The organism is Haloferula sp. A504 (genome assembly GCF_044385805.1).
In the GTDB taxonomy this organism is placed as follows: Bacteria; Verrucomicrobiota; Verrucomicrobiia; order Verrucomicrobiales; family Akkermansiaceae; genus Haloferula.
Map to the genome: position 1 here is coordinate 1 of NZ_JBISBU010000038.1, position 53,485 is coordinate 53,485.

Genomic DNA, 53,485 nt, shown 5'->3' on the forward strand with positions numbered 1-53,485 from the left:
GATGGTAGATGGTAGATGGTAGATGGTAGATCACTCATTAGTGTTAGACCCCGATCTCCAAACTCCAAACTCTAAACTCTAAACTCTAAACTCTGAACTCTGAACTCTGAACTCTGAACTCCGACCCCCCCCCCATGAAGCTCTTCAACCCCATCACCGTGGTCCTGTTCCTCGTGGCCGGCGGGATGCTGGTGTTTGTGATGCTGCGGGGTCCGGTGCATTCCCTGCCCGCGGTCGAGTCACTGGCGAATTATCAGACCGCTGACGCCCCCTTGTTCCTGCCGGAGGACGGCAAGCCTCGCCACCGCCTCCACCAGCTCAGCGCCTGGGAGCGGGTGTCGCTGCCGCGGGCCGTGCGCTTCGATTCGCCCATGGGATCCGAGCACGGCGGACTGACCTACAACGCCCAGCCCTTCTGGGAGATGAATGACAAGCGCGGCGGTCACCATGTCGGCGACGACCTCAACGGCATCGGCGGGATGAACACCGACCTCGGCGATCCGGTCTTCGCCAGTGCCGACGGGATCGTGCTTTACGCGGCCGAGCCGTCCGAGGGCTGGGGAAAGATCGTGGTGCTCGGTCATCACGCGCCGGACGGTCGCGAGCTGCACACGATGTATGCGCACCTCCACCGCATCGACGTCGCGGTGGGCGCGACGGTGGCCCGCGGCGACCGCATCGGCACGGTCGGCACCGCCAACGGCTACTACCCCGCGCACCTGCACTTCGAGATCCGCGAAAGCGACGGCGTCGACATCGGTGCCGGCTACAGCATGCTGCCGCTCAACCGCCTCGACCCGACCGCCACCATCGAGGCCCTCCGCGGCGCGGCCGATGATCAGCTCGCGCCGCCGATGCTTTCCGTCGCCCTCGCCCGCGAGGAACCGTGGAACCGTCTCGAGCTTTCCCCGGAGGACGCGGCGAAACTGGGGGAGATCCTGGGCGGGGAGTGAGTGGCGACCCAAGCCGTGTTTCCCGGTCCCGCCCTACAAGGGCATCACCTCGATGTTGCGAAGGTAGATGGGAGCGCCGCCGTGCTTCCCTTGGAAGCCGATCCTGCCCTTTCGTGGCAGACTTGCCGGAGGCTTGCTCAGCCACTTCGGCACATTGCTGCCGTCGGGGTTGGTTTGCGCGCTGGTGAAGTCGCGCAGGTCGAAGGTGTTCACGCGCTTGCCGTTCAGGTGGACGGTGACCATGGGACCCGAGCAGACGATCACCATCTGGTTCCATTCGCCGGGCTTCTTGACCGCCCGCACATGCGCGCCCTGGCGCCCGAAGAAGGCGCCGCACTGCCAGCTGCGATCCTTGTTGGCCCACTGGTCGGCGAAGTCGTCCGCGATCTGGATCTCGACCGAGTCGGTGACCCAGGCCTCGGTGTTGCTGGCATGGACGAAGACCCCGCTGTTGGTCCCCTCGCCGTTCTTGAACTCAAGCCGCAGGATGAAGTTCTGGTAGTCCGCCTTCGACCAGATGATGCGGTCCTCGCTGGCGGTGATCACCCCTTCCTCGTCACGACTCCAGATTCCCTCGGGAAAATCGGCGTTCGAAAGATCGTCATTGAACAGCGGCTGGAAGTCCCCGGCCCGAGCCACGGGGAACAGCAGAACGGCAAGGAGGGCGATGCAGGGAAACCGTTTCGGAATCATGGGTCAGAGAGCTACGGCCTGAACCGGCCTGCGTCGAGTTCCGATCGGATGGAGTTCCCGCTTGGAATGCTCTCTCAGCGCCGGGAAACGCGCCGACAGTTTGACGCCGCGCACCAAGGGCGGCAGCCTTGTTGAAGAATGGATCTTATCTTCCAGATTGTTTACGCGCTCTTGAAGTTGATCTCGGAGTTGACCGGCTTCAGTTACAACGAGGTCAACATCATCGTTTACTACATCGTTCTGCCGTTTGTTTACGTTTTCCTCGCGGACAAGATCATCAAGTCCGTGGTTCTGAGAATCGTTTACCTGACGGTGGTTGCGGTGGTCCTTCTTCTCATCCCCGACTTTTCCGCATTCTCCGATAGGCTCTTTCAGGCATCGGTCGATTTCCTTCTATCCCTCAGGATTCTTGGATGGAATTACGTCGTTTCATCGGTGCTGGTCTGCGTGGCGTTTCCCGGCATCATATTTCTCGTCATGCTTCATTTCGCCTACCCCGGATTGTTTTCAAGGCTTTTTGGAAGTTCGGGCAAGGGGAACCCCATCGAGGAAGACCAGAACACCACTACCTAACAGGAAAATGAAGGGGAATGACAACCATGGGAAGGAAGCTGCAGTGACGATCAGAGGCCACAAACCGGATGAGGGACCCGCGCTCGAGTCGCTCTTCACCCGCGTCTTCACCGAATTCGACAGTGAGGAGGAAGGGCGGATGGTCGGAAGGCTGGCGAGGAAGCTGATGGATGAGACGAGCGCTGGCGATCTTTCCGGGTTTGTCATCGAGAACGGCGGATCGCTTGTGGCGGCCATCTTCTTCAGCAGGCTGACGTTTGCGTCCGGCGTTCAGGCCTTTCTACTGGGGCCTGTGGCGGTGCATTCCGGCCATCAAGGCCAGGGCATCGGACAGCGGTTGATCCATCATGGGCTCAAGGCGCTCAAGGCGGAAGGAGTGGAGTTTGCCGTGACCTACGGCGATCCGCGCTTCTACGGAAAGGTCGGCTTCGACCCCATCGATCCTGAGGTCGTCGTGCCGCCCTTCGCGCTCTCTCAACCCGAGGGCTGGCTGGGGCAGTCGCTTTCCGCGACGCCGCTCGCGGCCTTGTCGGGAAGGTGCACCTGCGTGCCCCCGTTGAACGATCCTGCCTATTGGTGACTGCCATGATCTCCAGGTTTCCGCTGATCTTCCTCGTTGCTGTGGCCATGGCCGAGGAATGGCAGGCGCACTCGATCGATCGCGAGGGCCGGGGCGCGGACGGCGTTCGATTTGCCGATGTGAACGGCGACGGCTTGTGGGATGTGGCCTCGGGATGGGAGGAAGCCGGAGAGTCGCGGGTTTACCTTCATCCCGGAGCGGAGCAGGCCGCGAAACCGTGGCCGAAGGTGGTCGTTGGCAGGACGGGCCCCGTCGAGGATGCGGTCTTCGGAGATCTCGACGGCGACGGGGCGGTGGACGTCGTCAGCGCCTCCGAAAACAAGAGGCTCTACATCCATTGGGCGCCGCGATCCGGGGACGCCTACCTGGACGCGGCCGCATGGACGACCGAGGCCCTGCCGGCGGCCACGGGCCGGCAGCGGTGGATGTTCAGCATCCCCGTGCAACTGGACGGCAGACATGGGCTCGACCTGGTTGCGGCGGGAAAGGGGAGTGCGGTCGTCTGGTTCGAGGCTCCGGCGGACGCCCGCCGGCTCGCCGGCTGGACCCGGCACGAGATCAGCGATCAGGGCGGCTGGACGATGGGGCTGGAGGCGGTGGACATGGATGGCGATGGAGACAAGGACCTCCTGCTCGGCATTCGCGACCAGCACCCCGGCGTGAAATGGCTGGAAAATCCGGGGGATTCCCAAGCCCGGCGGCAGGCCTGGTCGGTGCATCCCATCGGCGAGCCGGAGTCGACGGGCTTCGTGACCGCGGTGGACCTGGACAAGGACGGATTTCTCGACGTGATCGCGCCCCGGATGGGAAAAGCCAGGAAGCTCTGCATTTTCCGGGGCCGGGATCGTCGTGGCCGCGAGTGGGAGGCGATCGAGATCGAGCTTCCAAACCCGCGCAACAAGGGCATCGCCGCCGGCGACCTGGACCTTGACGGAAGGATGGAAGTGGTCGTGAGCCACGAATTCGCGGCGATTTCCATCCTCCGGCACGACGGGGAAATCGCGGAGGGCCATTGGACGATTGAAACCATCGCCCGGGGTGGGAAGTTCGATGATGTCTCCCTCTACGATGTCGATCAGGACGGCGACCTCGACATCTTCACCACCGACGAACGCGGCCTGCAGGTCGTGTGGTTTGAGAATCCGTCGGGGTGACCGATTTTCATGAAGGCCCGGGTCAAGCGGGTGATCGCGTCGCTGGCCTCGTCGGTCTCGGCCATGATCTGCTCGGGCTCCGGCGGGATTCCGCAGGAGGCGGCGCTTTACTCCGTGGCGCGTTTTTTCCAAGTTCCCGCCCCTTCGCCGTCAACGACTTCCCATGACCGCCTCCGAAATCCGGCAATCCTTCTTCGACTTCTTCCGCGAGAAGCAGCACACCATCGTGCCCTCGGCGCCGCTGCTGCCGCAGTCGCCGGGTCTGCTTTTCACCAATGCGGGGATGAATCCCTTCGTGCCCTACTTCCTCGGCACCGAGAAATGCCCGCACCAACCGGCCCGGATCGCCGACACGCAGAAATGCATCCGCGCCGGCGGGAAGCACAACGACCTCGAGGACGTCGGCTACGACACCTACCACCACACCTTCTTCGAGATGCTGGGGAACTGGTCCTTCGGCGACTACTTCAAGAAGGAGGCGATCGAGTGGGCGTGGGAGCTGATCGTCCAGCGCTGGGGCGTGCCGGCCGGCCGGCTCTACGCGACGGTCTATCGACCCGACAAGGCCAAGGGCGATCCCGGCGAGTTCGACCAGGAGGCCTGGAATTTCTGGGCGGCACTCTTCGAAGCCGAGGGCCTCGACCCGCGCGTCCACATCGTCGACGGCAACGTGAAGGACAACTTCTGGATGATGGGCGAGACCGGTCCCTGCGGTCCCTGCTCGGAGCTCCACGTCGACCTCACGCCCGGGGGCGACAGCAAGGGGCAGTTGGTCAACCAGGACTCGGACCTGTGCATCGAGATCTGGAACCTCGTCTTCATCCAGTACAACGCCGAGGCCGACGGCAGCTTCCGCGACCTGCCGGCCAGGCACATCGACACCGGCATGGGCTTCGAGCGCGCCTGCTCGATCATTCAGAACACGAAGGGCTTCACCGATTTCTCGATCAAGCCGAGCAACTACGCGACCGACGTCTTCACGCCGCTCTTCCGCAAGCTCGAGGAGCTGAGCGGCAAGACCTACGTCAACATCTACCCCGAGCCCGGCGCCGATCGCTCGACCTTCTCCGAGGAGATGAAGGAAGCGATCGCCTTCCGCGTGATCGCCGACCACCTGCGCACGCTGTGCTGCTCGATCGCCGACGGCATCATGCCCGGCAACAACGGCCGCAACTACGTCCTGCGCCGTATCTTGCGCCGGGCGGTCCGCTACGGCCGCCAGCTCGGTTTTTCCGGGGAGAAACCCTTCTTCGGTGCGCTGGTGTCGACGCTGGCCGAGCAGCTCGGCGACGTCTTCCCCGAGTTGAAGGAGCGCGAGGCCGCGGTGCGCGTGACGCTCGAGCGCGAGGAGGCGAGTTTCAACGAGACGCTCGACCGGGGGCTCAAGCGCTTCGAGGACGCCTTGCCCGACGTCAAGGACGGCACGCTTTCCGGCGAGGTCGCCTTTGAACTCTACGACACCTTCGGCTTTCCGATCGACCTGACCGAGCTGCTGTGCGCCGACCGCGGCATGAAGGTCAACATGCAGCGCTTCGAGGAACTCATGGAGGAACAGCGCGAGCGCGCGCGTGCCGCCCAGAAAAGCTCCGTGGTCCGCGCCCTCGACATCTCGACCGAGGCGATCACCGAGTTCACCGGCTTCGAGTCGGACGAGGCCGATGTCCTGGTGCTGGAGGTTCACCCGCAGGAAGACGCGCTTTTCGTCATCACCGACAAGACCCCGTTCTACGCCGAGATGGGTGGCCAGGTCAGCGATTCGGGGATTCTGGTGAAGGACGCGCTCGCTCATGATGTCAGCGCCGTCCAGCAGATCGGTCGCGCCCGCGCGCACGCCATCCCGGCCGAGGCCGACGTGAAGGCCGGCGACACCGTGAAACTGCGGGTCGATGCCAAACGCCGCCGACCGATCGAGGCCCATCACACCGCGACCCACCTGCTTCACTGGGGCCTGCACGAGGTGGTGTCGCCCGATGCCGCCCAGCAGGGATCGGCGGTCGACGAGGAACGCCTGCGCTTCGACTTCAACAGCGCGGCGGTCACCGCCGAACAGATCGAGGCGATCGAGGCGCAGGTCAACGGGCACATCGCGGCCGACGAGCCGGTGTCGTGGATCGAAGTCCCGCACGCCGACATCCGCGATCGTGCCGACATCACCCAGTTCTTCGGCGACAAGTATGGAGATACGGTGCGCGTCGTACAAATCGGCGGCACGCCCGGGAAGCTCGACGGCTACTCGATGGAGCTTTGCGGCGGCACCCACGTGAAGCGCACCGGCGAGATCGGCCTGTTCAAGATCAAGAGCGAGGGTGCGATCGCCTCCGGCGTGCGCCGGATCGAGGCGGTCTGCGGCGAGCGGGCGTGGGAGCACCTGCGGGAACTGGCCGACGAGTTCAACCGCGAGGGCGAGATGCTCGAAGAGAAGCTCGCCGCGGCGAATGCCAGGCTCGACGAGCTCGGCGAGGAACCCGTGCAGGTCGGCGACATGCCGCGCATCATGGCCGCCATGCTCACCGGGGGTGGCGACATCCAACAGATCAACGACACCTTCGGCATGGTCCGGCGCAAGCTCGAGGAAGTGCGCGAGGCGGGCATCGAGGCCGGGAAACGCGTGAAGAAGCTCCAGGCCTCGGCGGCGGCCAAGCAGGCCGACGCCGCGCTGGCGCTGCTGATCGAGGAAGGCGGCCCGATCGTGAATTCGATCGAGTCCGACGCCTCGCTGTTGCAGGAGCTTCTCAACGGGCTCAAGAAGAAGCAGTTCGCCGAGGGGGCCTTCCTGATTGTCGACGACGGATCGAAGCTGCACCTCGGTGCCTACTGTGGCGAGGCGGCACTGGGTCGTGGCCTCAAGGCCGGCGACCTGCTGCGCGAACTGGCGGCGATGGCCGGCGGCAAGGGCGGCGGCAAGCCCGACATGGCCCGTGGCGCCGCACCGCAGCGCGACCAGCTCGCCGAGCTGGAGCAGGCCGCCCACGCCCGCCTCGCCTGACAAGTACGCCGAGTGTCGTACGTCGTTCCCCCTGAAGGGGAAATTACATGCCGTCCGATTCGGTGCTCTCCGATTCCCGGGGAGCGATGAGCTGGCGGAAGCGGGCCTCCCAGTCCCGGGCCTGGCTGTGCTGGATGTGGTTCTCGAGATGTTTGAGCAGGGCGACGGCCGCCCGCTTCTCGTCTCCGGCCTTGAACAGCTCTTCTTCCATGTCCCACTCCAGTCCGGGCCGGGTTTCGGCGAGGAACTTGTCACGCTCGAGGCTCTCGCCCTCTTCGGTGGAATCCTTCGACCAGAATCCCCTGGCGACTTCCTCGAAGTGGATGCGGCGCTTCCATGCCGCGCGCAGGGCGTCCGCATCGCCGGCCGCACGGCAGGCGGGGAAGATGAGTTGCTGGAACGCGCCATCGACGCGGATGTTTCCGTTCCCTCCCTGCAGCGGCGACATCGGCCAGCCCTCGACCTTGTAGCCGGTGAGGCCGTAGGCACGGGCGAAGACCGTCGAGTCGACCGACTGGGAGAGGATGCCCACGTGGCCGCGAAGTTCCTCTGGTGTGCGGAAGATCGCCTCCAGGGCATCGAGGACCTTCGGGGCGAGCTTCGGGGCCCCGGCCGGGTCGCTGGCGGCCTTCATCGTCAGCACGGTCCACTGCAACTGATGGCGCAGGGCGAGCCCGTGGCCGTCGTCGTCGAGCCGGCTCTTGTTGCGTTTTTTCCACTCGCGGAACTCCGAGGATTTCCGGTCGCGCTCCTCGAAGTCGACCTTCTCGACGCAGCGGAGGTAGAGCTCGGTGGCGGCATCGGCGCTGGCGACCCCGGCCTGGAAGGCGCTCGCCGCGCTGCCGAGGCGGGTGGTGGCGTGGTCGGAAGCCGCGTTCTTGAGCGCGTCGAGGGCCTCGATCAAGGCCTGCCGATCGGCCTGCGAAAGGGGCTCGGCCAGGACCGGGGAGGCGGAGATCAGGGCGAGAAGGCAGGCGGCGATGGGTTTCATCGCGGGCGTTCTGCCACAAAGCCGGTGCGCCGACCAGCCTGCTCAGGCGAAGCGGCGGGCGAAGGCATCCACTTCGTCCATCGGCGTGTGCAGGCCGGCGGTCAGCCCGATCCGCCGGGCGTCGCCGAACCCGGGCGTCGCGGCGGGATCGTGGATGCGCAGCGCCGGCACCCCGAGGCAGCGGGCGGCTTCGTAGAGTGCCTGACCGGATCGGTCCGCGGCTGCCGCGAGGACGACGATCAGCTCGCAGTGGCGTGCCAGCGGAACCAGCGCCTTCTCGCGGCGGAGCAGGGCGGGACAGCGGGTGTCCATGGCCACCACCTGACTGTCCGGATGCCGACGCCGCAGCGCCGCCTCGATCGCGGTGAAGCGGCGGTGGCCGAGGGTGGTCTGGCTGAGCAGGGCGGTTCGTGGCGCGAAGGGCAGCCGCGCGACGCCGTCCACGTCCTCGACGATGGTCACCCCCTCGCCTGCGAGCGCCTGGCACTCCGGGTCGTCGCGAAAGCCGGCGACGACAATCCTCCGGCCTTCGGAGCGCAGCAGCGCCTTCATCGCGTGCAGGCGCTTCACCGCCGGCAGGGTCAGGTCGATCAGCTCGTAACCGCCGGCCTTCCACGCCCGGCGTTGCCCGGGCGAGATCCCGTCCATCGGGATCACCACCCGCGTGGTGGGAGAGGTGGCGTCCGCCGGGTTTCCCTCCAAGGCACCGTGGCGGCGGGCCCGGTCCAGAAGTGCGCGGTGCGGTCCGGGCGCGCCCAACAGCATCAGCGGCCCGGCACCCAGACGCCTCTCGAGCACGCTCGTGGCATCCCGCGCCTCCTGACTCATCCCGAGCACCGCCGCCCGGCAAATCTTCCTCGTCGTCGTCGAAATCATCGCTTTGTTTTGCAAAGTAAATAGTCCGAAAAGAACCGGCGTTGCTGCCGGCGTGACTAAACTTTGCAGAACAAAGTAAAGAGGGACAAGCCCGAAATGAAGCTATTTGCCGAGGTCGAGGATCTGCTCGAGCAGGGCGAGGTAGTCTTCGAAGGCCTTTCGCCCGCTGGCGCTCAATTCGTAAAGGGTTTGCGGCCGGCCTTCGCCGGTGATTTTCGTCGAGCCGACGTAGCCGGCCTTCTCGAGCGTGCGCAGGTGGGTGATCAGGTTGCCGTCGCTCATCTCGAGCTCGCCCTTGAGCTCCTGGAACGGCCACGCATCCACGCGCGAGGCGAGCAGGGTCATGATGCCGAGCCTGCCTTTCTCGTGGATGGTTTTGTCCAGCTTGGAGAAGTCGATCATCCGTCCCCGTGGCGGGTGGTGGTGACGATGGCGGCGCCGTAGAGCAAATGGAAGCCCCCGAAGGTGGCCGCCATCAGGCCGGACGGCCCGAGCCGGGCGAGCAGGGGGGTGGCGGTCTGGATGAAGGTCAGCGCCGAGAAGCTGGCGATGCCGGTGAGGAGGAAGGCGATGCCCAGCCAGGTCATCGACTTGGGCGCGAACTCGCGGATCGCCAGCAGCGCGAGGCCGTAGTGGAGAATCCAGATCGAGGCGGCGAGGATCTCGCTACCACCCTTGCCGTACTTCAGGTAGAGGAGCCCGAGAAAGCCGCCGGCGATCAGCGAGGGCAGCGCCCCGCGCAGGGCCACCTGCAGGCCGTGCGACCAAACCTGCTTGCCCTTGGATGAAGCGGTGCGGAAGAGCTGCCAGATGCCGAAACCGACCACGACCGCCAGCCCGACCAGCCACACGCTGCCCCAGGCCCAGCCCGAGCGCGACTCCGACACCCACCCGGCGGCCAGCGAAGCGGCCCCGCCGAACAGCGCCGCCTCCCCGGAAAGCGCCCGGAAAATCGTTGCCCGCTCCATCATCGTACGGATCGCCCGCAGCTGTTCGGCCGCGTCTTCATGCGTCGTCATGCCGGGACTTTGCGAAGCAAAGCGGGGGTGTGGCAAGTGCGGAGGACCGCCGATCTCCGAATCGGCTTCGCTCCTCAATCAGGCCGGCATCCCCGACGCGCCATCATTGGTTGGGCGACATCTCTCGGTCCATTCCGGAGCGTTTCCATGCCGATTCGGAGATCGGCGGTCCGCCTACGCCAGCCCGTCCTTGCGGGCCTGTTTCCAGTAGGCGTACTCGGAGCGGTTGAAATCGATGTACTCCGGCGAGAGGTCGCTGCTGTACATGTGGTAGTCGGCCTTGCCCTGGTTGAGGTGGATCTCGATCTGGAACTCCGGCTTGGCGACGATCTCGCGCAGCCCGTCCATCGGCGTGTCCGCCTGCAAGCCGCCGCAGCAGGCCGGTTTGCCGTCGTAGAGGATGTCGATCAGCTCCTCGCGGATCCGCGCGCGCGAGTAGCCGATGGCATGGATCACCCGGCCCCAGTTCGGGTCGCCGCCATTCCATGAGGATTTGACCAGCGCCGACTTGCAAACGGCTTCGGCGACCTTCTTGGCATCGAGGTAGGTGCGGGCGCCCTTCACCGTGACCGTGACGAACTTCGTCACCCGTTCTCCGTCGCGGACGAGTTCCATCGCGAGTTCGTTCATCAGCCACTTGAGCGCCTTGCGGAACTGACGGCAGCGCGGCCCGTTGCGCCGCAGCGGGCGGATTCCCGACGCGGCATTCGAGAGCACCAGCACGGTGTCGTTGGTGCTCATGTCGCCGTCGATGGTGATGCGGTTGAAGCTTTCCTCGACCGCCTCGAGCACCGCCCGCTGGAGGGTGTCCTTGGACATCGGGACGTCGGTGGTGAAAAAGGCGAGCATGGTCGCCATGCTCGGGCAGATCATGCCGGCACCCTTCACGCAGCCGCCGATGCGCACGCGCTTGCCACCGAGGTCGAAGGAAATCGCCAGCTCCTTGGGCCGGGTGTCGCTGGTCATGATGGCGCGGGCGACGTCTTCCCCCTGTTTTCTCGCCAGGCCCTCCACCAGGCTGTCGAACTTCGGTTCGATCCGGGCCATCGGCATCGGCAGGCCGATCACGCCGGTGGAGCAGACACCGACCTCGCTCTGCTTGAGATCGAGGCGCCCGGCGATGGCCTTGGACATGGCGCGCGCGTCGTGGATTCCCTGCATGCCGGTGCAGGCGTTGGCATTGCCGGAGTTGGCGACGATCGCGCGGAGGTCCCCGCGCCGCAGGTGGGCCTGGGTCACCTTCACCGGGGCCGCCTTGACGCGGTTGGTGGTGAAGGTGCCGGCCGAGGTGCCGGGCTCGTCGGAATGGATGAGCGCCAGGTCGAGTCGCGTCGCCTCGGGGTTCTTGATCCCGCACGACACCGCCGACGTCCGGAACCCGCGGGGTGCGCCGACGCCGCCTTTGATCCGGATGATGGGAAAGTCCATGGGTGGCGCGTCGGCGGGTGAGGAACCTATACCAAGCGGAGACCGGCGGTCGGCTCAAGCCCGAACGCAAGATTGAAGGACTGGACCGCCTGCGAGCCCGCCCCCTTGCCCAGGTTGTCCTCGGCACTCATCAGCAGGATGCGGCCGGTCCGCGGGTCGTGCTCCCAGCCGATGTCGATGAAGTTGGTGCGGGTCACGTGCTTGGTGTCGGCGCAGCCACCCCTTCCTAACAGACGCACGAAGTCCGCCCCGGCATAGGCCTCCTCGAGTGCTTCGCCAACGGCCTCCGGCGCGACTCCGTCGGCGAGGGTGGCGGTGGTCGTGGTGGCGATGCCGGCATTCACCGGGATCAGGTGGGGGATGAAGGTGATCCGCACCGCGTCGCCCGCCGCCCGCGAGAGTTCCTGCTCGATCTCCGACAGGTGCCGGTGCTTGGGGATGCCGTAGGCGCGGGCGCTTTCGTTGCACTCACAGAAGAGCAGGGGAATGGCCTCCTTGCGTCCCGCGCCACTGACGCCGCTCATCGAGTTGGCAACGATGGTCGCGGGATCGACGAGGCCCTTCTTCAGCAGGGGAATCAGCGGCAGCAGGATGCTGGTCGGATAGCATCCGGGCGAGGCGATCAGCCGGGTCGCCGCGATCTCGTCAGCCCGGATTTCCGGCAAGCCATAGACGGCCTCGGCCAGGAGGTCGGGCGCCGGATGATCGTGACCGTAGAACTCGGCATAGACCTGCGGGTCGCTGAGGCGGAAGTCGGCGCTCAGGTCGATCACCTTGAGTCCCCGTTCGAGCAGCGCCCGGGCGATCTCGGCGGCGACGCCGTGGGGCAGGGCGAGGAAGGCGGCCTTCGCCCCGGTCGCGGCAATCGCCTCGGGATCCGGGGCGATGAAGGCAAGCTCGCTGCCGGGAAGGCCCCGATAGCGCGGGAAGACGTCGGCCAGCGAGCGGCCGGATTCCTGCCGCGAGGTGGCGGCGACGAGTTCGACCTGCGGGTGGAGCAACAGCAGCCGCAGCAGCTCCTGCCCGGTGTAGCCGCTGGCGCCGACGATGGCGGTCTTGACGCGTTCCATGCCCGTGGAAATTGCAGGATTTGTCCGCCTTGCCAATCCGCGAAGGAGGGGAGCGGTGGTTTTCCGCTTCCTCGCGCTGCGAACTTGCCATTTTTCACTTCGAGTGGGATCATGACAGTTGGAATCAACCCTCAACTCGTCATGAACGAATTGCTACAAGCCTGGCGGTCGGTCGATCGCGACAAGTTCGCGCTCTTCCTGAGCGTCATCCCCGGTGCAGGCCACCTCTACAAGCACCACTACGCGTCCGGATTCGGACTGCTCTTCGGCGGCAACGTCCTCATTGTCTTCATCGCACTGCTGCTCGGCCCGGCGACCTTCGGCGTTTCCCTGCTGCTCGCGCCCCTGCTCTATGTGGGCTCGGTGGCTGCGGGCGCCTACTACCTGCCGGACTGGCACGGGCATCACCATTTCCTGCACCCCTGGCAACCCGAGGTGCCGGACCCGCCGGACCGGATCGGTTGAGGTCATCGACCCGCGCGCCCTTGACGGAAATCGACTGGGGAAAAGGCGTGGTCGGGCTCGCGGTGATCGACGCCGCGGGCGAGAAGCTTCTCGAGCATTCGCTGAAGCTGTCCGAGCTGGAGTTTCCGGAGGACGAGTGACGGGGAGGAGCCCGGGGTTGACGGGGCCGGGCCCAGGGCGTGAGCTTGGGACATGCGAATGCTTGCTCTCGCCCTCCTGATTCTGGCTTCCGGCATCGCCGCGGCGGCTCCGCCGAATTTCATCTTCATCCTCAGTGATGACGTCGCCCAGGGCGACCTCGGCTGTTATGGCCAGGAACTCATCCAGACGCCCCGCCTCGACGAACTCGCCGCGCAGGGCACCCGCTACCTGCAGGGCTACTGCGGCACCACCGTGTGCGCGCCGAGCAGGGCGTCGTTCATGACCGGCCTTCACGCCGGACATTGCCCGATCCGGGGCAACTTCGAGGTCCCGCCCGAGGGGCAGCTGCCCCTGCCTGCGGAAACCGTCACCCTCGGCGAGGTGGCGAAGTCGGCCGGCTACGCCACCGGGGTTTTCGGCAAGTGGGGGATGGGCTTCTTCGACACGACCGGCAGCCCGCTCAAGCAGGGCTTCGACCGCTTCTTCGGCTACAACTGTCAGCGCCACGCGCATTCCTACTTTCCCACCTACCTCTATGCCGACGACCAGCCGGTCGCGCTGCCGGGGAACAACGGCCGCAACGTCGGCGAGACCTACGCCCAGGACCTCATCCAGGAGGACATGATCCACTGGCTCAAGGCCAACGGGAAGAAGCCCTTCTTCCTTTTCTATGCCATCACCCTGCCGCATGGACGCCACGAGATCGACGACTTCGGGATCTACAAGGACAAGCCGTGGACCGACACGCAGAAGGCCTACGCCGCCCAGGTCACGCGGGTCGATTCCGACGTCGGCGAGCTGGTCGACACGCTGCGCGAACTCGGCGTCGACCGGAACACGCTGATCGTCTTCTCCGGCGACAATGGCTCGTCCTTCGCGCCGGATTCGGAGATCGGGAAGCTCTTCAAGCAGACCCGCAACGGACTGCGCGGCTTCAAGCGCGGCATGTACGAGGGCGCGCTGCGCCAGGCGGCGCTCGCCTGGTGGCCCGGCACGGTGCCGGCCGGCCGCGTGGCGGAAGGTCCGTGGGCCTTCTGGGACCTGATGCCCACCTTCGTCGAGTTCAGTGGCGTGACGCCGCCCGAAGGGTACCGCACCGATGGTCATTCGCTGGTTTCCTTCCTCGAGGGCGGCGAGGCACCGGACCGGGAATATTTCTACTGGGAGCTGCACGAGTCGCGCAACTTCGGAAGGGCCGCCCGCTGGGGCGATTGGAAGGCGGTCATGCCCGGACTCGGCAAGCCGATCGAGATCTACGACCTCGCCAAGGATTCCGGCGAATCGAAGAACCTCGCCAGTGAGCGGACGGATCTGGTCGAGCGCGCCGGGGCGATCTTCAAGGAGTCCCACGAGCGCGATCCGAACTGGCTGCTCGACGGGCGTTCCGAGGAGCAGGTTCGTGTCAACAACGAGGCTTGGAAGATCAAGCGCCAGCGCGACAAGGAAGGCTGGGTCCCACCGGGCGCGATCAGCATCGAGGAGATGAGGAAGCGGCGTTGAGCCGGTCTGAAGGTCGAAAGTCTGATCGAGCTACGCGGTTTGCTGGCTTCGGGGCTTCCCAACCGGAGGACATGCGACCTTGGACCTTGAGACCTTCGACGATGCTCCCTTCGCTTCGTCCACGGGGAGAACCCGCATCGACATCCACCGGGTTCATGACTGATTCAGCAGCCACGAAATCACCAGCACCTGGGGAGTGGTGATGAGCGGCAGGGCGAAGGTGGCCTTCCACGACTTCGTCGTCTCCTTCAGCGCCATGATCTCGGTGTAGTCGGTGGCCGCGCCGGCCATCAGGAAAGTGAAGGCGTTGCCCGGGGCCCCGGCGCGGTTGAGCAGATCGGCGGCGATCGGGCTCGATCCCTCCGAGCAGACCTCGATCACGCTGGTCGCGACCAGCGTGAGCAGCAGGCCGAGCAGGCTGGGGCCGAAGTACTGGTTGAAGACCTCGGTCGGAACGAAGGCGCGGACCGCCGCCGCCATGGCGAAGCCGAAGAAGATCCAGCGCAGGATCATGCGCGACTCGCTGAGGCCACCGCGCACCATCCGGCCCAGGTTGCCGCCGCCGGGGCGGATGTTTTTCCCCACCTCGCGCAGACCGTCGCGCAGGCGGTAGTCCGCATCGACCTCGACGGTGTGGCGGTTGGCCGGAAGCGCGCCCCGTTTCACCAGGAAGTCGGCGATCCGCCCGCTGATGATGCCGATGACCATCGACAGCGCGATGAAGGCGAGCGTCCATTTCAGGCCGATCAGGCCGATCAGGATGAGTGTGAGCGACAGCGAGTTCCACGGGCTCGAGACGAGGAAGGCGATGACCTGCCCGAGCGACGCGCCCTTGCGATAGAGCTGCATGCCGACCATCAGGATGCCGTGGTTGCACAGGTCGAGCAGCGTGCCGGCGAAGGTGGCGCGGACGATGCCGCCGATGGTCCCGCCGCGCCCGAGCAGCCTCGAGACCACCTCCTTCGGCACCTGGCCGAGCACGCCGACCGCCACGATCCCGATGAGGATGCCCCACCACGCCTTGGTCATCAGCTCCCACGAGCCGTGGGCGAAGGTCTGCCACCACCCGGGGCCCGCTCCGATGAAATGCCCGGCGATGCCGGCGGCGACCAGCGACAGGGATCCCCACAGCAGCCAGTCGACCTTGCCGCGACCCCCGCAGCAGGAGTCGCCCTCCTTCGGCGGGTCACCCCCGCCGCCACAGCAAGAGGGCGACGACGCCTCTTCCTTCCCCCCGCCACAGCAGGGCTTCTTGGGCTCGGGGTTTTTTCCGCTGCAGCAGTCGCTCATGAGACGCGGGTAAGGTCGGGGCATCCGGGGGCCCCTTCAAGTCATCGCTAATGACTGTTAGAAAGGCACGACCTTCAGATCCGGGACGCGCCCGAACTCCCGTTCGTTGTGGGTCACCACGCCATACCCGTGGACGCGGGCGGTCGCGGCAATCCACAGATCGTTTGTGCCGATTAGATTGCCGTCGGCGGCCAAGTCCCGGTAGAGGCATCCGTACTCCCAGCTGATCTCGGGACTCCAGGGAAGCACGGGAAAGGGCGAACAGAGGCGTCGCCATCCGCTCAGCCCGTCCGCGAAATTCCCGCAGGCGAGTTCGCCGACGACGGCAAAATTCACGAACAGGGATTCGTCCGGGAACCGGGCCGCGAAGTCGTCGAGGAACTGCGGATCGTTGCGCTTGATCCGCCTCTCCAGTTCAATGACGAAGCAGGTGTCGAGGATCAGCCCCATGGATTGTCGGGGATCGTGTCGTTTGCGGCGGCGGCCTCGATCTCATCGAGCACCTTCGCATCCACGCCGCTGCCGCCCTGCTGCATGTGCTTGCGCAAATCAGCAAAGGTTGGCGGCGGCTCCGACAGCCGGGCACGACGGACCACCGAGGAGAAGGATTCCCCCTTCCGCTTGGCCGCCTTCAGTTTCTCGTAGGCGTCCAGCTCCAGACTGATCGTCTTCGTAGCCATGCATGAACCATGCATGAAATGGAAGGGGGTGTCAATCCAAGTGGCAGGACAAAGGGCGTGGGGGGCGCTTCGTTCTTGTGTCCGGGGCGGTGCTGCCGTTCCCTCCGCCCCGCGATGGCTGAAATCCGTACCACCGACCTCACGACGCTCGACACCGAGGCGCTTCGCAAGCGCATCGCCGAGCTCGGGAGGTATCTTTGACGTCGAAAAGCTGAACCGCGAGGTTGCGACCCTCGAAGAGTCCATGGGGGCGCCCGATTTCTGGGACGATCCCGGAAAGGCCCGCCAGACCAGTGAGCGGGCGGCTTCCCTCAAGAAGAAGGCCGAGACCTTCGCCCGGCTGGAGTCGGGGCTCGCCGACGTGCTGGCGGCGATCGAGTTGGCCAAGGAGTTCGACGACGACGACGCGGCCGCCGAGGCGGTCGAGCAGGCACGACAGTTGACCAAGGACATCGCCGCCTTCGAGCTGGTCACCCTGCTCGACAAGCCGAACGACGCGGCCAACTGCTTCGTCCAGATCCAGGCCGGCGCCGGCGGCACCGAGGCCTGCGACTGGGCCCAGATGCTGCAGCGGATGTATGTCCGCTGGGCCGAGCAGAAGGGCTACAATGTCGAGACGATTGATTACGAGGACGGCGAGGAGGCCGGCCTCCGATCCGTGACGATCAAGGTCACCGGTGAGAACGCCTACGGTTTCATGAAGAACGAGCGCGGCGTCCACCGGCTGGTTCGCATCTCGCCCTTCGACTCGGCCGGCAAGCGCCACACCTCCTTCGCCTCGGTCGATGCCACCCCGGAACTCGACGACGAGATCAAGATCGAGATCGCCGACAAGGACATCGAGATCACCACCGCCCGCTCCGGCGGCAAGGGCGGCCAGAACGTCAACAAGGTGGAGACCGCGGTGCTGCTGCGCCACCTGCCGACCGGCATCCTGATCAAGTCGACCGCCGCCCGGACCCAGGGCGCCAACAAGGAACTCGCGTTCCAGATCCTCAAGGCGAAGCTGCTCCAGCTCGAGGAGGACAAGCGCGCCGCCGCCGCCGAGCAGGCCTACGGCGAAAAGGGCGAGATCGCCTGGGGCAACCAGATCCGCTCCTACGTCTTCCAGCCCTACCAGAAGGTCCTCGACCTCCGCACCGGCGAGGAAAGCGGCAACATCCAGAACATCATGGATGGCGACATCGACGCCTTCATCGAGGCCAAGCTCCGCGGCAAGGTCCGCGTGAAAGGCGCGAAGGACGAGGACTGACGGAGCGCCGGCTTCAGCCGACCGTGGCCGGGCCTTCCAGGCCCGTGGCCCGATCGACATTGCCGAAGCCGGGCCCTCGAACGCCAGGGCATCGACCGCTGCCCACCCCTTTCATTCGGACCCGTCGCCACCGCCGCTCCTCGACACTTCCCGTTTCGCCGGTTAGGTTGCGGCTGTGGAGAAAGTCGCGATCAAACGCCCGCTTGAGTCCGAGGACATCCCTCCGCGGATCGAGGACCGCGATGAGGCCATGGCGATCTTCGAGGAACTCCTGTCTCGTGGCCGAGCCTTTTACCCGGATGCCGATGAAGCTGCACCCCGACGTTCGCGAGTTTGTCGCGTTGTGCCTCTCGCGGAAAGTTGAGTTCCTGATCGTGGGCGGCTACGCCCTTGCCTTTCACGGAGCTCCGCGGTTTACCGAGGACATCGATCTGATGGTCCTCGTCTCCCCGGAGAATGCCGAGCGCCTCGAGGCAGTGATCGAGGAGTTCGGTTTCGGTGGCATTGGGATCAGTCGCAGCGACTTCCTCGACGAGGGGCAGGTGATCCAACTGGGCCGTGCTCCCAACCGGATCAATCTGCTGACGGGTATCACCGGCGTGACGTGGGAAGATGCGCGCGCTTCGCGGATCCCGGTCGATCTCGACGGCTTGTCTGTGTTCGTCATCGGCAAGTCGGAACTCGAACGGAACAAGGAGGCGACGGGCCGGCCTCAGGATTTGGCGGATCTGGCGAGGTTGCGAAGAGAGGCATGATACCCGGATCAGAGGTTCGCTTTCGTCACGACGACCTTGAGGCAGCGCTCCAAAAGCGCGCCAAACGTCAGCGCAGGTGGCTGATCCTCGGGGCCCTGTGGGTTCTGGCGTGGGCCAGTTTGTTCGGGAACTCTCTATTGCTTTACAACGTCTGGCCTTACTACCCGGTTTGGCATCGGGCGGTGTTTGACTTGGTGGTTTCGCCCTTCGCGATGGGGATGTTCTTTCTGCCGGCGGCGTTGGTGGGGCGCGCCCTTGGCCGCATCCCGAGACTACGGGGTGTTCGTGATCTGCTCATCCTGGGCCTGCCGGTCCTCGTCGCGTTTGGGATGCAGATTCCCGCGTTGCTCGACCGTATCCAGCCCGAGCGACGGTTCGAACGTCTTGCCGGCGTGGCGTTTCCCGCGGAAGCGGTGATGCTCGACTACCGCTCGATCAGCGCGGGCATCGACTACAGCGTCGAATTCGAGTTCCGAGCTTCGGAAGAGGCTTTGCGGCAGTTGGTGGATGATCTCGGTTGGGGGGAGGGGAACCTCAGGGGCTCCACCGAGGAATTCCACTTGGACCATGATCACGGCGGCTTCAGCAAGCTGACCATCAACTGGATGTCCGGAGTGGCAGTCTTCGAGTACGTGGACGTCTGATTACGTCAATTCTAGTAGCTCATGACGGACAGCCCCGGCACCCTTTCGAAGTGCGAGAGGTTGTTCGTGACCAGCGGCAGGTCGTGGGCGAGCGCGGCAGCGGCGATCCACAGGTCGTTGGCCCCGATCAGCTGCCGGCGGTCGCGCAGGTGCCGGGTGATGAAGGCATAGCGGTCGGCGACCGAACGATCCACCGGCACGATTTCGAAGCGCGCCAGCATCGCCCCGCAGGCCGGATGATCGACGCCCCCGAAGCCTTCCGCAAACTCGCCAACCGTCGTCCAGCTCAAGCGGGCATGGGAAGCCGGATGGAGCCGCAGGAATTCGTGGGCCCGTCCCTCGCCCCGCCGCAACTCGCGCTCGAGGTCGATCAGGAAGCAGGTGTCGAAGAGCAGAGCCTTCACGACCACGCGTCGTCAGGGGCCGCGTCTTCTGCCTGGGCCCGCTCCAGCCGCTCCAGCACCTCATCATCCACTACCGGGATTTTCGACAGCGAGGCGAGCAAGGCCCCACAAGTCTTGCCCTGCTCACCCCACTCGGCGCGCTTGATCACTTGGGAAAACGACTCCTTCGGCTCCCGCCGCGCGCCCGAAAGTCGCTCGTACGCCTCCAGATCGATCGAGATCGTCTTCGTTGCCATGCATGCACCATGCATGCAGGCATGCCGCTTGTCAATTTCCTCGAGTGGGTCGCTTCGTTTCCGCGACCTGTGGTATTGAGGTCCGGCCATGGAGGACGCCGCACTCGATCACCCCGCCCGGACCGGTGCCCGTTTGCGGAAGGCGTTTCTGGTGGCGGCGGGGGCCTACACCATGCCCTTTCTCACGCTCCTTGTCCGGGCGCTGGTCGTGAACACCGATTGGAGGGATGCCGTGGCGGACCTGCACGGGCACTACCTCCTCCTCCTCCTCTCCGGCTTCCTGTTTCCCTTCGCCCTCGTGCTGCACGGGTCCGGCTACGGGATCATCCGAATCGCGGCCCCGGTCTGCAGGAACCGGGCCTGGTGGATGGGAGGCTTCCTGCCCCTGCTGGTGGGTCTGTCGGTGCTGGTCGTTCCGGCGATCATGGATCGGATTTCCCCACAGCGGTACTTCCACCGCGTGACCGGGCACGAGCTGCCCCCCTCCGCCGAAGTCCTCGCTCACGAGCGCTACTCCATCATCGTCGAGGACGAGTTCCGCCTGGAATTCGTGGCGCCTGTCGAGGAGGTGCGGGCGTTCATGCGTGCCTTCGGATTCAAGTCGGCACAGGATTCGGGAATCGAGTGTTTCGACTCCGTTCCGGTGCAGGGAAACCACGGCTCGCTGGAGGTCGATTGGGATCGCGGCGAAGTGGTCTTCGAGTATTTCGACGCCTGACTGTCGACTATTCCTCCATCGCCTCCACGTCGCGCGTCAGCAGCACGAGCCCGGCGAGCGGGAGGATGAGGCACACCGAGAGGCCGGCGAGATGGGAACCGGTGAGGTCGCGCAGGAATCCCATCGGCAGCGGGGCCACGGCGGCGGCGGTGAGGACGACGGTGCCGGCCGAGCCCTGCACCGCGCCGAGCCCGTCCCGTCCGTAGAAGCGCGCCCAGGTGACCCCGCCCATCACCCCCGAGCTGCCGGCGACCGCCCCGACCAGCAGGGTGTAGATCCACATCATCGCACCGGGTTGAAGCAGGTGCGCGAGGAGCAGGCAGAGCATCTGCAGCAACAGCGAAGCCCGCAGAATCCGGCGCACACCGAAGCGGTCGACGAGGGGCCCGGTGATGAGGGTGGTGACGGCCGAGGCGACGGCCAGCACCGACAGCATGCCGGCGGCCGCACCGCCGGAGATCCCCCGGTCGGCGAACAGCGAGGCCTGGTGGAAGACCAGCGCGGTGACGACAAAGGGCGCCGCGGCCAGCGCGATGGCCAGGATCCAGAAGCGCGCCGAGCGGAACACGCGGCGGTCGGCCCGCCGTTTCGGGATCGGCTGCGGCACGCCATCCCCATCGGGATGCTGGCCGAGCTCCTCCGGCGTGTTGCGCACCATCAGGGCGGCCACGCCGAGCAGCACCACCAGCAGGATGCCGCCGGTCCACGCGTAGCTTTCCCGCCACCCGAGGGCGGCGATGGCGGCAAAGCAGGCGGGGGGAAGCACGGCACCGGAGAGAGAGACGCCGAGGCCGGCCAGCGACATCGCCCGGCCGCGGCGACGGGCATACCACTGCATCACCAGCAGGCTGCCGAGCAGGACCAGCGTGCCCTGGCCGAGGGCGCGCAGCACGGCGAGCGAAACGGCGAGTGGAACCAGTCCCCCGCTGACCGCCATGCCACCGCAGGCGGCGGCCATCACCACCGCGGAAAGCGCCAGAGTACGACGGATGCCGTAGCGGTCCGCGGCCCGGCCTGCCAGCGAGGCGACCAACGCGCTGAGCAGGCTGCCGGCCGCGTAGATGCCGGCGAAGGTGCCACGGGAAATGCCGAAGCTTTCCAGCAGGAAGGGCTGGAAGACCGAGAAGGTGAAGGACTGGCCCGGGCCGGAGCAGAAGCCGATCACGAAAGCCGCCGCAATCATGCGGCTGCCGGAAAATCGTTGCAGGCTCGGGTTCACGGGTCCGGGCCTACGCCAATCGCGCCCGATGCACCAGAGCGGCTTGTCTTACCCGCCAGTGGCATGATGGACGGCAGCAGGGGAATTCATCTTGTCTTCGGCAGGTTGGCTGGCTTGCATGGCAGGTGGCTCCGCGCCGATTCGGAGACATTCCCATGTTGCTCTTCGTCCCCAAGGAAACCCGCCCGTTGGAGTCACGCGTCGGGTTGGATCCCGCCGCCGTCGCGAGGCTGGTGAAGCTGGGTGCCGCGGTTGCGATCGAGGCCGGTGGCGGCGAGGCGGCCGGCCATCTTGACGCCGACTATGAAGAGGCGGGAGCAACGATCCGCACCGATCTTGCCGCGGCCCTTGGCGAGGCGGACTTCGTCATCCGCGTCCGCCCGGCGGAAGTGGAAGAGGTTGCCCTCCAGAAACCGGGATCCCTTGCGACCGGGCTGATGGATCCCTTCGGCTCACCTGAGCGGATCAAGGCCTACGCCGATGCCGGGGTCAGCGCCCTGTGCAGCGAACTCATCCCCCGCACGACGCTGGCGCAGAAGATGGACGTGCTCAGCAGCCAGGCCAACCTCGCCGGCTACATGGGGGTGGTCACCGCCGCGGAACGGCTCGATGCCATCCTGCCGATGATGATGACGCCGGCGGGCACGATTTCGCCGGCCAAGGTCTTCGTGATCGGGGTCGGCGTGGCGGGCCTGCAGGCGATCGCCACCGCGCGGCGGCTGGGAGCGCGGGTCGAGGCCTTCGACACGCGTCCCGTCGTCGAGGAACAGGTGAAATCGCTGGGTGCCAAGTTCGTGAAGATCGACATCGGCGAGACCGGCGAGACCGAGCAGGGCTACGCCCGGGAACTCACTCCCGAGCAGGTCGAACTCCAGCGCCAGGGGATGGCGAAGATCTGCAGCGGGGCGGACATCGTGGTCACCACGGCCAAGGTTTTCGGGCGCAAGGCGCCGGTCCTTCTCACTGCCGGCATGATTGCCGGCATGCGGCCCGGCAGCGTGGTGGTCGACCTCGCCGCCGAGGGTGGCGGCAATGTCGAGGGCACCGTGTGCGACGAGGAAGTGGTCACCGATGCCGGCGTCCGCATCATCGGCTGGGGTGCCCTCGAGGCCCGCGTGCCCCGCCATGCCAGCCAGATGTTTGCCGCCAACATCGTCAACCTGATCGAGCACTTCTGGGACGGGGAGACCTTCCCGCTCAGGACCGACGACGAGATCATCAAGGGCTGCCTGCTGACCCATGGCGGGCAGATCGTCCACGAACGCTTCAAGCCTGCAGGGTAGGGCGATGCGCGACAACTTCGCGCGCTCCTTCATCCACCATCTTCCATCCGCCATCCTCCATCATGGAACTCGCCCCGCTCCTCCTTCTTCTGTTCGCCTTCACCCTGGCGATTTTCCTCGGCTTCGAACTGATCTCGAAAGTCCCGTCGCAACTCCACACGCCGCTGATGAGCGGGTCGAACGCCATTTCCGGCATCACCATCGTCGGCGCCCTGCTGGCGCTCAACACCATGGAGGGACCCGCGGCCAAGTGGCTCGGCTTCGCCGCGGTCGTCTTCGCCTCGATCAACGTCGTCGGCGGCTACATGGTCACCGACCGCATGCTGGCGATGTTCAAGAAGAAGGACAAGGGAGGGCCGCGGCCATGAACGCGGTCCTGATCAACCTCCTCTACATCGCCGCCTCGATCTTGTTCATCTTCGGGATCAAGTGGCTCGGCTCGGCCGACACCGCGCGCCGGGGCAACCGGCTGTCGTCGGTGGGCATGCTGCTGGCGGTGGTGGCCACGCTGCTCTACCTCGGGCTCGACTGGCCGATGGTGGCCGCCGGGATCCTCCTCGGCGGCGCGATCGGTGCGGTCGCGGCCACGCGGGTGCAGATGACCGGCATGCCGGAAATGGTGGCCCTTTTCAACGGCTTCGGTGGCCTCGCCTCGCTGCTGGTCGGTGCCGCCGAGTATGCCAAGCTGCGCGTTGGCGGGGTCGACCACTACCTCGAACTGCTGCAGGCCCAGAGTGGCGTGACGGTGCCCGGCTGGTTCGTGCTGGTGGCGATCGGACTCACCGCGCTCATCGGCGGCATCACCTTCACCGGCAGCCTGGTCGCCTGGGGCAAGCTGTCCGGCAAGTTTCCCGGGAAACCGAGCCTCTTCTCCGGCCAGCAGTTCGTGAACCTGGTGGCGATGGTGGCGGCGGTGACCGGAATCGTGCTGATGGTCGCCGGGGGCGAAACCGCCTGGGCCGTTTACGCCGGGGTGGCGTTGGTGGTCCTGGCCCTGTTGCTCGGCGTGCTCATCACGGTCCCCATCGGCGGCGGCGACATGCCGGTGGTGATCGCGCTGCTGAACTCGCTGTCCGGCATCGCCGCGGCGATGGCCGGTTTCATCATCCTCAACAACGTGCTGGTCGTCGCCGGCTGCCTGGTCGGCGCCTCCGGGCTCATCCTCACCGGCATCATGTGCAAGGCGATGAACCGCTCGATCGGCAACGTGCTCTTCAGCGGCTTCGGCGCGACCGCGCAGGCCGGCACGGGGGTGACCGGCGAGATGAAACCCTCGACGGTCGAGGACGCCTACTACGTCCTCGAGGCGGCGCAGAGCGTGGTGATCGTCCCCGGCTACGGCATGGCGGTGGCGCAGGCCCAGCACGCGGTCAAGGAACTCGCCGGCATCCTCGAGGAGAACGGCGCCGAGGTGCGCTTCGCCATCCACCCGGTCGCCGGCCGCATGCCCGGCCACATGAACGTGCTGCTCGCCGAGGCCGACGTGCCCTACGAAATGCTCCAGGAAATGGACCAGGTGAACCCGATCATGCCGACCGTCGACGTCGCGATCGTGATCGGCGCCAACGACGTGGTGAATCCCGCCGCTCTCGACGACCCCTCGAGCCCGATCTACGGCATGCCCATCATCCACGCCCACGAGGCGCGGACGGTCTACTGCCTCAAGCGCGGCCAGGGCGCCGGTTTCTCCGGCCTGGAGAACGCCCTCTTCTTCGGCGAGAACACGCGCATGCTCTACGGCGACGCCAAGGCGACCGTCAGCGCGCTGGTCGCGGAGTTCGGGAAGTGATTCCGCGAAACGAACGGCTCGTCATCTTCCCATCATCTTCGGTCGGTGAGAGTGGCGGGAGCGGCTGCGGAAACCGCTTGTCGCCGGTAGTGGGGGCTGGAGAATCGGAGAAAAGGATGCGCGTGTTGTTAGTCGAAGATTCGAACCGCCTGCGGGCGGCGGTGGCGCGGGCGCTGAAGCGCAGCGGCTACGTGGTCGACGAGGCCGACAACGGCGAGGACGGCCTGTGGCGCGCACGGGAGTTCGCCTACGACGTGGTGGTGCTCGACCTGATGCTGCCGAAGCTCGACGGGCTGGACGTGCTGGCGGCGCTGCGGCGCGAGGAGAACCGGGTGCCGATCCTGCTGCTCACCGCGCGCAACACGGTCGAGGATCGCGTGGCGGGCCTCCGCGGCGGGGCCGACGACTACCTCGGCAAACCCTTCGCGCTGGAGGAGCTGCTGGCCCGGGTCGACGCCCTGTGCCGGCGGCGTTTCGACCACCCGTCGACCCTGATCCGGGTCGGCGACCTCGAGGTCGACACCGACCGGCGGACGGCCTCCCGCAGTGGCGAGCGGCTGGATCTCACCGCCCGCGAGTACCGCCTCCTGCACGTGCTGGCGCTGCAGCCCGGCAAGGTGATGGGCCGCCCGGAACTCGAGCAGCACCTTTACGACGAACTCGCCCCACCGATGAGCAACGTGGTCGATGCCACCGTCTATCAGCTCCGACGCAAGCTGGGCGCGGCCGGCGCCGGGACGCCGCTCATCCACACCCGCCGCGGCCAGGGATACGTGCTGGAAGAGACATGAAATCGATCCGCCGCCGACTCACGCTCACGTTCCTCGCCGCCATCGGGCTGCTGGGGATCGGCGCGGGGGCGGCGATCTACCTGTCCTACCGCGCGGGCCTCATGGCGGGGTTTGAGAACGAGTTGCAGACCTTGTGCCGGCAGGTCCGCACCGTCGGCTCGATGGGTGGCGGTGGCGGCGGCGGGCCGCGCCGTGGCGGACCGTGGCGGCGGTTCGACCCGGTGGCGATGGAGGAGCTGGGCGACGGTGTCTACTGGCAGGTCCGCCTGGACGACGAGGATGCCGCCGTCCGCTCGGACAACCTGCCGGACGAGCTTCCCTGGCCCGCCGACGGCGAGGCGCAAGTGGTGGTGCTCGCCGACGGCACCCGGGTGATGGCGGCGGGTCACCGCTTCGGCATGGGCAGGGGAAGCTTCATGCAGGTCACCGTCGCCCGCCCGCTCGACGAGGTGGAGCGGAAGCTGCAGCGACTGCTCGGAATCCTGCTGGTCTCGGGTGCCGGACTGATGGTGCTCACGGGTTTCGGCGTGCGGCTGGTCGTCGGTGCCGGTCTCGCCCCGTTGCGGCGGATCGCCGGCGAGGTGGAGCGCATCGACGTTTCCTCGCTGGACGAACGCTTCGACCAGCAGGGCCTTCCCGAGGAGCTGCGGCCGATCACCGCCCGGCTCAACGACCTGATGGAGCGCATGGACCACAGCTTCGCCCGCGAACGCCGCTTCAGCGCCGATCTCGCCCACGAAATGCGCACGCCGCTGGCGGAAACGAAGACCATCGCCGAGACCGCGCTCAAGTGGCCGGAGGAGGGCGGGCCCGAAGCATGGGGCGAGGTGGTGGCCTCGTCGGAGCGGATGGAGCGCGTCGTCCACGCGATGCTGCAGCTCGCCCGGATCGAGCGCGAGCGGCCCGACGGCGAAGCCGGATCCTTTCCGCTGCGACCACTCGTCGACGAGTTGTGGTCCGACCATGCGGCGACCGCCGCCGCCCGGCGGGTGACGTTCGAGTGCCAAATTACGAAAGATGCCGTACTTCAGGGGGATCGTTCGTGGTGGTCCCACCTGCTCGGCAACCTCCTGGGCAACGCGGCCGAGTATGCGGACGAGGGCGGGTGCGTGACCGTGTCCGCCGGGGGAGGTGAGACGCTGGTCGCCGTGCGGAATCCGGCATCGGACCTGGACGAGGTGCAGGTCGGGAAGCTCTTCGACCGCTTCTGGCGTGCGGACGGGGCCCGTGGAGAAAGCGACCACTGCGGGCTGGGCCTTTCCCTGGCCCGCGCCTGCGCCGAGGCCATGGGCTGCCGGCTCGAGGCGGAACTCATTGGCGATGCCGAACTCGAGATCCGGGTCGTGCGGGAATGAGGTGAATTTTTTCTCCACCGTCATCTTCGGATCATCTGCGGCGGGTATTCTGGGAGGTGCCATCAAGGCAGTATCACCAGAAACCAAAACACCGAAACCAGACATGAAAACACTACTCATCACCCTCGGCCTCGTCGCCTTCACTCTCCAGGGAGCCCAGGCCGCCAACGGCAACCCACTCCGTCATGGCCAGCAGGGATTTGCCCAGAGCGGGGACTATTTTGCCAAGGGCAAGGGAGGCGGCGGCAATGGGAACGGCCAGCGCGAACGCGCGCGCAAGCGGGATGGCGACGGCGAGTGTGATGGCAACGGCAACGGCCGGCGCGAGCGCCAACGCAAGGGCAACGGCGGTGGCAACGGCAATGGCCAGCGCCGGGGCGGTTCGTGAAGCTCCAAGCCTCACCACGGGCCCCACTCCGGGGCCCGTTCGGGATCGGGTCGCTTCGGCGGCCCGATCGTGGTTCCAGGGCAAGGGTTTGCCGGCCTTCCGGAAACAACCCGGGTTTCGTCGTCGATTCTGCTGGATCGGCCGGGTCAAAGGCGCTGGGATGGGTCGAAGGATCTAACCATCCGCACCCATGCTCAATATAGCGCTTTTCGGACCGCCCGGTGCCGGCAAAGGCACCCAGTCGGAACGGCTGATCGAGGAACACAAGTTGTTCTACATCTCCACCGGTGACCTGCTCCGCAAGGAGCTCAAGGAGAAGACCCGCCTCGGATTGGAGGCCCAGGAAATCATCGCCTCGGGTGGACTGGTCTCCGACGAGATCATCGTCCAGATCATCGAGCAGACGATCACCGACAACCCCGACTCGGGAGGCTTCCTCTTCGACGGTTTTCCGCGGACCTACATCCAGGCCTACATCCTCGACGGCCTGATGATGAAGCTGAACACCTCGCTGCATTGCCTGATCAGCCTCGAGGTCCCCGAGGAGGAGTCGGTGCGCCGCCTGCTCGACCGTGGCAAGACCTCCGGCCGCTCGGACGACAACGAGACCGTGATCCGCAACCGCCTCCGCGAGTACCGCGAGAAAACCCTGCCGGTCCTGAATTTCTACCGCGACAAGGGAATCTGCCACGATGTCGACGGCACCGGCACGGTCGAGGAGGTCGCCGCCCGGGTCCAGGAGGTCGTGGCCGCCGAGCTGCGCAAACGCCTGCTGAACGTCGTCGTCTTCGGCTACCCGGGGTCGGGCCGCGGATCCCAGAGCATGATGCTGGCCGAGAAGTACGGCCTCGAGTTCGTCGCCACCGGGCGCATGCTCGAGGAGGAGATCCGCAGCGGAAGCGAACTTGGAAAGCGGGTGCGCGAACTCTACGAGAGCGGTGAGCTGGTGCCCGACGAGATCGTTGTTCGCCTGATCGAGAAGAAGCTCGAGCAGACCCGCGACACCGCCAAGGGCTACATCTTCAAGGGCTACCCGCGGACGCTGGTGCAGTCGTACATCCTCGATGGCCTGCTCAAGAAGCACGGCTCGTCGCTGAACATGATCCTCGAGATCGACGTGCCGACGCTGGACCTGATCCAGCGCCTCGACGCCCGCTCGAAGACCGACCGGGCGATGCCCTACGACAGCGAGCTGCCGAAGATCGTGAAGCGCCTGCAGGAGCACGAAACGAAGACGATTCCCGTCATCGAAAAGTATAAGAAGCTCCACGGCGTCGAGCAGATCGACGGACGGGGTGATTTCGACGAAGTCGCCGAGCGGGTCTCGGCGGTCGTTGAGCGCGCCTTCAAGCACATGCGCTGAGCGAACGGCCCGCCTGGTCCCGGGAGAGCGGCTTCACGATCCGGGTCGGCAGCCTGAACGTGGCGGCGGATTGCATCCGCCATGCCAACCCACGGCTTCCGCGTCTTCCGTTGGACGTGGCGGGTTGATGGGGCCGGCCGCCCTATCGGGCCTTGCCGATGGTCCCGCCGGGAACGAACTCCGCCAGGGTCTCGACCTGCCCGACGTCGCGCTTGCCGCGGCTCAGGTGGTCCGCCCAGCGGACGATGCGCCGGACCACGGGTGCGGGATCCCAGCGGATGTGCGCCACGCTCGGTTGCAGCCAGTCGAACCAGTCGGCGTGGTCGGTGCAGACCAGCGACACGTCCTCGGGCACCCGCAGACCCTTGCGCCCGAGGAACTGCATGACCGCGCCGAAGAGCGGGGCCTCGTCGATGATCATCGCCGTCGGCGGGCTGTAGCGGAACAGCAGCTCCAGCCTCTGGTGGAGGCTCTCGATCCGGCCGTCCCAATCGGGCAGTTGGTAGCGTCCCAGAGGAATGCCATGGGCGGCGATCTCGGCGAGGAAGGCCCGCTCGGAGGCGCCCGGCTCGGGAATCCGCCGCTCGGGCGGGCACAGCAGGACGATGCGGCGGTGGCCGAGGCGGATCAGCTCGCGGGTGGCCGCCGCATAAGCCGGCGGCTTGTCCGGTCCGACGCCGGGGATGAGCAGCTCGCGCCGTCGGCCGAAGAGGGCGAAGGCCGGCACCTTTTGGGCGACGAACCACTCAAGCACCTCGAACGAGCCGCCGAGCACGATCCAGGCATCCGCCTCCGTTCGCCCGACCAGGCGGGCGACCCGCGCCACGTCCATGCCGAGGTCGACCAGGCACTTCTTCACCGGGGTGAGGTCGTGGCCTTTCTCCACGAGCTGGTGCTGCAGTTCGACCAGGTAAGCCAGCTCGCGGTCGGTCGGGCTGTGGAAAAGGATGCCGATCCTGAGCACCCGGCCGGTCTTCCAGCCGGGGGGCAGGGTGATGCGCCGCTGCCGCCGCCGTCCCTGGGAGGCGAGAAGTCCTTCCGCCTCGAGCAGCCGCAGCGCCGCTTCGACCGTGTTGCGGTTCACGCCCAGCATCTTCTCCAGCCGCAGCACCCCGGGCATCAGCCCCTCGAATCGCCCGGCCTGCACCTCGCCCCGCAGGAACGCCGCCAGCTGCTCGCTCGCACTCAACAACCGGGGGCGTCGCATGGGCGATTCTTACTGGAATTTAGGATAGAGCCCAAGATCAAAAACTCTGGAGGAGGCTCTCGCTGTGGAGAGGGTGGTGGGGCATGTCTCTGACAAAATCCAGAGAAACCCACACCGCAAACCTCCCTATCGCCATGAAACGAAAAACCAACATCATAATAACGAGCCCGCTCATCGCCGCTGTTGCAGGGCTTGCCCTCACCGCTGGCACTGCCAGCGGCCAAATCACCCAGGATTTCGAGAGCACGACCGCACCTGATGTGCCGACTGGGTGGGCGACCATTGGCGTGGGTGCCGAGGGCACCTATGCAACCACCGCTGGCGAGGGCAATCCCGGCCAAAGCGGCAACCTCGATTGGACCGCAAGCAATCAAACCGCGCCCGGCGTCTATCTCGTGAACTCCGGCGCTGCCTTCGACGCGACGAAGCCCATCAGTGGCAGCTTCGATTTTTATGTAGTTGAAGAGGGAAACTACTCGAATGCGAATTTCATCATCGGTGATGTGCAGGATGGACTTACAGGCGACGCTGGAGAATTCATCAACGTCTGGATGTGCGAACAGCAGTTCGGAACACGCGCCCGTGTCTATGATGGCTCGAATACGCTGCTCTTCAGCGGAGACGGCAACAATAACTACGCGTTCAAGACCAATGAATGGGTGAGCGCGACCTTCACTTGGACTCCGACCGCCGGCAAGACGGGCACCTTCTCGGTCCTGCTGGACAGTCCGAGCTTCACGAACAGCCCCATGGTCGTCACTAACTACACCTTCGACAGTGCCGCTGCCTATTTCGGCTTCGGCACGGGCAAAAGCGCCTCCCGCTTCGACAACATCAGCATCACCGGAACCCCGTTCACCGGAAACTACTGGGACAGTGACGGTGCCACTGCGGGAGCTGGCGGAACAACACCGACTGGCACATGGGGCACTGACGACTACTGGAGCGTGTCCGCGACTGGCGAAGCAGCCACGGGTGCATGGGCAGCCGGAGCGTCCGCCGTGTTCGCTGCAGGGACGGATGCCACCGGGACCTACACGGTCACGGTGGATGGCAGTCAGGACATCGGCGGCCTGTTTGTCGAGGAAGGCTCGCTCACACTGGCCGACGGCACCTCCGGGGCACTCAATGTGACAGCTTCTGACACCACTTTGCTGATTCAACCGGGAGCCGATGCGACGATCGAAGTTCCTTTCACCGACTCCGGCACGGAAGTGCTCTCCAAGGGCGGTGACGGCACGCTCATACTCAACGCCGACAACAGCGGTGCCACGGGCGGCCTGGTGCTCGGCGGCGGCGTGACGCAATTTGAGTCTCCGGCATCGATCAACGGCTCCGGCGAGACCGTAACACTTGGATCGCTGGGCACGATGGTCTTCGGCGCATCCTTTGTGGACACCAACATCCCCGCAGCGCTCGACCGGATCATTACCACTTCAAGCGGAACAGTTGCCGCCGACAACTATGCGGCAACCGCTTTTGATCTCGACACTCCGGGTCTCACCGACGTCTCGCTAGGGGCGGTTGGTAGTGTCGCCTATACCGGAACGCTCACTCCTGCTGGAACCACTTACCGCCTCGGCGGCGGTGGCGGCACCTTGACCATGTCCAATGGCTTTGGAGGGGCCGGGGATGATCTCGCGGTCCGTGGCCCGGGCACAGTCATACTCGGGGCTGCGAATGCCTACGACGGTAGCACCTCAGTCACTGATGCGACTCTTCAACTCAACGCCGCAAGTTCACTACCGTCGGGCACGACGCTCTCACTCAGTAACGGCACATTGCGCTTGAACGGCAATGATACCACTGTTGCTGTAGGAACCTTGGATGGCGGTGCATTCGAGAATGGCAGCGCCAGCACAGCAGCAACTCTGACAGTCGATAATTCGTCCGCCATCACCTTCCAGGGGACGATTCAAGATGGAGGTGCCGCTGCACTGGCACTCACCAAGGACGGTTCCGGCAACTTGAGGTTGGTCGGCGACCAAGGCTACACAGGCAACACGACTATTTCCAACGGCATACTTGAGGTTGGTAGTCGAAATGACGGAGGTGGCACGCTTGGTGGCGGCAGCTACAGCGGTAACATCTCAATCGCAGCCGGATCTGAACTCTGGCACTGGAATGACACGCAGGAATTCTCGGGTATCATTAGCGGGGATGGCGCGGTGTGGACTTGGTCCGGCTCCAATCTGACCCTTTCCGGTGAGAACACCTACACCGGCGAAACCCGGATTTGGTCGGATACGACATCCGGCAGCAGCCTGACCGTCTCTTCCCTCAACAGCGTCACGGCAGGCAGCATCGAAACCGGCTCAGGCACGGTGGCAACCCCAGTAGCAAGCAGCTCCCTCGGGGCTCCCAGCAGTGAGGCCAATGGTACGATCTATCTCTCAAGGACTGGCAAGCGTGCAAGCTGCACCCTCCGGTATGTGGGCCTCGGCGAAACGACAGACCGCATTATTAACGTGGGCTTTGACAGTTCGTCCAAGCAGACGATTGATGCCGACGGCACGGGCCTTCTGAAATTCACCTCACCCTTCGCCATATCAGCGGGGAGCGGGACCTCATCGGGCGGCATTATTCTACGTGGTACCGGCGATGGTGAAGTCGCCGAGATTGGGACCATTCCCGGATCTTTGGAGAAGAACGACGGAGGCACTTGGACGGTAAACGGAACGAACAGCGTCGACGCCACCACCGTTTCCGCTGGCAAACTCCTCGTCAACGGGACCTTCACATCGAGAACAGGGACCTTCAATGTTAACGGCACCAGTACTCTTGGCGGCACCGCAACGATTAGTGACAGCACCCCCGGCACTGTGAGCGTGGTCCTGGCGGCAGGTGCCAGCCTCGAACCCGGCACCTCAGTGGGCACCCTGACAGTCGACGGTGCCCTCGACATTTCGGCTCCAGCCGGCGGCGCGGGTCTGCTTAATTTTGAGCTCGATACCACTGCTGCCAGCGACCAGATCGCTGTCACCGGTGCGCTGAACATCGGAAGCGGCGCACTCGGCCTGAGCGACTTCAGCTTCAGCGATCTCGGCGGCTTGGAAAATGGCACCTACACGCTCATCAGCAGCGGTGGGCTGACCGGTAGCATTGATGGCGGTGATTCGACCGCGACCGACGCGATTGGCGATGCGGACTTCGAACTGCAAATCAGCGGTAATGATGTCGTGCTGGCCGTCACCGGCCTTCCCGGCGGCGGCCCTTCCTACGCCACTTGGTCGAGTGGTGCGGGTGCCAACGACGACACCAACGGCGACGGAGTGGAGAATGCGGTGGCCTACGTGCTGGGTGCCGCCGATGTGAACGAAGTGATGACCGGCAAGGTGCCGACCCTGGACAACAGCGATCCGGACTTCTTCATCTTCAACTTCCGCCGGAGTGACGACGCGGAGGCGGACGCCACGACGGCGATCGCCGCCCAGTATGGCACCGACCTGAGCGGTTGGACCACCGCAGTGGACGATGCCACCGACGTGATCATCACGCCCACCGACGACTTCTACGACACGGGAGTCGACAAGGTTGAGGTGAAGCTGCGCCGCAGCGTCCTGGCACCCGACGGCCGTCTCTTCGCCCGCCTGCTGGTGACGGTGACGCCCTGACGCGGAACGCAAATTACTCCAATTCCCAACGCCGGTCCCGCCAGTCGGGGCCGGCGTTTTTCTTGGCCCTCGACCGCGTCGGGATGCCTGCCCCCGCCGACAGCCCGGGCTTTTCCCGCAAGCCGCCCTTTACAAGAAGGGGCGGCCCTGCGAAACACCCAGCAATTTACCCCCCGCAGCATCGATTTTCATGCTGCCGGGCCATGTCCCGACATCGCCATGCCCAAAGACACCTCCCTCAAGAAGATCCTCGTCATCGGTTCCGGTCCCATCGTCATCGGCCAGGGCTGTGAGTTCGACTACTCCGGCGTGCAGGCCTGCAAGGCACTGCGGGAAGAGGGCTACGAGGTGGTGCTGGTGAATTCCAACCCGGCGACGATCATGACCGATCCGGAGTTCGCCCACCGGACCTACATCGAGCCGATCACGCCGGAGGTGGTCGAGAAGATCATCATCAAGGAACAGCCCGACGCCCTGCTGCCGACGCTCGGCGGCCAGACGGCGCTGAACTGCTCGATGGACCTCTACAAGTCCGGCACGCTCGACAAGCACGGCGTGAAGATGATCGGGGCGAATTCCGAGGCCATCGACAAGGGCGAGGACCGCCAGCTCTTCAAGGATGCGATGGTCAAGATCGGCATTGACATCCCTCACTCCGGCACCGCCCACACGATGGAGGAGGCCCGCAAGGTGGCCGGCGAGCTCGCCGAGACCACCGGCAAGAAGTTCCCGCTGATCATCCGCCCGGCCTTCACGCTCGGTGGCCAGGGCGGTGGCATCGCCTACAACAAGGACGAGTTCGAGGAGATCATCGCCCGCGGGCTCGACCTCTCGCCGGTGTCCGAGGTGCTGATCGAGGAAAGCCTGCTCGGCTGGAAGGAGTACGAGATGGAGGTGATGCGCGACTGCGCCGACAACTGCGTGGTCATCTGCGCCATCGAGAACATCGACCCGATGGGCGTGCACACCGGCGACTCGATCACCGTGGCCCCGGCACAGACGCTGACCGACCGCGAGTACCAGATCATGCGCGATGCCTCCTTCGCCTGCATTCGCGAGATCGGCGTCGAAACCGGTGGCTCGAACATCCAGTTCTCCATCGACCCGGTGAGCGGCCGGATGATCGTCATCGAGATGAACCCGCGGGTCTCGCGCAGCTCGGCGCTGGCCTCGAAGGCGACCGGCTTCCCGATCGCCAAGATCGCCGCCAAGCTGGCCGTCGGCTACACGCTCGACGAGCTGCCCAACGACATCACCCGCGAGACGCCGGCCAGCTTCGAGCCGACGATCGACTATGTGGTCACCAAGCTGCCGCGCTTCACCTTCGAGAAATTCCCGACCGCCAACGCCGTGCTGACCACCCAGATGAAGGCGGTGGGCGAGGCGATGTCGATTGGCCGCACCTTCAAGGAGTCGATGCAGAAGGCCCTGCGCTCGCTCGAGACCGGCCGCTGGGGCTTCGGCTTCGATCCCAAGGCACCGGTCGCGCCGGAGCGGGAGGAGATCGAGAAGCAGCTCGCCGTCCCGGGCGCCGAGCGGATCTTCTGGCTCCAGACCGCCTTCATCAACGGCTGGACCATCGACGAGGTCTTCGAGGCGACCAAGATCGACCCGTGGTTCCTGCACCACCTCAAGGAGATCGCCGACGAGGGGCGGCGTCTGCACGAGCTGGAGCTCAAGGACGCCAAGCGGCTCGGCTTCGCCGACCGCCAGATCGCCCGCGCCCGCAACCTCGCCGAGGCCCACGACAGCGGTCACGCGCAGTCGAACGTCGAGGCCGTCACCGAGGACTCGGTGCGCGCCGAGCGCAAGGCCGCCGGGATCGTGCCCGGCTACCGGCTGGTCGATACCTGCGCCGCCGAGTTCGAGGCCTACACGCCGTATTTCTACTCCAGCTACGGCGACGAGAACGAGGCCCGCGAGACCGACAAGAAGAAGATCATCATCCTCGGCGGCGGCCCCAACCGCATCGGCCAGGGGATCGAGTTCGACTATTGCTGCGTCCACGCCGCCTTCGCCGCGAAGGAGGCCGGCTACGAGGCGATCATGGTGAACTCGAACCCTGAGACCGTTTCCACCGACTACGACACCTCCGACAAGCTGTTCTTCGAGCCGCTCACGCTCGAGGACGTGCTCAACATCTGCGACCAGGAGCAGCCGCATGGCGTGATCGTCCAGTTCGGCGGCCAGACGCCGCTGAACCTCGCCGCCGACCTCAAGCGCCACGGCGTGCCGATCATCGGCACCTCGCCGGAAAGCATCGACCTCGCCGAGGACCGCAAGCATTTCTCCGAGCTGCTCGACCGGCTGGGCCTCAAGCAGGCCGAGGCCGGCACCGCGGTCGACGAGGACGGCGCGCTCGCGGTGGCCAACCGCATCGGCTACCCGGTGCTGGTCCGGCCGTCCTTCGTGCTCGGTGGCCGGGCGATGATGATTGTTTACAACGATGAGGAGCTGCGCCGCTACATGCGCGACGCGGTCGATGCCTCGCCGGAGAAGCCGGTGCTGGTCGACCGCTTCCTCGACGGCGCGACCGAGGTCGACGTCGACTGCATCGCCGACGGCACCACGGCGGTGGTCGGCGCGATCATGGAGCACATCGAGCAGGCCGGGGTGCACTCCGGCGACTCGGCCTGCTGCATCCCCTCGTATTCGCTTTCTGACAAGATCCGGGAGGAGATCGAGGTCGCGGCGAAGAACCTCGCCCGCGAACTCGAGGTCGTCGGGCTGATGAACATCCAGTTCGCGGTGAAGGACGAGGAGCTCTACGTGATCGAGGTCAACCCGCGCGCCTCCCGGACCGTGCCCTTCGTCTCAAAGGCGACCGGCGTGCCGCTGGCCAAGTATGCGACCCAGATCATGCTCGGCAAGACGCTCGAGGAGATTGGATTCACGGAGACCGTCGTACCTCCGCACTTCTCGGTGAAGGAGGCGGTGTTCCCGTGGAACCGGTTCCCCGGCATCGACATCGTGCTCGGACCCGAGATGAAGTCGACCGGAGAGGTGATGGGCATCGATGCCGACTGGGGAATGGCCTATGCCAAGAGCCAGATCAGCGCCTTCAACACGCTGCCCACCGAGGGCAAGGTCTTCATCTCCGTCGTCGATCGCGACAAGCCGCGGGCCCTGGAGGTGGCGAAGGATCTCGTCGATCTCGGTTTCACCATCTGGTCGACCGGCGGCACCTATCAGCATCTCAAGGAAGCCGGAGTGCCAACCGAGCGCGTCTTCAAGCTTCACGAGGGACGCCGGCCCAACGTGGTGGACATGATGAAGAACGGTGAGATCTCGTTCATCATCAACACGCCGAGCGACGAGGCGGCCCGTGAGGACGAGGTAAAGATCCGCTCGACGGCCATCGCGATGAAGGTTTCGCACGCCACCAACCTCGCGGCCGCCGAGGCCTGCGTGAAGGGGATCCGGTCCCTGCGCGAGCGTGAGCTGACGGTGCAGCCGCTGCAGGATTTCCACAAGTAAGGGGGACCTCCCGTCGCCTTTTCAGGGCCCGTGGGTTCTCATGGGTATCCAGTCCCACTGCTTGCGCTATCGACCGCCTTGCCCTGAGCTGCATCGAATCGCAAGAACGCTGAAGGAAGCGCGATTCCCGCGAATCCTACAACACCAGCATGCAATCGCCGTAGCTGTAGAATCGGTAGCGCTCCCGCACCGCATCGCGGTAGGCCGCCAGCACCGCCTCGCGGCCGGCCAGGGCGCTGACCAGCATGATCAGGGTGCTTTCCGGCAGGTGGAAGTTCGTCAGCAGCACGTCGACCGCGCGGAACTCATGCGGCGGGTAGATGAAGATGTCGGTCTCGCCCTGGTGGTGGGTCTCATCGACGCGCTTTCCGTCTTCCGCCTTCCGCGTGCCGCCCAGGTGCTCCAGCACCCGCGTGACCGTGGTGCCCACCGCCACCACCCGTCCGGCGGCATTCACCCGGCGGGCGGTATTTTCTGTTAGAACATAGCGCTCGTAATGCATCTTGTGTTCCTCGGGCCGTTCGGCGCTCACGGGACGGAAGGTGCCGACCCCGACGTGCAGCGTGAGGAAGTCGTGATCCAAGCCGTCGAGCATTTCCGGCGTGAAGTGGAGTCCCGCGGTCGGGGCGGCGATGGCGCCTTCTTCGCGGGCATAGACCGTCTGGTAGCGGTCGCGATCCGCGGACTCGTCGTCGCGGCCCATGTAATGCGGCAGCGCCAGATGGCCGTGCTCGTTGAGATCCACCGGCGACTCCCATCGCACCAACCGGTCGCCGTTGTCGAAGACCTCGACGACCGTGCCCGTGGTGCCGCCGACCACGACCTCGCGGCCCGCCTTCATCCGCTTGCCCGGCTTGACCAGGCAGCGCCACTCGGTGGGTGAAAGCTGGTCGAGGCACAGCAGCTCGATCCGGCCGTCGTCGGAGAACAAGCGCGCGGGAATCACCTTGGTGTCGTTCAGCACCAGCAGGTCATCCGGTTTCAGAAACTCCGGCAGTTCCCGGAACATGCGGTGCTCGACCGCGCCGGTCTCCCGGTGCAGGACCAGCATTCGCGAGGCCGAACGTTCGGCCAGCGGGCGCGAAGCGATCAGCTCTTCGGGCAGCTCGTAGTGGAAATCCGAGGTTCTGAGGGTCACGTCGCTACTCGGGTTTCACGAAGCGAAGGCAGTAGTTTTCCTTCAGTCCGGGGACCGTGAGCTTCGCATCGAATTTCAGCCCGGCGTCCTCGATCTCCCTGCGAAAGACCTCCTCGCCGGCTCGCACGTGCCCCATCACCCAGTCGCTGGACTTGCCCTCGATGCGGATGAAGTCGATCAAGATCAGGACGCCGCCCGGCCGGAGCGCCTGCTCGAGTGAAGCGAGCGATGACATCGGATACTCGAAGTGGTGGTAAACGTCGCACAGGAAGGCCAGGTCGATGGACTCGGGCGGCAGACCGGTCGAGTCCTCCGGGCACAGCACGGTGGTGATGTTCCGGTGCCCCTCCTGCTTGGCCCGCGCCTGGATGTGCTTGAGGAAGTTGCCATTGATCTCGACCGCATAGACCCAACCTTTCGGGCCGACGGCTTCGGCGAACATCCGGGTGTAGAGCCCGGTGCCGGCACCGATGTCGGCGACACGCATGCCCGGTTTCACCTCGCAGGCGGCGAGTACCGCCCGGCGGGCATCGAAGACCTCGCGGCTTTCCACCTCGAAGCGCTTCAGCCAGTCGTCAACCTTCAGGTCCGGGTCGAGGAACTTCTCGTTGATTCCCGGGCGCACGCTTTCCTCGGCGGCGAGCGGGAGCAGGATCAGTAGGAGCAGCAGGGCCGTCTTCATGCGCCTGAAAATGGGACCTTCACGACCCGCTGCCAAGCGGCATCCGCTCACGAATCCAACTCGGGAACTTCCCGGCCCCAGATGCGGACGAGCAAGCGGCCTTCGCCCTTCTCAAAGACCTCGCGGGCGAGCAGCAGCCGGCTTCCGTTCTTTTCGAGATCCCACCCGTCCGTCGGTCCGGCGGGCTGCCATCCGGCCTCGAGCAGCCGCCGCAGCACCGCCTCCCGCGGCTGGCGGCTGTCGCGCGAGAACTCGTGGTCGGGAGCCTCGAGCGAGGTCGAAGGGCGCGGCACCGGGCCGCGGAAGCGGCCGGTGCGGGCCCGCGAGCGGAGCCGGGGTGCAAGCCAGGTGACGATCCGTAGCAGCCACCGGCCGCGGAAGGAATCGAAGCGCGAATCGAGCGGGCGCAGGGGCTGCATGCGGGTGACGAGGCCCTGGTAACCCGCAAGCCCCATCGGCCCGTGGTAGATGATCGGCTCGCCTTCCGCGCGCACCGGCGCGCCGCTGTAGATGACCCCGCGCCACATGGCATCCCCCGAGGGCGAAAAGCGGTCGGGGTGCTTGTTCCGCAGCAGGCGCTCGGCCCGCCCGTAGCCGATCTGCTGCCGCAGGTAGCCGGTCGGCGAGGTCCTCCGGTGGTGCCAGACGAAGGCATTCGGGGCGAAGCCGATGCGCATGCCCGCGTCGCGAAGGCGCCAGCAGAAGTCGACGTCGTCGCCCGCCGTTCGGAAGGCGGGATCGAAGCCGCCGACCTGGAAGTACGCCGAACGCCGTACCGCGATGTTGCAGCCGGGCACGTGCTCGGCCTCGCGGTCGTCGAGCATCACGTGGCTCGCCGCGCCCGGTGCCGCGGTCACCACCGCACCGGCGAGGTCCCGGGGCGCGGGCGGCAGATTCGGGCCGCCCACCGCATCCCAGCCCTCGCCGAAGACGCGGGCGAGTTCCACCAGCCAGTCGGGATCCGCCTCGCAGTCGTCGTCGGTGAAGGCGACCACCTCGCCCGTGGCCGCCCCGGCCCCGGCGTTGCGGGCCGCACTGAGGCCGGCGGCCTCGAGGCGGATCAGCCGGACATCGGGGAACTCCCGCTCGACGAAGTCCGCCGTGCCGTCGCCGGAGCCGTCATCGACCACGATGATCTCGGCCGCGGGCCCGCGCAGCGATTCGAGCGACCGCAGGCAGGCGCCGATGCGATCGCGGCCGTCGCGGCAGCAGACAATGACGGAGAACGACGGCGATGCCGGAATTCCGGGGCTTTCGGCGAAGGCGGTCCGAACCGCACCGAGGGCCGGCTTGTCGCGCGCCTGGCGATCGGTGAGGCCGAAGTCCCAGTCGGTCACCTCCGCACCCGCGTTCCACCAGCGGTCGCTCCAAGCATAGATGGCCAAACCGGCGGCACCCCCTTCCCGCGCCCGTCGCACCCCCCACGCCAGGGTTTCGGCCTGCTCCGCGAGCCCTCCCCGGCGCGAATCGAAGCCAAATTCCGAGATCATCACCGGGCGGTCGCCGGCGACGTGCTGGAGGCGTGTCAGGTAGCGGGAAAAGTCCTCCCCGTTTTCGAGATAAACATTCATCGCCGTGAAGTCGGCGTTGGCCGGTTCGAGATATTCGGTCGACGGATAGTTCGCGTAGGCCCACAGCAGCCCGGGGGCGATGCCCCGCCCGTCGGCGATCAGCGTTTCGAGCGCTTCGAGCACCCGGGTGGCCCCCATCCAGCGCACGAGATCGGAGGGGACCTCGTTGGCGACGAAGACGCCCGCCATCGCCGGATGTCCGGCGTGCCCGGGGGCCCGCTCCATCAGCGCGAGGCGTGCGCCTTCGATCGTGTGGTCCTTTCCTCCCAGGAAGTCCCGGGCGGAGGGCCAGAGATGCCCGGCGAAAACCTGGAGGCCGTGCGCCGCCGCGGCGTCGAGCAACTCACGGCTCGGCCAGTCGTAGAGTCGGAGCGCCTGGAAGCCGGCATCGGCCATGCGCCGAAAGTCCGCGTCGAAGTCATCCGGCCAGCCGCCCGGGAACGGCCCGTAGGTGACCAGCCGCAGGAACACCCGCTCGTCGCCGAGCCGGAAGAACCTGCCGTCCACCGTGAGCCGTTGCATCGGCGGCAGGCTAGCGCCCCGGGCGGGCCCGCTGCCAGACCCGATCTTGGGGGCGCTTTGGCTGGCGGCGCGGGCGGTCGGCGGCTATCCCTTGTCCATGCGAGCCGAACTCCTCAAGAACCCGGTATTCGCCATGGCGGCGGAGCAGTTTGATCAGGTCGCCGACTTTCTCGAGCTCGACGACGACATCCGGGAGCGCTGCAAGTGGCCGAAGCGCCTGATCACGGTCACGGTGCCCGTCCGCCACGACGACGGATCGACCCGGGTTTACTTCGGCCACCGGGTCCAGCACCACCTCAGCCGCGGGCCGGTGAAGGGCGGGCTGCGCTACCACCCCGATGTCGACCTGGGCGAGGTCGCGGCGCTGGCGATGTGGATGAACTGGAAGTGCGCGCTGATGGACCTGCCCTTCGGTGGCGGCAAGGGCGGCATCAACTGCGACCCTCGTACTTTGTCGGTCGGCGAGAAGGAGCGCATCACCCGCCGCTTCACCATGGAGATGATCCCCTTCATCGGTGAGGAAATCGACGTCATGGCACCGGACATGGGCACCGACGAGCAGACCATGGCGTGGTTCCTCGACACCTACTCGACCCATGCCGGCAAGATGGTGCCCGGCATCATCACCGGCAAGCCGATCAACCTCCAGGGCTCCGAGGGCCGCATCCGCGCGACCGGGCATGGGGTCGCCTTCCTCGCCTCGCGGGCGCTCAACAAGCTGGCCGTTCCGGTCCGGGACGCTTCCGCCGTCGTCCAGGGTTTCGGCAATGTCGGCCTTCACACCGCCCTCACGCTTTCCTCCTACGGCGTGGAAGTCCGGGGCATCTCGGACGTCACCGGCGCGGTCTGGAACGACAAGGGAATCGACGTGCAGGCGCTCTCGCGACACGCCGACACGACGGGTGGTGTCGTCGGCTTCGACGGAGCCGACGCGATCGATCCGGAGGAAATGCTCTGCCAGCCCTGCGACATTCTCGCGCCTGCCGCCTGCGGCATGGTGATCACCTGCGACAACGCCTCGAAACTGCGGTGCAAGGTGCTCGCCGAGGGCGCCAACGGCCCGACCACGCCCGAGGCCGACGCCATTCTCGCCGAGCGGGGCGACATTTTCATCATCCCCGACATCCTGGCCAATGCCGGGGGCGTGACGGTGTCCTATTTCGAGTGGGTTCAGAACCTCCAGCGCTATCGCTGGACCGAGCGGGAGGTCCTCACCCGTCTCGAAACCATGCTCGAGGCCGCCTTCACCCGTGTCCTCCAGTTCGCCGAGCGCCACGGCCTCGGCCAACGGGTCGCCGCCCAGGCCCTCGCCATCCAGACCGTCGCCGAGGTCAAGAGCCAGCGCGGGATGTTCCCGTGAACCCGGGTGGGTTGGATTGACAATATTACAGGAATACAGGAACCGGTAATGCTCGACACTTTGAGGAGGTTCTGTCGACCCGAGGATTGGCGGGTGCCAAGCCTGGCTTTGTGGATCGGCTCATCCATGCCGGGGCCCATGCGAAGGGAGCCCATCTGGCCACCTTCGAATCCGCGGGTCGACGACTGAAGGATACCGTGGTCATCTAGGTCATGAAGACACTGCAATTCTCCCGCTTCGGTTCACCTCGGCAGGAACTCTCCCTCGCGGAGGGTCCGGCTCCCGATTGCCCCGGGGGCTCGGTGCGTCTGCGGATGCTCGCCTCGCCGATCAATCCCGCCGACCTCAACCTCATCGAAGGCACTTACGGGGTGAAGCCCGAGCTGCCCGCCACCGGTGGGATCGAGGGCTGTGGCGAGGTGGTCGAAAGCAGGGCCGATGGCTTCGCTCCGGGCGACCGCTGCATCTTCCTCGCCGGCACCGGCTTGTGGGCGGAAGAGGTCGTGGTCGGGGCCGGCCAGCTCTTCAAGTTGCCGGAGGGCATCGATCCGGTGCAGGCCGCCATGCTCAAGGTGAATCCCGCGACCGCGTGGCAGATGCTCACCGGATTCGTCGCTCCGGAGGAAGGCGCGTGGGTCGTCCAGAATTCGGCGAACTCCGGGGTCGGTCGCGCGGTCATCCAGCTCGCCTCACCGCTGGGCCTGCGTACGATCAACCTGGTCCGTCGCGAGTCGCTCTTCGGGGAACTCACGGACCTCGGAGCCGACCATGTCCTGCTCGACGATGCCGATGCGGTCGATGCCGCCAAGGAACTCTGCGGTGACGCCCGCCCGGCCCTCGCCCTGAATGCCGTCGGAGGCGACAGCGCCCTGCGCCTCATGAACATCCTCGGCCCCGGGGGGGTGCACGTCACCTACGGTGCCATGGCGAGGAAGCCGCTGAAGGTTCCGAACGGCCTGCTCATCTTCCAGAACCTGCAGCTCCGTGGGTTCTGGCTGACGCGCTGGATGAAGGACGCGCCCGCGGACGAGGTCGTCGAGACCTATCAGCGTCTCGCCGCCGAGGTGGCGGCGGGCCGGTTGTCATTGCCGGTCGATTCGACCCACCCCTTGTCCGACTTTGCCCGGGCGCTGGCGCGCAACGAGGAGGCCGACCGCGAGGGCAAGGTGATCTTCACCCCTTGAGGCGATGGAATGCCGCACCACCCCGTGGCGGATCGGGCTGCTGCTGGCAGTGGTCCTGGCTTACGCCGGGGTCGGTGGTTTCGTCCCGCCGCCACGACCGGAACTCTTCGGCTGGTCGCTCCGGGTCGTCCTGCTCGGGGCGGGGGCCTTTGCCCTGACCATGATCCGGTTGCCGCAGGCGAGCTGGTTCGTCAAGCTGTGCGGCCTGGCCGCGGTGGTGATGGCCTTTGTCCTGCACGGACGCTGAGAGAGGCTTGCCTCGCGGCGGTCACGGCGGCATACCGGGTATCATGAACGACCCGAACCTGGTCCTGGGCCCCCTTTCCCGCGCCCGCTTCCTGCTCGTCTCGCTGTTGATCCTGATCGTTCTGAATGTCGGCAACGCCCTTTCGCTGGTGGCGCTCTACCGTCACCAGGCCGAGTTCGGGCTGGGGGTGGTGCCGCTGTTCGGCTTCGACCGGGAGGCGAACTTTCCGACCTTCTTCAATGGTGCCCTGCTGTTCGGCGCGGCGATTCTTGCCGTGGGCATTGGGCGGGCGCGGGGCGCGGCGAAGCTTTCCCACCCGCGCTCGTGGCTCGGCGTCGGGGCCATCCTCGGCTTCCTGGCGCTCGACGAACTCTGCAGCATTCACGATACCCTCGATATCCTGATCGACGGGCAGGTGGACCTGTCCGGGCCGGTCAACTGGCCCTGGGTCATCCCCTACGCGCTGCTGGCCGTCGGCGTGGGGGTCGTCTACCTCCGCTTTTTCTTCAGCCTGCCCCGCCCGACCCAGATCGGTTTCGGGCTGGCGGCCGTGCTCTACGTGTTCGGAGCGATCGGGATGGAAATGATCGCCGCCGCCCACGTCGAAAAGGTCGGCGGGGAAGACATGACCTACGGCCTGTTCTTCACCATCGAGGAGAACCTCGAGATCCTCGCCTGCATTCTCGCGGTCGACACCCTGATGGCCTTCGCCCGCGGGCATCATCGTGGGCTGACGATCGGCGTGCGGCTCCGCTGAGCCCCTTCCTCAACCCAGCAGGTCGTCGCCCTCGAGGTCGCCGCCTTCCTCGAAGTCGACCTCGCGCACCCGTTTGCGGTCGCGCCAGTACTCGACCTGCTTGCGCAGTTTCTCCCGCACCTCCATCGCATTGGCGATCGCCTCGATGGCGACCTTCGGGTGCGATCGATCGGAGGTGTCGAGCGTGAGGATCGCCAGCCCGAAGATCCGGAGCCAGAACGGGCGTTCCATGGTGGTGTCCTTGACCCGGTAGAGTTCGATCTCGTCGATCTTCTGGTTGAGCACGCCCTCGTAGAGGCGGAGCCGCTCGTTGGTCAGTTCGTAGACCCGGCAGCGGACGACGAGGAAGTTCCAGAGCATCCACAGCAGGGGCAGGGGCAGGGCGAACCAGAGCGGGGTGATGAACATGCCGCCAATGGCGACACCGATGGCCACGACCAGCGCGATGGCATGCTTCCCGACATTCAGCAGCTGCGACGGGCTGCCCTTCCAAAGCACTTCCTCACTCATACAGGTGCCATTCATCCACGAATCCCGACCAACTACCAGTGGAGAAACCAAGGGATCTTGGAACGGTGGCTTTCCGCCCGTCCCACGCCGGGGTAGTCTCTTCCCATGAGCAAGGACCTTCCCAAGAACATCGTCCTGGTCGGCTTCATGGGCTGCGGGAAGTCGACCATCGCCCGGAAGCTCGGCACCCTGCTGGGCTATCCGGTCGTGGACGTGGACGCCGAGATCGAAACCAAGGCCGGGATGCCCATCGCCCGGATCTTCGAAACCCGCGGCGAGGATTTCTTCCGCCATCTCGAGGCCGCCGTCCTCCAGGAAATCGGCGCCCGGCCGGGGCGCTTCATCATCGCCACCGGCGGCGGCGTGATCGGGCGCAGGCGCAACCGCCAGCTGGTCCGGCAGCTCGGCTACGTCGTCTGGCTGCAGGTCTCGCGCGACACCATCATCGAGCGCACCCGCCGCAGCCGCGACCGGCCCCTGCTCGAAACCGACGACCCCGTCGCCAGGATCGACGCCCTGCTCGCCGAGCGCGAGCCGCTCTACCGCGAGGTCGCCGACCTCGAGCTCGATACCACCGGGCTCGACGCCGGGGAAATCGCCTGCGGCATCCTCGAAAGCGCCCGCTACCACTTCACCAGTGGGATGTGAATGGGGAGAGCGGCTTTGCAAGCCGCTGGATCTGGCCAAGACAACCGCTGCATTCCCTCCAACAAGTCTCCCGTGCCCACGCCCGCCGAACGCATCAAGACCGCTGCCCGGGAAGCCGGCTTCGACGACTGCCGCATCGCCGCCGCAGGCCGGGCGACCCACGCCGATGCCTTCATGGAGTGGCTCGACGACGGCCGCCACGGCGAGATGAAGTGGATGGAAAAGACCCCGGAGCGCCGCTGCGATCCCCGCGAGGTGCTGCCCGGCTGCCGTTCGGTCGTCACCCTCGCGCTCAACTACTATCCCGGCCGTAGCCCGGACACCAGCTGGCGCATCGCCCGCTATGCCTGGAACGACGACTACCACGACCTGATTGAGAGGAAGCTCAGGCAGCTCGACCGCGTGATGACCGATCTCGGAGGCACCCAGCGCTACTACGTCGATCACGGCCCGGTGCTCGAGCGCGACTTCGCCACCGATGCCGGGCTCGGCTGGAGCGGCAAGTCGACCGTCCAGATCCACCGCCACCTCGGCACCTGGTTCTTCCTCGCCGAGCTGCTCACCACCCTCGACCTGCCGGCGGATCCACCCTTCGGCGACCACTGCGGCAAGTGCACCCGCTGCATCGATGCCTGCCCGACCGATGCCATCACCGCGCCGCACCGGCTCGACGCCCGCCGCTGCATTTCCTACCTCACCATCGAGAACCCCGGCCCCATCCCCGAGGAGTTCCGCGAGGCCATCGGCGACCGCCTCTACGGCTGCGACGAGTGCCTCGACGTCTGCCCGTGGAACCGCTTTGCGAAGGAATCGCGTGAGGCCCGCTTCCACGCCCGCGAGGAGGTCTTTTCAATGAAGGCCCGCGACTTCCTCGCCCTCACCGACGAGGAGTTCCGCGCTCTCTTCCGCAAGAGCCCGATCAAGCGCATCAAGCGCGCGCGCTTCCTGCGCAACGTCTGCGTGGTCCTCGGCAACACCGGCACCGCGGAGGATCTTCCCGCATTGGAGCGAGCGGCGCGGGATGTCGACCCGCTCGTGTCCGAGCACGCCGGGTGGGCGATTCGACAGATCGAGGCGCGGACTTCAGTCCGCCCGAGTGGTCCGGAAGAAGCGGATTGAAGTCCGCGCTCCAGCGCCGCACCACGCCGGCTATCGCTCCGCCTCGCGTTTCAGCTCGCGCAGCACCTGCCCTGCCAGCGGGCCGATCTTTCCGCGCCACAGCGCGGCGATCGCCAGACTCGGGAAACCTTTCGGCTGGTATGTTCGCACGCCCTCCGGGAATGCCACACCCGGCGCCTGCACCCCGACCCCCACACCGAAGCCGCTCGCGACGTAAGCCAGGATCAGGTCCAGCGCCCCGATCTCGATCCGCGCCGGCCAGTGCCAGCCGTGCCGCTCCATTTCTTTTGCGAAGAGCCGCGCGATGGCCTGGTCCGAAGGCGGACGAATCAAGGGGTGCTTTTCTAACAGAGTAGAAATGCCTCCGCGCGGCACCGGGCATCGGGGAGGCAGGAACAGGACCAAAGGCAGCTTCAACAGCACCTCGCAATGCGTGCCGGAGGGCGGTTTGCCGTCGAGCTCGGTGACCGCCAGATCGATTTCCTCCCTCTCGAGCAGTCGCATCGCGTTGGCTTGGTCGGTATGCTGGAGGGTCAGCTCCAGTTCGGGGCACGACGCACGTACCGACTCCAGCACACTCGGCAGGTGCTCGCGGATCACCGTGGCCGGTGCGGCGAGGCGCAGGTGCTTCGCGGCCGTGCCGGAGACCCGCTCCGCCACCGCCGCCAAACCGCCGAAGAAGGGGGCACAGAACTCGTAGAGCTCGCGCCCGGCGGGGGTCAGCTGAAACGGCCGCCGTTGGAACAGCCGCACTCCCAGGTCCTTTTCCAGTTGCGAAATTTGGCCGCTCACGGCCGGTTGCTGGATGCCGTAAGGCATCGCCCGCACCGCCGCGGAAATGCCACCAGACCGGGCGACGTGGTAGAACAACTCGAGATGATGCAGATTCGGCAGCGGCTGCGGCATGGATGTTGAGTATCGATTTTATTGATGTTGTTGCAAATTCATTCGACTCACGGGTCCGCCGGGATCGGTGGCAGCGTGCCCGCATGCTCTGGATCCTGATCGCCGTGGCGGCCCTGATGTTCGTGATCGAACGTCTGTGGCCCGGGCAGCAGCTGCCGACGGTGCGTTGGTGGTGGCTGCGGATCCTTTTGGTCAACGTGGCGCAGCTCGGCATCGTGATCGCCGCCGGCCTGACCTGGGACCGCTGGTTGTCGTCGGTCTCGCTGTTCCGCCTTAGCAACCATCTCGACCCGTGGCTGGCCGGAGCCGTCGCCTACTTCATTTCAACTTTAATCTACTACTTCTGGCACCGGCTGCGGCATGAATCGACCTTCTTCTGGCGGCTCTGTCACCAGATCCACCACTCGCCGCGCCGCATCGAGGTGCTGGCCAGTTTCTACAAGCACCCGGTCGAGATCCTGATCAACTCGGTGCTGTCGGCGGCGATCGTCTACACCCTGCTCGGGCTCACCGTGGAAGCGGCGGCGATCTACACCGCGTTCACCGCCGTGGCGGAGTATTTCTACCACTGGAACCTGCGCACCCCGCGCTGGGTGGGCTGGCTGATCCAGCGCCCGGAAAGCCACCGCGTGCACCACCAGTTCAAGCACCACAGCCAGAACTACGCCGACCTGCCGCTGTGGGACTGGCTCTTCGGCACGCTCAGGAACCCGAAGAAGTCGCCGCGCCGCTGCGGCTTCACGCCGAAGCGCGAGCAGCGCTTCGGCGAAATGCTCGCCTTCCGCGACGTCCACCGGCAGCCGCCGCTGCCGCTGACCTGCTTCGGCTGCCGCAAGCGCTGGGCGTGCTTCGCGAGTGGATCGGAGCGCGGACTTCAGTCCGCTGAACGGATACAGAAGAAGCGGACGGAAGTCCGCGCTCCATCATCCTGACCATGAAACTCCGCAACCTCCTCGCCCTCGTCGTCCTCTGCCTCGGAATGCTGCAGATGGCCGGCTACCTGTGCGGCTCGAAGGTCCTGCGCGGGATCGGCGTCGCCACCGGCATCGCGCCCTACCCCAAGGTCTTCTGCGAGGTCGACGGCTACGAGGCCTTTGCCGCAAGCTTCCGGCTCGAAGGCCGGCGGGCCGATGGCTCACCGTGGCACTGCGACATCGATCCGGAGCGCTACGCCCGCCTCGCCGGTCCCTACAACCGTCGCAACGTCCATGGCGCCGCTCTCGCTTTCGCGCCGCGGCTGCCCGCCGGGCTGCGCGATCACCTGCTGGCCGACGCCCTCCATCCTGACTCCGTTCTCCGACGCGAACTGGACATCCCCGCCGATGTGGCCGATGTCCGGGTGAGGATCACCGATCGCGACGGCGAAACCCAGTGGATCTACCCATGAAAGCGATGTCCCCCTGGCAGTTCACGCTCTTCCGGATCATCTTCGGAAGCTACCTTGCCGTGCACTTCCTGCACCTCGCCCCGTGGGCCGGCGAGTTGTTCGGCAAGGACGGCGTGCTGCCGGATCCATCGCTCAATCCGGCGCACGGCCTTTTCCCCAACCCGCTCGACCTGCCGCTGTCGGGCGGCGCGCTTACGGGAGTTCTCGTACTTCTGGCCGCCCTGTCGCTGTGCTTCGCCGCCGGGCGGTGGCGCAGGACCGCGGCCGTCGTCCTCTGGTTCGGGTGGACCGCCCTCTTCCACCGCAACAACCTGATCGCCAACCCGTCCGTGCCCTACGTCGGCCTGCTCCTCATCCTCACCCTGCTCGTCCCCGCGGGCGAACCGTGGAGCCGGGGGCCGCGGAATGCGGACTGGGCGATGCCGAAGTGGGTCTTCCGCGCCGCGTGGATCCTGATGGCCGCCGGCTACACCTTCTCGGGCATCACCAAGCTGCCGTCCGAGAGCTGGACCGACGGCTCGGCCATGCGATTTCTGTTAGACAACCCGCTGGCCCGTCCGGGCTGGATCCGCGAGGCGCTGCTGGCGCTCCCGGACGTCGTGCTGAAGCTCCTCACCTGGGCCACGCTGGCGGTCGAGCTGCTGTTCCTGCCGCTGGCCCTGTGGTCGCGCAGCCGGCCATGGATCTGGCTGACGCTGGTGCTGATGCATCTCGGGATCATCGCGGTCGTCGACTTCGCCGACCTCAGCCTCGGGATGCTGATGCTCCACCTCTTCACCTTCGATCCCGCCTGGCTCAAGCCGCTGCCTTCGGAGCCCATCCTCGTGCGCTTCGATGGCGACTGCCTGATGTGCTCGAGCACCATCCGTTTCGTCGCCGACGAGGACCGGGCGAAGCTGGTCCGCTTCAAGCCGCTCGAGGTCGAGGATGGCGAGGAACCCGACACCATGCTGGTGGATGCAGCGGGGCGCACGCTCGACCGTTCCGATGGCGTGCTGGCGATCCTTTCCGTCCTCGGCGGCCACTGGCGGGCGATGGCCATGGCGGGCCGGCTGATCCCCCGCCCTCTCCGCGACGCGCTCTACCGTTTCATCGCCCGCAACCGCTACCGCTGGTTCGGCAAGGGCAACGCCTGCGCCCTGCCGAGCGAGGCGCTCAGGGAGCGACTCCTCGACTGAAATGAAGCGCCGCGTTCTCAAGCTGATGGACGGGGTGATCCTGGCGGGCTGGGTGCTCTTTCTCACCGCCAACGCCTGCCCGGCCGTGGCGCTCGATCTCGGTGCGTGGAGCACCGGTGAGGTGAAGTTCCTTCCCGGGTACGTCTGCACGGGAGCTTTCTGGCCCTTCTGGCTGTCGAATGCCGTCCTTCTGCTTTCTCCCGGCCTCTTGTGGATACACTCCGGGCGAAGGTGGCACCGTGGGGTGCGGTGGACCGTCACGACGATCTGCTTCATCTCGTTCGTCGGCAGTTTCTTCTTGCTGCCCATGTTCCGCGCCGTCCATGTCGGCCACTGGCTGTGGACCGCGTCTTTTCTGATCGCTGGCGTCGGGGCGATGCCGTTGCGAGCAAGGCCCGCCTCCGGCGATGATTGATCGACAGGAATGTCGATGTTCCCCAAGACGCCTGCGCTTGCATCCCCCGCCCTGCCGTCCATTGTTCCGGCCGTGTCCGATTTCGCCCGACAGGATTTCGCCTTCGCGTTCCTGAGCATCCTTTTCGAGGGGGCGCCCTTCATCCTGCTCGGGACGCTGATCAGCGGGTTCATCGACATCTACCTGCCGGCCAACACCATGGACCGGATGCTGCCGAAGCGGACGCTGCCGGCCATTTTCATCGCCGGCCTGCTCGGCGGCATCCTGCCGGTCTGCGAATGTGCGGTGGTGCCGGTGATCCGGCGACTTGTGAAGAAGGGCCTGCCGGTGTCCTGCGCGCTCACCTACATGCTCGCCGCCCCGATCGTGAACCCGATCACCGCGCTCTCGACCTGGAAGGCCTTCAAGGGGCCGGATGTCGCGCTCGGGGAGGATCTTTTCGTCAGCGCCAGCACGGTCATGACCGCCTCGCGCCTGGGCCTCGGTTTCCTGGTTGCGGTCGGCGTCGGCATCATCGTGGCGCGACTGCCGCTGCGGAAGATCCTGCGCCAGAAGCTGCTGGATTCGCTGGATAAGGACGAGAGCCACGAGCACGAGCACGGTGAATGTTGCGGTCACGACCACCACGATCATGCGCACGAAGGCTGCTGCGGGCATGATCACGATCACTCCCATCACGAGGTCCCCGATTCGGGCGGACGCCTTGTCGCCGCGTTCCGTTCGGCGCTGCGCGACTTCGTCGATGTCGGCGTCTACTTCACCATCGGCGTGGCCATCACCGCGTTGTTCAACACCGGCATCGCGCCCGGGGCCGAGTGGCTCGACACCCTGGCGGAGAATCCGTGGCAGGCACCCGGGGCATTGATGGTGCTGGCCTTCGTGCTGAGCCTCTGCAGCACCTCGGATGCCTTCATCGCCGCCACGCTTCACAAGTTCTCGTGGGGGGCGAAGCTCGCCTTCCTCACCTACGGTCCGATGATGGACGTGAAGCTGATTTTCCTGTACCAGACCGTGCTCAAGCGCCGCTTCATTGTCATGCTCGCCATCGGCCTGTTCGTCGCCATCGGCCTCGCCGCCATCGGCTGGCAGGCCGGGATCAACGCCCTCAATCCATGAAGTTGAGAGTCCTCAGCCGCATCCTCCAGTCGCTCGCCGTGATCTGCTGGGGCGTGGTCCTGACGTATTTCTACGTCAGCGACCGCCTGGTGAAATACCTGGCACCCGATTTCCGGCTGATTGCCTTTGCCGGCGGGCTGGCGCTGGTCGTGATCGGTTTGTTCACCCTGCTCACCGCCGGGCAGCATGCCAGCTGCGGCCATGACCACGGGCCGGGCGACGAGCATGATCACGAGGCGCTCGACATTCACCCGATTGCGGCCTTTCTCATCCTCATCGCCCCACTCTTCTGCGGGGTGGCCTGGACCAAGGACCAATATTCGATCGAGGCGCTCACCCGCAAGGGTCTCGACGATACCGCCGCGGATGCCGGGTCGCTGTTCCTTTCCTCGGTCCTGCCGCCGCTGACCAAGGAGCTGATCGAGAAGCAACACCCGCCCGACGAGAACGGTTACCGGCCGTTTCCCGTGATGGAGTTGTTCTTCACCAGCGCCGATCCCGAAATGCGCGCGCTGGTCGAGGGGATGCCGGTGGTGACCGAGGGCCGCATGGTTGCCTCGCCCGACGGTGAACCGGGAAGCTACAAGGTTTACCGGCTTTTCATCACCTGCTGCGCCGCCGACAGCCGTCCGATCCCGATCACCGCCCAGTTCGAGCCCGACGCCCTGCCGCAGGTCGAAAAGAACGCGTGGATGAAGCTTTCCGGCACCATCACCTTTCCCGACAAGGGCCGGGGCCCGCAGCCGGTCCTCGAGGTGGACTTCGCCGTCGAGGGCCAGGCGCCGCTTGAAGAGAGCTACATGCGGGGCGGATTCTGAGACCGGGAGGGGTCACGGATTCCGGCGTGATACGCTCGGAAACCCAAGGTTTCTCAAGAGATCCAAAGGAAATGTGACGAAAAAGTGTCACAATTGAGGAGTTGAGGTGACGGTTCCGTCACATTAGTTTCTTCCCGAAATGAAACTCACCAACTCCTACGACGCCCTGCTGGTCTTCTTCGTGGCGGTGATCTGTGTCGCGGCGCTGGCCGGGATGCTCATGGTGGTTCTCAGCTGATCGTCCGCTTGATTCTGGTCCGCCCTGCCGCCACGTTCCGCGGGGTGAGGTTGACCGATTTCCACGGCATGGACCCGCACCTGCTGGTCGGGCTGGTGAACACCGAGCTTCGCAACCATGCCGAAAGCCTCGAGGATCTGGTCAAGACCCATGGGCTCGATGAGGGGGAACTGACCGGGTGCCTGGCGGCGGCGGGCTACGAATACCAGCCGGAGCAGAAGCAGTTCCGGTAGGGACCTTCCGCCGACCCTGACAAATCTCGAACCCCGAGCTTGCAAAGGGCCGGTTTGCTTGGTTCTCTGCCGCCCCGTTCAACGGAATGGAGCGGGCTGTGGCGCAGTCTGGTAGCGCACCTGCATGGGGTGCAGGGGGTCGTGGGTTCGAATCCCGCCAGCCCGACCATCAAATCCCGCCTCCGGCTTGCCGGGGGCGGGATTTGATGTTTCGCGCTGGCAAGTGAGCCCTTCCGAGGAGGGTTTGAATTCGGGAAGCCGTCGCTGACGGCGGCGATTTTTTTCCCGGCGCGGAGCGCCGCAAGCTGGAATGGCGTGAGGAGCGTCAGCGACGAGGGCAATCCCGCCAGCCCGACCATCTCCTCGAGAGGGGGAGCGCCGACATCTTGCCGGCATCGTTCGGCATCCTGCCAAACGAGTCTGAAGAGAGGTTCGGCAGGATGCCGAACCAAGCCGGCGGGACGCCGGCGCTCGTGCGCGTGCACATACATGAAACCAACCAGTGAGAGTCTGAGTCCTCCCGAGACGAGCAACGGGAGAGCAGCCGAAGGCAACTGCGTCG

General features: G+C 65.9%; 52 protein-coding genes and 1 tRNA gene. 34 read left to right on the forward strand and 19 right to left on the reverse strand.

Annotated features, from left to right (window positions below; all coding sequences use genetic code 11):
• Positions 1–134 precede the first annotated feature (134 nt).
• A complete protein-coding gene (locus ACG2LG_RS16030) occupies positions 135–953 on the forward strand; it encodes a M23 family metallopeptidase (protein ID WP_396260651.1) in 819 nt (272 codons plus the stop codon).
• A 33-nt stretch (positions 954–986) separates the two neighbouring features.
• Here the strand turns inward: ACG2LG_RS16030 and ACG2LG_RS16035 are convergent, their stop codons facing one another.
• Positions 987–1,646, reverse strand: a complete 660-nt coding sequence (locus ACG2LG_RS16035; RefSeq protein WP_396260653.1) for a DUF1080 domain-containing protein — start codon at positions 1,644–1,646, stop codon at positions 987–989.
• A 138-nt stretch (positions 1,647–1,784) separates the two neighbouring features.
• Between ACG2LG_RS16035 and ACG2LG_RS16040 the strand changes: the two genes are divergently transcribed.
• The 4 genes from ACG2LG_RS16040 (at position 1,785) to alaS (ending at position 6,939) form a co-directional block, all read left to right on the forward strand.
• A complete protein-coding gene (locus ACG2LG_RS16040; protein WP_396260655.1) occupies positions 1,785–2,219 on the forward strand; it encodes a hypothetical protein in 435 nt (144 codons plus the stop codon).
• A gap of 43 nt (positions 2,220–2,262) precedes the next feature.
• Positions 2,263–2,799, forward strand: a complete 537-nt coding sequence (locus ACG2LG_RS16045) for a GNAT family N-acetyltransferase (protein WP_396260657.1) — start codon at positions 2,263–2,265, stop codon at positions 2,797–2,799.
• A 5-nt stretch (positions 2,800–2,804) separates the two neighbouring features.
• Positions 2,805–3,953, forward strand: coding sequence for an FG-GAP repeat domain-containing protein (locus ACG2LG_RS16050; RefSeq protein WP_396260659.1), 1,149 nt, complete (start codon positions 2,805–2,807; stop codon positions 3,951–3,953).
• 163 nt (positions 3,954–4,116) lie between these two features.
• Positions 4,117–6,939: an alanine--tRNA ligase gene (gene alaS, locus ACG2LG_RS16055; RefSeq protein ID WP_396260661.1), complete on the forward strand. Its 2,823-nt coding sequence runs from the start codon at positions 4,117–4,119 to the stop codon at positions 6,937–6,939.
• Positions 6,940–6,982: 43 nt separating this feature from the next.
• Here the strand turns inward: alaS and ACG2LG_RS16060 are convergent, their stop codons facing one another.
• From ACG2LG_RS16060 to argC, 6 genes are all read right to left on the reverse strand, one after another.
• A complete protein-coding gene (locus ACG2LG_RS16060; RefSeq protein WP_396260663.1) occupies positions 6,983–7,930 on the reverse strand; it encodes a hypothetical protein in 948 nt (315 codons plus the stop codon).
• Between the two features lie 42 nt (positions 7,931–7,972).
• The gene (locus ACG2LG_RS16065) at positions 7,973–8,806 is read right to left on the reverse strand and encodes a hypothetical protein (RefSeq protein WP_396260664.1); all 834 of its coding nucleotides are present in this window, start codon (positions 8,804–8,806) and stop codon (positions 7,973–7,975) included.
• A 102-nt stretch (positions 8,807–8,908) separates the two neighbouring features.
• Positions 8,909–9,208: a transcriptional regulator gene (locus tag ACG2LG_RS16070; protein ID WP_396260666.1), complete on the reverse strand. Its 300-nt coding sequence runs from the start codon at positions 9,206–9,208 to the stop codon at positions 8,909–8,911.
• Positions 9,205–9,825 (reverse strand): hypothetical protein, encoded by a 621-nt coding sequence (locus ACG2LG_RS16075; protein ID WP_396260668.1) that lies wholly within the window; start codon positions 9,823–9,825, stop codon positions 9,205–9,207. The genes ACG2LG_RS16070 and ACG2LG_RS16075 overlap by 4 nt, the downstream gene beginning before the upstream one ends.
• A 174-nt stretch (positions 9,826–9,999) precedes the next feature.
• Positions 10,000–11,253, reverse strand: a complete 1,254-nt coding sequence (gene argJ / locus ACG2LG_RS16080) for a bifunctional glutamate N-acetyltransferase/amino-acid acetyltransferase ArgJ (RefSeq protein ID WP_396260669.1) — start codon at positions 11,251–11,253, stop codon at positions 10,000–10,002.
• A 26-nt stretch (positions 11,254–11,279) separates the two neighbouring features.
• On the reverse strand, positions 11,280–12,323 hold the full coding sequence (gene argC, locus ACG2LG_RS16085) for an N-acetyl-gamma-glutamyl-phosphate reductase (protein ID WP_396260671.1): 1,044 nt from the start codon (positions 12,321–12,323) through the stop codon (positions 11,280–11,282).
• 141 nt (positions 12,324–12,464) lie between these two features.
• Between argC and ACG2LG_RS16090 the strand changes: the two genes are divergently transcribed.
• Complete coding sequence (locus ACG2LG_RS16090) at positions 12,465–12,788, forward strand: hypothetical protein (protein WP_396260673.1); 324 nt, start codon at positions 12,465–12,467, stop codon at positions 12,786–12,788.
• 192 nt (positions 12,789–12,980) lie between these two features.
• On the forward strand, positions 12,981–14,429 hold the full coding sequence (locus ACG2LG_RS16095) for an arylsulfatase (protein WP_396260674.1): 1,449 nt from the start codon (positions 12,981–12,983) through the stop codon (positions 14,427–14,429).
• 153 nt (positions 14,430–14,582) lie between these two features.
• On the opposite strand, the gene ACG2LG_RS16100 is transcribed toward ACG2LG_RS16095, so the two are convergent.
• From ACG2LG_RS16100 to ACG2LG_RS16110, 3 genes are read right to left on the reverse strand one after another with little or no spacing between them, the layout of a single operon-like run.
• Entirely contained in the window at positions 14,583–15,719 is a 1,137-nt protein-coding gene (locus ACG2LG_RS16100; protein ID WP_396260675.1) for a permease, read from the reverse strand.
• A gap of 57 nt (positions 15,720–15,776) precedes the next feature.
• The gene (locus tag ACG2LG_RS16105; protein WP_396260676.1) at positions 15,777–16,169 is read right to left on the reverse strand and encodes a type II toxin-antitoxin system VapC family toxin; all 393 of its coding nucleotides are present in this window, start codon (positions 16,167–16,169) and stop codon (positions 15,777–15,779) included.
• Positions 16,160–16,399, reverse strand: coding sequence for an antitoxin VapB family protein (locus ACG2LG_RS16110; RefSeq protein ID WP_396260677.1), 240 nt, complete (start codon positions 16,397–16,399; stop codon positions 16,160–16,162). Before ACG2LG_RS16110 ends, ACG2LG_RS16105 begins: the two co-directional genes overlap by 10 nt.
• A 114-nt stretch (positions 16,400–16,513) precedes the next feature.
• On the opposite strand from ACG2LG_RS16110, the gene prfB reads away from it, so the two are divergent.
• The 3 genes from prfB to ACG2LG_RS16125 all read left to right on the forward strand — a co-directional run bounded on the left by prfB (position 16,514) and on the right by ACG2LG_RS16125 (position 19,050).
• A protein-coding gene (prfB, locus tag ACG2LG_RS16115) for a peptide chain release factor 2 (protein ID WP_396260679.1) occupies positions 16,514–17,651 on the forward strand; the annotation gives its coding sequence in 2 pieces (ribosomal slippage) (positions 16,514–16,591 and positions 16,593–17,651; 1,137 coding nt in all).
• A 299-nt stretch (positions 17,652–17,950) separates the two neighbouring features.
• Complete coding sequence (locus tag ACG2LG_RS16120) at positions 17,951–18,406, forward strand: nucleotidyl transferase AbiEii/AbiGii toxin family protein (RefSeq protein WP_396260681.1); 456 nt, start codon at positions 17,951–17,953, stop codon at positions 18,404–18,406.
• Between the two features lie 218 nt (positions 18,407–18,624).
• Entirely contained in the window at positions 18,625–19,050 is a 426-nt protein-coding gene (locus tag ACG2LG_RS16125) for a hypothetical protein (RefSeq protein WP_396260683.1), read from the forward strand.
• An 11-nt stretch (positions 19,051–19,061) separates the two neighbouring features.
• Here the strand turns inward: ACG2LG_RS16125 and ACG2LG_RS16130 are convergent, their stop codons facing one another.
• Both ACG2LG_RS16130 and ACG2LG_RS16135 read right to left on the reverse strand, forming a co-directional pair.
• Entirely contained in the window at positions 19,062–19,454 is a 393-nt protein-coding gene (locus ACG2LG_RS16130) for a type II toxin-antitoxin system VapC family toxin (protein WP_396260684.1), read from the reverse strand.
• Entirely contained in the window at positions 19,451–19,690 is a 240-nt protein-coding gene (locus tag ACG2LG_RS16135) for an antitoxin VapB family protein (RefSeq protein ID WP_396260685.1), read from the reverse strand. Before ACG2LG_RS16135 ends, ACG2LG_RS16130 begins: the two co-directional genes overlap by 4 nt.
• An 88-nt stretch (positions 19,691–19,778) precedes the next feature.
• On the opposite strand from ACG2LG_RS16135, the gene ACG2LG_RS16140 reads away from it, so the two are divergent.
• Complete coding sequence (locus ACG2LG_RS16140) at positions 19,779–20,408, forward strand: hypothetical protein (RefSeq protein ID WP_396260687.1); 630 nt, start codon at positions 19,779–19,781, stop codon at positions 20,406–20,408.
• 7 nt (positions 20,409–20,415) lie between these two features.
• On the opposite strand, the gene ACG2LG_RS16145 is transcribed toward ACG2LG_RS16140, so the two are convergent.
• Positions 20,416–21,591, reverse strand: coding sequence for an MFS transporter (locus ACG2LG_RS16145; RefSeq protein WP_396260689.1), 1,176 nt, complete (start codon positions 21,589–21,591; stop codon positions 20,416–20,418).
• Between the two features lie 191 nt (positions 21,592–21,782).
• On the opposite strand from ACG2LG_RS16145, the gene ACG2LG_RS16150 reads away from it, so the two are divergent.
• From ACG2LG_RS16150 to ACG2LG_RS16180, 7 genes are all read left to right on the forward strand, one after another.
• Positions 21,783–22,910: an NAD(P) transhydrogenase subunit alpha gene (locus ACG2LG_RS16150; protein ID WP_396260690.1), complete on the forward strand. Its 1,128-nt coding sequence runs from the start codon at positions 21,783–21,785 to the stop codon at positions 22,908–22,910.
• Positions 22,911–22,972: 62 nt separating this feature from the next.
• The gene (locus ACG2LG_RS16155; protein ID WP_396260692.1) at positions 22,973–23,278 is read left to right on the forward strand and encodes an NAD(P) transhydrogenase subunit alpha; all 306 of its coding nucleotides are present in this window, start codon (positions 22,973–22,975) and stop codon (positions 23,276–23,278) included.
• Positions 23,275–24,699, forward strand: coding sequence for an NAD(P)(+) transhydrogenase (Re/Si-specific) subunit beta (locus tag ACG2LG_RS16160; protein WP_396260693.1), 1,425 nt, complete (start codon positions 23,275–23,277; stop codon positions 24,697–24,699). The genes ACG2LG_RS16155 and ACG2LG_RS16160 overlap by 4 nt, the downstream gene beginning before the upstream one ends.
• 116 nt (positions 24,700–24,815) lie before the next feature.
• Positions 24,816–25,490 (forward strand): response regulator transcription factor, encoded by a 675-nt coding sequence (locus tag ACG2LG_RS16165; protein ID WP_396260695.1) that lies wholly within the window; start codon positions 24,816–24,818, stop codon positions 25,488–25,490.
• The gene (locus ACG2LG_RS16170) at positions 25,487–26,845 is read left to right on the forward strand and encodes a histidine kinase dimerization/phospho-acceptor domain-containing protein (RefSeq protein ID WP_396260697.1); all 1,359 of its coding nucleotides are present in this window, start codon (positions 25,487–25,489) and stop codon (positions 26,843–26,845) included. The genes ACG2LG_RS16165 and ACG2LG_RS16170 overlap by 4 nt, the downstream gene beginning before the upstream one ends.
• A 103-nt stretch (positions 26,846–26,948) precedes the next feature.
• On the forward strand, positions 26,949–27,233 hold the full coding sequence (locus ACG2LG_RS16175) for a hypothetical protein (RefSeq protein ID WP_396260699.1): 285 nt from the start codon (positions 26,949–26,951) through the stop codon (positions 27,231–27,233).
• Between the two features lie 190 nt (positions 27,234–27,423).
• Positions 27,424–28,596, forward strand: coding sequence for an adenylate kinase (locus ACG2LG_RS16180; RefSeq protein ID WP_396260700.1), 1,173 nt, complete (start codon positions 27,424–27,426; stop codon positions 28,594–28,596).
• Between the two features lie 142 nt (positions 28,597–28,738).
• Here ACG2LG_RS16180 and ACG2LG_RS16185 read toward each other — a convergent pair whose 3' ends face one another.
• Positions 28,739–29,803, reverse strand: coding sequence for a substrate-binding domain-containing protein (locus tag ACG2LG_RS16185; protein ID WP_396260702.1), 1,065 nt, complete (start codon positions 29,801–29,803; stop codon positions 28,739–28,741).
• A 134-nt stretch (positions 29,804–29,937) separates the two neighbouring features.
• On the opposite strand from ACG2LG_RS16185, the gene ACG2LG_RS16190 reads away from it, so the two are divergent.
• Entirely contained in the window at positions 29,938–33,417 is a 3,480-nt protein-coding gene (locus tag ACG2LG_RS16190; RefSeq protein ID WP_396260704.1) for a beta strand repeat-containing protein, read from the forward strand.
• Between the two features lie 219 nt (positions 33,418–33,636).
• Positions 33,637–36,894 carry a carbamoyl-phosphate synthase large subunit gene (gene carB, locus ACG2LG_RS16195; protein WP_396260705.1) on the forward strand — a complete coding sequence of 1,086 codons (3,258 nt, stop codon included), beginning with the start codon at positions 33,637–33,639 and terminating at the stop codon, positions 36,892–36,894.
• A 136-nt stretch (positions 36,895–37,030) separates the two neighbouring features.
• Here carB and queA read toward each other — a convergent pair whose 3' ends face one another.
• The 3 genes from queA to ACG2LG_RS16210 are packed head-to-tail and all read right to left on the reverse strand — an operon-like array spanning position 37,031 to position 40,807.
• Positions 37,031–38,032 (reverse strand): tRNA preQ1(34) S-adenosylmethionine ribosyltransferase-isomerase QueA, encoded by a 1,002-nt coding sequence (gene queA, locus ACG2LG_RS16200; RefSeq protein WP_396260706.1) that lies wholly within the window; start codon positions 38,030–38,032, stop codon positions 37,031–37,033.
• 4 nt (positions 38,033–38,036) lie between these two features.
• On the reverse strand, positions 38,037–38,714 hold the full coding sequence (locus ACG2LG_RS16205; RefSeq protein ID WP_396260707.1) for a class I SAM-dependent methyltransferase: 678 nt from the start codon (positions 38,712–38,714) through the stop codon (positions 38,037–38,039).
• 47 nt (positions 38,715–38,761) lie between these two features.
• Positions 38,762–40,807, reverse strand: coding sequence for a glycosyltransferase (locus tag ACG2LG_RS16210; RefSeq protein ID WP_396260709.1), 2,046 nt, complete (start codon positions 40,805–40,807; stop codon positions 38,762–38,764).
• Between the two features lie 97 nt (positions 40,808–40,904).
• Between ACG2LG_RS16210 and ACG2LG_RS16215 the strand changes: the two genes are divergently transcribed.
• The 4 genes from ACG2LG_RS16215 to ACG2LG_RS16230 all read left to right on the forward strand — a co-directional run bounded on the left by ACG2LG_RS16215 (position 40,905) and on the right by ACG2LG_RS16230 (position 44,355).
• Positions 40,905–42,167 (forward strand): Glu/Leu/Phe/Val dehydrogenase, encoded by a 1,263-nt coding sequence (locus tag ACG2LG_RS16215; RefSeq protein WP_396260710.1) that lies wholly within the window; start codon positions 40,905–40,907, stop codon positions 42,165–42,167.
• A 212-nt stretch (positions 42,168–42,379) separates the two neighbouring features.
• A complete protein-coding gene (locus tag ACG2LG_RS16220) occupies positions 42,380–43,351 on the forward strand; it encodes an MDR family NADPH-dependent oxidoreductase (RefSeq protein WP_396260712.1) in 972 nt (323 codons plus the stop codon).
• Between the two features lie 4 nt (positions 43,352–43,355).
• The gene (locus tag ACG2LG_RS16225) at positions 43,356–43,598 is read left to right on the forward strand and encodes a hypothetical protein (RefSeq protein WP_396260714.1); all 243 of its coding nucleotides are present in this window, start codon (positions 43,356–43,358) and stop codon (positions 43,596–43,598) included.
• A 43-nt stretch (positions 43,599–43,641) separates the two neighbouring features.
• A complete protein-coding gene (locus ACG2LG_RS16230; protein WP_396260715.1) occupies positions 43,642–44,355 on the forward strand; it encodes a hypothetical protein in 714 nt (237 codons plus the stop codon).
• 9 nt (positions 44,356–44,364) lie between these two features.
• Here ACG2LG_RS16230 and ACG2LG_RS16235 read toward each other — a convergent pair whose 3' ends face one another.
• Positions 44,365–44,880 (reverse strand): PH domain-containing protein, encoded by a 516-nt coding sequence (locus ACG2LG_RS16235; RefSeq protein ID WP_396260717.1) that lies wholly within the window; start codon positions 44,878–44,880, stop codon positions 44,365–44,367.
• A 90-nt stretch (positions 44,881–44,970) separates the two neighbouring features.
• Here ACG2LG_RS16235 and ACG2LG_RS16240 point away from each other — a divergent pair, with 90 nt between their 5' ends.
• Together ACG2LG_RS16240 and queG are read left to right on the forward strand one after the other, a co-directional pair.
• Positions 44,971–45,513 (forward strand): shikimate kinase, encoded by a 543-nt coding sequence (locus tag ACG2LG_RS16240; RefSeq protein ID WP_396260719.1) that lies wholly within the window; start codon positions 44,971–44,973, stop codon positions 45,511–45,513.
• Positions 45,514–45,585: 72 nt separating this feature from the next.
• The gene (gene queG / locus ACG2LG_RS16245) at positions 45,586–46,632 is read left to right on the forward strand and encodes a tRNA epoxyqueuosine(34) reductase QueG (protein WP_396260720.1); all 1,047 of its coding nucleotides are present in this window, start codon (positions 45,586–45,588) and stop codon (positions 46,630–46,632) included.
• A 30-nt stretch (positions 46,633–46,662) separates the two neighbouring features.
• Here queG and ACG2LG_RS16250 read toward each other — a convergent pair whose 3' ends face one another.
• The gene (locus tag ACG2LG_RS16250; RefSeq protein WP_396260721.1) at positions 46,663–47,538 is read right to left on the reverse strand and encodes a LysR substrate-binding domain-containing protein; all 876 of its coding nucleotides are present in this window, start codon (positions 47,536–47,538) and stop codon (positions 46,663–46,665) included.
• 83 nt (positions 47,539–47,621) lie between these two features.
• Here ACG2LG_RS16250 and ACG2LG_RS16255 point away from each other — a divergent pair, with 83 nt between their 5' ends.
• The 8 genes from ACG2LG_RS16255 to ACG2LG_RS16290 all read left to right on the forward strand — a co-directional run bounded on the left by ACG2LG_RS16255 (position 47,622) and on the right by ACG2LG_RS16290 (position 53,092).
• Positions 47,622–48,470 carry a sterol desaturase family protein gene (locus tag ACG2LG_RS16255; RefSeq protein ID WP_396260723.1) on the forward strand — a complete coding sequence of 283 codons (849 nt, stop codon included), beginning with the start codon at positions 47,622–47,624 and terminating at the stop codon, positions 48,468–48,470.
• A 2-nt stretch (positions 48,471–48,472) separates the two neighbouring features.
• The gene (locus tag ACG2LG_RS16260; protein WP_396260724.1) at positions 48,473–48,925 is read left to right on the forward strand and encodes a hypothetical protein; all 453 of its coding nucleotides are present in this window, start codon (positions 48,473–48,475) and stop codon (positions 48,923–48,925) included.
• Positions 48,922–50,103: a DCC1-like thiol-disulfide oxidoreductase family protein gene (locus ACG2LG_RS16265; RefSeq protein WP_396260726.1), complete on the forward strand. Its 1,182-nt coding sequence runs from the start codon at positions 48,922–48,924 to the stop codon at positions 50,101–50,103. Before ACG2LG_RS16260 ends, ACG2LG_RS16265 begins: the two co-directional genes overlap by 4 nt.
• A 1-nt stretch (position 50,104) precedes the next feature.
• Positions 50,105–50,518, forward strand: a complete 414-nt coding sequence (locus ACG2LG_RS16270) for a hypothetical protein (RefSeq protein WP_396260728.1) — start codon at positions 50,105–50,107, stop codon at positions 50,516–50,518.
• Between the two features lie 72 nt (positions 50,519–50,590).
• Positions 50,591–51,634, forward strand: coding sequence for a permease (locus tag ACG2LG_RS16275; protein WP_396260729.1), 1,044 nt, complete (start codon positions 50,591–50,593; stop codon positions 51,632–51,634).
• Positions 51,631–52,452 carry a DUF1980 domain-containing protein gene (locus tag ACG2LG_RS16280; RefSeq protein ID WP_396260731.1) on the forward strand — a complete coding sequence of 274 codons (822 nt, stop codon included), beginning with the start codon at positions 51,631–51,633 and terminating at the stop codon, positions 52,450–52,452. Before ACG2LG_RS16275 ends, ACG2LG_RS16280 begins: the two co-directional genes overlap by 4 nt.
• Before the next feature lie 282 nt (positions 52,453–52,734).
• On the forward strand, positions 52,735–52,923 hold the full coding sequence (locus tag ACG2LG_RS16285; RefSeq protein ID WP_396260732.1) for a DUF4250 domain-containing protein: 189 nt from the start codon (positions 52,735–52,737) through the stop codon (positions 52,921–52,923).
• 92 nt (positions 52,924–53,015) lie between these two features.
• Positions 53,016–53,092: transfer RNA gene (locus ACG2LG_RS16290), tRNA-Pro, on the forward strand.
• Positions 53,093–53,485: the final 393 nt, after the last annotated feature.

Coding starts and splice junctions, on each gene's coding strand:
- ACG2LG_RS16100 (WP_396260675.1), bottom strand. CDS start 15,719: ATGAGCGACTGCTGCAGCGGAAAAAACCCCGAGCCCAAGAAGCCCTGC.
- ACG2LG_RS16220 (WP_396260712.1), top strand. CDS start 42,380: ATGAAGACACTGCAATTCTCCCGCTTCGGTTCACCTCGGCAGGAACTC.
- ACG2LG_RS16235 (WP_396260717.1), bottom strand. CDS start 44,880: ATGAATGGCACCTGTATGAGTGAGGAAGTGCTTTGGAAGGGCAGCCCG.
- ACG2LG_RS16040 (WP_396260655.1), top strand. CDS start 1,785: ATGGATCTTATCTTCCAGATTGTTTACGCGCTCTTGAAGTTGATCTCG.
- ACG2LG_RS16175 (WP_396260699.1), top strand. CDS start 26,949: ATGAAAACACTACTCATCACCCTCGGCCTCGTCGCCTTCACTCTCCAG.
- ACG2LG_RS16280 (WP_396260731.1), top strand. CDS start 51,631: ATGAAGTTGAGAGTCCTCAGCCGCATCCTCCAGTCGCTCGCCGTGATC.
- ACG2LG_RS16140 (WP_396260687.1), top strand. CDS start 19,779: ATGGAGGACGCCGCACTCGATCACCCCGCCCGGACCGGTGCCCGTTTG.
- alaS (WP_396260661.1), top strand. CDS start 4,117: ATGACCGCCTCCGAAATCCGGCAATCCTTCTTCGACTTCTTCCGCGAG.
- ACG2LG_RS16070 (WP_396260666.1), bottom strand. CDS start 9,208: ATGATCGACTTCTCCAAGCTGGACAAAACCATCCACGAGAAAGGCAGG.
- ACG2LG_RS16035 (WP_396260653.1), bottom strand. CDS start 1,646: ATGATTCCGAAACGGTTTCCCTGCATCGCCCTCCTTGCCGTTCTGCTG.
- argJ (WP_396260669.1), bottom strand. CDS start 11,253: ATGGACTTTCCCATCATCCGGATCAAAGGCGGCGTCGGCGCACCCCGC.
- ACG2LG_RS16185 (WP_396260702.1), bottom strand. CDS start 29,803: ATGCGACGCCCCCGGTTGTTGAGTGCGAGCGAGCAGCTGGCGGCGTTC.
- ACG2LG_RS16155 (WP_396260692.1), top strand. CDS start 22,973: ATGGAACTCGCCCCGCTCCTCCTTCTTCTGTTCGCCTTCACCCTGGCG.
- ACG2LG_RS16180 (WP_396260700.1), top strand. CDS start 27,424: ATGCTCAATATAGCGCTTTTCGGACCGCCCGGTGCCGGCAAAGGCACC.
- ACG2LG_RS16265 (WP_396260726.1), top strand. CDS start 48,922: ATGAAAGCGATGTCCCCCTGGCAGTTCACGCTCTTCCGGATCATCTTC.
- ACG2LG_RS16205 (WP_396260707.1), bottom strand. CDS start 38,714: ATGAAGACGGCCCTGCTGCTCCTACTGATCCTGCTCCCGCTCGCCGCC.
- ACG2LG_RS16250 (WP_396260721.1), bottom strand. CDS start 47,538: ATGCCGCAGCCGCTGCCGAATCTGCATCATCTCGAGTTGTTCTACCAC.
- ACG2LG_RS16240 (WP_396260719.1), top strand. CDS start 44,971: ATGAGCAAGGACCTTCCCAAGAACATCGTCCTGGTCGGCTTCATGGGC.
- ACG2LG_RS16135 (WP_396260685.1), bottom strand. CDS start 19,690: ATGGCAACGAAGACGATCTCGATCGATCTGGAGGCGTACGAGCGACTT.
- ACG2LG_RS16230 (WP_396260715.1), top strand. CDS start 43,642: ATGAACGACCCGAACCTGGTCCTGGGCCCCCTTTCCCGCGCCCGCTTC.
- ACG2LG_RS16095 (WP_396260674.1), top strand. CDS start 12,981: ATGCGAATGCTTGCTCTCGCCCTCCTGATTCTGGCTTCCGGCATCGCC.
- ACG2LG_RS16215 (WP_396260710.1), top strand. CDS start 40,905: ATGCGAGCCGAACTCCTCAAGAACCCGGTATTCGCCATGGCGGCGGAG.
- ACG2LG_RS16120 (WP_396260681.1), top strand. CDS start 17,951: ATGCCGATGAAGCTGCACCCCGACGTTCGCGAGTTTGTCGCGTTGTGC.
- ACG2LG_RS16075 (WP_396260668.1), bottom strand. CDS start 9,825: ATGACGACGCATGAAGACGCGGCCGAACAGCTGCGGGCGATCCGTACG.
- ACG2LG_RS16255 (WP_396260723.1), top strand. CDS start 47,622: ATGCTCTGGATCCTGATCGCCGTGGCGGCCCTGATGTTCGTGATCGAA.
- ACG2LG_RS16090 (WP_396260673.1), top strand. CDS start 12,465: ATGAACGAATTGCTACAAGCCTGGCGGTCGGTCGATCGCGACAAGTTC.
- ACG2LG_RS16190 (WP_396260704.1), top strand. CDS start 29,938: ATGAAACGAAAAACCAACATCATAATAACGAGCCCGCTCATCGCCGCT.
- ACG2LG_RS16060 (WP_396260663.1), bottom strand. CDS start 7,930: ATGAAACCCATCGCCGCCTGCCTTCTCGCCCTGATCTCCGCCTCCCCG.
- ACG2LG_RS16170 (WP_396260697.1), top strand. CDS start 25,487: ATGAAATCGATCCGCCGCCGACTCACGCTCACGTTCCTCGCCGCCATC.
- ACG2LG_RS16105 (WP_396260676.1), bottom strand. CDS start 16,169: ATGGGGCTGATCCTCGACACCTGCTTCGTCATTGAACTGGAGAGGCGG.
- ACG2LG_RS16125 (WP_396260683.1), top strand. CDS start 18,625: ATGTTCTTTCTGCCGGCGGCGTTGGTGGGGCGCGCCCTTGGCCGCATC.
- carB (WP_396260705.1), top strand. CDS start 33,637: ATGCCCAAAGACACCTCCCTCAAGAAGATCCTCGTCATCGGTTCCGGT.
- ACG2LG_RS16110 (WP_396260677.1), bottom strand. CDS start 16,399: ATGGCTACGAAGACGATCAGTCTGGAGCTGGACGCCTACGAGAAACTG.
- ACG2LG_RS16270 (WP_396260728.1), top strand. CDS start 50,105: ATGAAGCGCCGCGTTCTCAAGCTGATGGACGGGGTGATCCTGGCGGGC.
- ACG2LG_RS16165 (WP_396260695.1), top strand. CDS start 24,816: ATGCGCGTGTTGTTAGTCGAAGATTCGAACCGCCTGCGGGCGGCGGTG.
- ACG2LG_RS16260 (WP_396260724.1), top strand. CDS start 48,473: ATGAAACTCCGCAACCTCCTCGCCCTCGTCGTCCTCTGCCTCGGAATG.
- ACG2LG_RS16050 (WP_396260659.1), top strand. CDS start 2,805: ATGATCTCCAGGTTTCCGCTGATCTTCCTCGTTGCTGTGGCCATGGCC.
- ACG2LG_RS16145 (WP_396260689.1), bottom strand. CDS start 21,591: ATGATTGCGGCGGCTTTCGTGATCGGCTTCTGCTCCGGCCCGGGCCAG.
- ACG2LG_RS16210 (WP_396260709.1), bottom strand. CDS start 40,807: ATGCAACGGCTCACGGTGGACGGCAGGTTCTTCCGGCTCGGCGACGAG.
- ACG2LG_RS16225 (WP_396260714.1), top strand. CDS start 43,356: ATGGAATGCCGCACCACCCCGTGGCGGATCGGGCTGCTGCTGGCAGTG.
- ACG2LG_RS16160 (WP_396260693.1), top strand. CDS start 23,275: ATGAACGCGGTCCTGATCAACCTCCTCTACATCGCCGCCTCGATCTTG.
- argC (WP_396260671.1), bottom strand. CDS start 12,323: ATGGAACGCGTCAAGACCGCCATCGTCGGCGCCAGCGGCTACACCGGG.
- ACG2LG_RS16150 (WP_396260690.1), top strand. CDS start 21,783: ATGTTGCTCTTCGTCCCCAAGGAAACCCGCCCGTTGGAGTCACGCGTC.
- ACG2LG_RS16030 (WP_396260651.1), top strand. CDS start 135: ATGAAGCTCTTCAACCCCATCACCGTGGTCCTGTTCCTCGTGGCCGGC.
- ACG2LG_RS16065 (WP_396260664.1), bottom strand. CDS start 8,806: ATGATTTCGACGACGACGAGGAAGATTTGCCGGGCGGCGGTGCTCGGG.